The organism is Arthrobacter sp. YAF16, assembly GCF_052113385.1.
Classification (GTDB): Bacteria; Actinomycetota; Actinomycetes; order Actinomycetales; family Micrococcaceae; genus Arthrobacter.
Window position 1 is genome coordinate 111,926 of the sequence record NZ_JBFRDC010000005.1, and the last position, 56,194, is coordinate 168,119.

The window sequence follows — 56,194 nt, forward strand, 5'->3', positions numbered from 1 at the left end:
CCGCGGTGCAGGGGCTGGACTCCTCCGCCGAAATGCTCGCGAAGTCAGCCCCCTTCGCAGCCGCGGCGGACAACCTTTCCTTTGGCCTGGCGGACATCGCCGCGTGGATGCCCGCGCCGGATACCGACGTCGTCGTCACCAACGCCGCCCTGCAGTGGGTGCCCGGGCATCGGGAGCTGCTGCCCCGCTGGCTTGGGGCGCTGCGTCCGGGAGCATGGTTTGCGCTCCAGGTGCCGGGCAATTTCAACGCCCCCTCGCACACCCTCATGCGGACGCTCGCCGATTCGGATGAGTGGTCCGCCCGACTGGCCGGAGTGCTGCGGCATAACGACGTGGTGGGCGAGCCTGCGGATTACCTCGAACTGATGCTCGACGCCGGCTGCGATGCCGACGCCTGGGAGACCACGTACCTCCAGCTCCTGCCGGGCGCCGATCCGGTGCTTGAGTGGGTGCGGGGGACTGGCCTGCGCCCGGTGCTGGCCGCGCTCACGCCGGAAGAGGCCGCCCGGTTCGAGCGGGACTACGCGCGGCTGCTGAACGAGGCTTACCCGCCGGGCGGCCACGGAACGGTTTTCCCCTTCCGGAGGGTCTTCGCCGTGGGCCGCAAGCGGAGCTGAGAGGGTGCCGGACCTGCCGCCGCCCGGGGGTGCACGGTGCGAACCCTTCCGCCGGCCGGGCTCTTTGACGAATGTGACACGCCGTGTGACAACAAGCGGCATGTGATGGGGCTTACAATGACAAGGCGGTCTGGGGGCGGCCGCGGTCTGGTCCGATTCCGAGCCCTGTTCTAGTGATGGAGGTTCGGTGCTATTTAGCCTGATGGGGCGCCTGCTCGTCGCCCACAGGATGACCGTTCTGGCCATCATTTGCCTGCAGCTCGTGCAGACCACCGCCAACCTGATGCTTCCGACGCTCAACGCTGCCATTATCGACGACGGCATTGTCGCCGGCGACACGCCCGTGATCCTGCGCCTGGGAGCCTGGATGGCGGTAGTTGCTGCCCTCCAGGTCGGTGCCGCCATCGCCGCAGGCTACCTCGGCGCCATCGTCGCCATGCGCGTGGGGCGGGAGTTGCGCGAGGAGCTTTTTGCCAAGGTGCAGACCTTTTCCTCCCAGGAGGTCGGCGTGTTCGGGGCGCCCAGCCTGGTCACCAGGGCCACCAATGACGTCACGCAGATCCAGAACCTCACCGTCCTGGTCTTCACCATGCTCGTCGCCGCGCCCGCCAGCTTCATCGGCGGCATCGTCCTCGCGGTGCGCCAGGACCTGCCGCTGTCCGGGATTGTGGTGGCCGTGATCCCGGTTCTCGCGGGACTCATGCTGCTGATTGTGCGCCGGCTGATTCCGCTGTACCGGCGCGGCCAGGGACTCATCGACCGGATCAGCCGGGTCCTGCGCGAACAGATCATTGGCGCCAACGTTATCCGCGGCTTTGTCCGGCAGGAGCATGAAATCCGGCGCTTCGATGCGGCCAACAGGGACCTCACCAGGAACAACCTCGACTCTGCGCTGCTGGTTGCCGGCATGAATCCAATGATCATGGTGGTGGTTAACCTGTCCTCCGTCGCGGTGGTCTGGTTCGGCGGCCACCGGATCCAGTCCGGACAGATGCGCCTCGGCGCGCTGACCGCGTTTATCGCCTACATCCTGCAGATCCTGATCGCCATCATGATGGCCATGTACGTCTTCACGACGGCCCCGCGGGCCGCTGCCTGCGCGGAGCGCATCCAGGAAGTCCTGGACACCGAACCGTCCATCGGCGATCCGGAGCCGGGCCCGGCACCGGCGAAGCTACCGCCCCCGGAACGGCCGCCTGGTTCGGGTCGCGGACCCGTCACTGAAGGCACCGTGGAGTTCCACGACGTCGAATTCGCCTATCCCGGCGCCGAAGCCCCGGTCCTCACCGGGGTTACGTTCACGGCCGCTCCCGGAACCACGACGGCGGTCATCGGCGCCACGGGAAGCGGCAAGACCACGCTGCTGAATCTGCTGCCGCGCTTCCTTGACCCGACGGCGGGCAGCATCAGCATCGGCGGCCGCGGGACCCGATCGCTGCCGCTTGCTGAGCTGCGCGGACTGATCTCCGTGGTGCCGCAGCATTCCTATCTCTTCTCCGGGACCCTCGCGGAGAACCTGCGCGTGGGCGGCCCGGACGCGACTGATGCGGAACTGTGGCAGGCCCTGGGGACCGCCCAGGCGGGCGACTTTGTCCGCGACCTCCCGGGCGGCCTCGAGGCGCCGGTCAGCCAGGGCGGCACAAACTTTTCCGGCGGGCAGCGCCAGCGCCTGTGCATCGCGCGGGCACTCCTCCGGCCCGCGCCCGTCTACCTCTTCGACGACAGTTTCTCCGCCCTTGATTACGGCACCGACGAGAGGCTACGCGCCGCCCTGGAACCGGCGCTGCGGGCGGCCACCGTCCTGGTGGTGGCGGAACGCGTGTCCACGATCGAGAAGGCGGACCTGATCCTCGTGCTCGAGGACGGCCGGCTGGTGGCCAAAGGCACCCACCAGGAACTGATGGAGTCGTCGCGGGCCTACCAGGAGATCGCCGCCTCCCAACTGGTGCTGGAGGAAACTCCGTGAGCGCGGATGTCGCCGCGCGGGGCGGAACGGCTGCAAGCAAATGGCGGACGGCCGGAAGGCTGCTGGGACTCCTGACGCCGGTACGCCGCCGCATGGCCGGTGCCATCGCCGCCACCTGCGCCTTCGCGGCGCTGAACGTGGCGGCCCCCAAATACCTTGGCGACGCCACCGACGTCGTGGTCCAAAGCGTCGTCGGCGGCACCTTCGACGAGCGCAGGCTCGGCCGGCTGCTGCTAGCGGTCGCCTTGATGTACCTGGGCGCCTCGCTGTTCAGCTGGATCCAGGGCGCCCTGACGGCGACGGCGGTGCAGCGGCTCGGCTACGGGCTCCGCGCCGCCGTCGAACAAAAGCTCCATCTGCTGCCTTCCAGCCATTTCGACGACCAGCACCGGGGCGACGTACTCAGCCGGGCCACCAACGACGTCGACAACGTCTCGCAGGCGCTCAACCAGTTGCTCAACCAGCTGATCATGTCGGTGTTGATGCTCTCCGGCGCCCTGGCCATGATGTTATGGCTCTCGCCGCTGCTGGCCGTGATTGCGCTGGCCTCGGTCCCGGTCTCCACCTTGATCACCGTGTTCGTGGCGCGGCGGTCGCAGGCGCACTTCACCGAGCAGTGGTCCAGCACCGGTGAACTTAATGCCCACTTGGAGGAGTTCTTCACCGGGCACGAAGTGGTCAAGGCATTTGGCCGGCAGGGGGCGGCCGCGGCCACCTTCGGGGAAAGCAATACGCGGCTGTTCCGGGCAGCTTCGAGCGCTCAGTACGTGTCCGGGGTCGTGCAGCCCCTGATGATTTTCGTCTCCAACCTCAACTACATCGCCGTCGCCGTCATCGGCGCGCTTCAGGTGGCCGCAGGCACCATGACGATCGGGGGCGTCCAGGCCTTCATCCAGTTCAGCCGGCTCTTCAGCCAGCCAATGGGCCAGATCGGCGGAATGCTCAACCTGATGCAGTCCTGCGTGGCCTCCGCGGAACGCGTCTTCGCGCTGCTGGACGCACCGGAAATCCCCGCGGATGCTGCGCCCTCTGCCGCTGGCGCCGCCCGTGCCGCCGCCGCCCGTGCCGGCGCCGCGGAGCCCGCACCTCCGGGGCGGGTCAGCTTCGAAAGCGTCACCTTCGGCTACGGTCCCGGTGCCCCCGTCGTGGAGGACCTCTCCTTCGCAGTCGAGCCGGGCCAGACCGTCGCTATCGTCGGGCCGACCGGAGCCGGAAAGACCACGGTGGTCAACCTCCTGATGCGGTTCTTCGAGCTGGACGGCGGGCGGATCACCGTGGACGGCATCGACATCGCCGAAATACCGCGCGACGCGTTGCGGTCCGCCTTCGGCATCGTGATGCAGGACGCCTGGCTCTTCACCGGCAGCATCCGGGAGAACATCGAATACGGCAGGCCCGGCGCCAGCGACGGCGAGATCATCGCCGCGGCGCAGGCCAGCCACGTGGACCAGTTCGTCCGCGCCCTCCCGGCCGGCTATGCCACCATGCTCGGCAACGACGGCGACTCCCTCAGCCGGGGCCAGCGCCAGCTCATCTCGATCGCCCGGGCGCAGCTGGCCGGCCGCGGCGTCCTGATCCTCGACGAGGCCACCAGCTCGGTGGACAGCCGCACCGAAGCCCAGATCCGGCAGGCAATGGCCCGGCTGCGCCAGGGCCGGACCAGCTTCGTGATCGCCCACCGCTTGTCCACGGTCCGGGACGCTGATCTAATTCTGGTCATGGACCACGGACGGATTGTTGAACAGGGAAACCACCAGGAACTGATGGCGGGGGGCGGTTTCTACGCCGCCCTCTACCGGGCCCAGTTCGCCGGCCGCAAACAGCCCGAGAGCGTTCTGGAGCCTGAGCTGTGAGTTCCGCGGAACGTGCCGCCGCACAATTTCCAGGCAGCTGGAAGCCAAACACGGGCAGCTCGGTGCCGCTGTTTGAGCAGCTCCGGCTGAACATCATCGAGCAGGCGGACAACGGCACCCTGGCGCCGGGCACCCGCCTGCCGGCCGTCCGCAGCCTGGCAGGGGAGTTGGGGGTGGCGCCGCACACCGTGGCGCGCGCCTACAAGGAACTCGAGGCCGCCGGCGTGGTCGCGACCCGCGGCCGGAACGGCACCGTCGTCTGTGCCCGGGACGAGGCCTGGGGCTCGCTTACCGCTGCCGCCTCGGAGTTCGCGGCGGCAGCCAAAGCCCAGGGCGCCAGCTTCTCCGAGGCCGTTCAACTACTGGCGGCGGCGTACGACCGCCAATAGCACACCGGCCCTCCGAATGGATATTCGAAGAAGTTTTCGATTAGCATTGGAGGCGTGCCTAAAGCCGTAGCTGAAGAACCCGCCGTTGATGTCCAGCCCGCCGCCGTACCGGTGAAGTCCGGAAAATCGGCAGGCCCCAAGCCGTCCAGCCCGGCCTCGTCGGGCATAGAGCTGGCCCGCCCGGACCTGTCCCGACTCGTCGTGAAGGGCGCGCGCGAACACAACCTGCGCAACGTCGACCTCGACCTGCCGCGCGACGCGATGATCGTCTTCACCGGCCTTTCCGGCTCCGGCAAGTCCTCGCTGGCCTTCGACACCATCTTCGCCGAGGGACAGCGGCGCTACGTGGAGTCGCTCTCCGCCTACGCCCGCCAGTTCCTGGGCCAGGTGGACAAGCCCGACGTCGACTTCATCGAAGGCCTGTCGCCCGCGGTGTCGATCGACCAGAAGTCCACGAGCAAGAACCCCCGTTCCACCGTGGGCACGATCACCGAGATCTACGACTACATGCGCCTGCTCTGGGCCCGGGTGGGACGCCCGCACTGCCCCGTCTGCGGCGAGCCGGTGACCAAGCAGACCCCGCAGCAGATCGTCGACCAGCTCCTGGAACTGCCCGAGGGCACCCGGTTCCAGGTGCTGGCACCGGTGGTCCGCGGCCGCAAGGGCGAGTTCGTCGAACTGTTCAAGGAGCTCACGGCGAAGGGCTATTCAAGGGCCCGGGTGGACGACAAGCTGATCCAGCTCAGCGATCCGCCCAAGCTGGGCAAGCAGTTCAAGCACACCATTGAGGTGGTGGTGGACCGCCTCGTCGTTAAGGAAGGCATCAGCCAGCGCCTCACCGACTCGGTGGAAACCGCCCTGGGCCTTGCCGAGGGCCGCGTGCTGGCCGAATTCGTCGACCTCGAGGCGGATGACCCGGAACGGATCCGTGCCTTCTCCGAGCACCTCGCCTGCCCCAACGAGCACCCCCTCGCGATCGACGAAATCGAACCCCGCTCGTTCTCCTTCAACAATCCTTTTGGCGCCTGCTCCGCCTGCAGCGGCATCGGCACCAAGCTCGAGGTCGATGAAGAACTCCTCATCCCCAACCCGGAGCTCTCCCTCGCCGAAGGCGCCATCGCGCCCTGGTCGCTCGGCACCGCCACCACCGAGTACTGGAACCGGCTCCTCGGCGGCCTGGCCAAGGAAATTGGCTTCAAGATGACCACGCCTTGGGAGAAGCTCTCCACTGAGGCCCGGCAGACCGTGCTGCACGGCAAGGACCACAAGGTCGTGGTGCAGTACCGCAACCGCTTCGGCCGGGAACGCAAGTACAGCACCGGCTTCGAGGGCGTTGTCCAGTACGTGCACCGCAAGCACACGGAAACGGATTCCGACTCGGCGCGGGACCGCTACGAGGAGTACATGCGCCAGGTCCCGTGCCCGGCCTGCAACGGCGCCCGGCTGAACCCGGCGTCGCTCTCGGTGCTGATCAACGGCAAGTCGATTGCCGAGGTCGCCGCGCTGCCGATGCGCGAATGCGCGCACTTCCTGGACACCCTGGTCCTCAGCGGCCGGGAGGCCCAGATCGCCCACCAGGTCCTCAAGGAGATCCAGGCCCGCCTGACCTTCCTGCTCGACGTCGGCCTCGAGTACCTGAACCTGGAGCGGCCCTCCGGCACCCTGTCCGGCGGCGAGGCCCAGCGCATCCGCCTGGCCACCCAGATCGGTTCCGGCCTGGTCGGCGTGCTTTACGTCCTCGACGAGCCCTCGATCGGCCTGCACCAGCGCGACAACCGGCGCCTGATCGAAACCCTCACCCGGCTCCGGGACCTCGGCAACACCCTGATCGTGGTCGAGCACGACGAAGACACCATCCAGGAGGCGGACTGGGTGGTCGACATCGGACCGGGCGCCGGCGAGCACGGCGGCATGGTGGTCCACTCCGGGTCCTACCAGGACCTGCTGAAGAACACCGAGTCCCTGACCGGCGACTACCTCTCCGGACGTAAGTCCATCGAGGTGCCGAAGAAGCGGCGCAAGTACGACAAGAAGCGCGAGCTGAAGGTCGTCGGCGCCAAGGAAAACAACCTGCTGAACGTGGACGCAGCCTTCCCGCTGGGCCTGTTCACCGCCGTCACCGGCGTCAGCGGATCCGGCAAGTCCACCCTTGTCAACGAGATCCTCTACAAGGTGCTCGCCAACAAGCTCAACGGCGCCAAGCAGGTCGCCGGACGGCACAAGACGGTCCAGGGCCTCGAGCACCTGGACAAGGTGGTGCACGTCGACCAGAGCCCCATCGGCCGCACCCCGCGGTCCAACCCGGCCACCTACACGGGCGTCTTCGACCACATCCGGAAGCTCTTTGCCGAGACCACCGAGGCCAAGGTCCGCGGTTACCAGCCCGGCCGGTTCTCCTTCAACGTCAAGGGCGGACGCTGCGAGGCCTGCTCCGGCGACGGCACGCTGAAGATCGAGATGAACTTCCTGCCGGACGTCTACGTGCCCTGCGAGGTCTGCCACGGCGCCCGCTACAACCGCGAAACGCTCGAGGTGCACTACAAGGGCAAGACCATCGCGGACGTCCTGAACATGCCGATCGAGGAGGGCGCCGAGTTCTTCGCCGCGTTCTCGCCGATCGCCCGGCACCTCAGGACCCTGGTCGACGTCGGCCTCGGCTACGTGCGGCTCGGCCAGCCTGCCACCACCCTTTCCGGCGGCGAGGCGCAGCGCGTGAAGCTGGCCGCGGAGCTGCAGAAGCGCTCCAACGGCCGCAGCGTCTACGTCCTGGACGAGCCCACCACCGGGCTGCACTTCGAGGACATCCGCAAGCTGTTGATGGTGCTGCAGGGCCTGGTCGAAAAGGGCAACACCGTGATTACGATCGAGCACAACCTGGACGTCATCAAGAGCGCCGACTGGATCGTGGACCTGGGACCCGACGGCGGTTCCGGCGGCGGCCGGATCGTTGCCTCCGGAACACCGGAGCAGGTGGCCAAGTCCAAGGAAAGCCACACAGCGGCCTTCCTGGCCGACATCCTGGGCTGACCGGGGTTCGCTGACTGCGAGGCGACACCCGCCCCATGACGCGCAAATGCCCTGCCGCTACCGGACTTCCGGCGGCGGCAGGGCATTTGCGCGTCGTCGCGAAGCGAAGTACCCCTCGATGTATTCCCGAAGGAGTATGTGAATTTCTGGCAGCCGCGCACTCGTGAGAAACTAGGCCCGTGACGCCTACAACCGTGCCCGTGATCTTCGACCTCGACGGCACTCTTGTCGATCCTGCCGGGGGGACAGCGGACGGAATCGCAGCGCCCCTTACCGAACTTCGCCTCCCGCATCCGGGGAAGTCCGCCGCTGACGAGGCCGGCGCCGGGCCGGGGGCGGGTCCCGTCCCCGCAGGCCAGGCCGTCATGGTGGGGGACCGGGCGCAGGACGTGGCCGGGGCGGCTGCGAACGGATCGGACTGTGTCGGCGTAGGCTGGGGTTTTGCGCCCGACCGCGAACTCCACGCGGCCGGCGCCGTCGAGATAGTGCACACCACGGCGGCGCTTCACGCTACGATCACCAGACTCTCCGAATGCCCGGGGACCACAGCCCTGAATGAGGTGCACACCATTGGCAATGTTTGACGCGATCCGCTGGACGACCCGCGGGCTCATTTCCTCGACCTGCCGTCCCACCGTGATCGGCCTCGAGAACGTGCCCAAGGAGGGTCCCTTCATCGTGGCGCCGAACCACCTGTCCTTCCTCGACAGTGTGATCGTCCAGGCCCTCATGCCGCGCCCCGTGGCTTTTTTCGCCAAAGCGGAATATTTCACCACGGGCGGCGCCAAGGGCAAGCTGATGAAGTCCTTCTTCGAAGCCGTCGGCTCCATTCCGGTCGAACGCGGTGAACAGGCCGCCAGCGTCCAGGCGCTGAAGACGCTGCTGGACATCCTCGACGCCGGCAAGGGCGTTGGAATCTACCCGGAGGGCACCCGCTCCCGTGACGGCATTCTCTACCGCGGACGCACCGGCGTCGGCTGGCTGGCCCTCACCACCGGCGCCCCGGTCATCCCGGTGGGCCTGATCGGCACCGAAAACCTGCAGCCGGCGGACAGCAACAAGGTGACACCGCAGCACTTCACCATGAAGGTGGGCGAGCCCCTGTACTTCGACAAAACCGGCCCGGACCACTCCCTGCCGGCGCGCCGACAGGTCACGGACCGGATCATGGACGCCATCGCCGAACTGAGCGGCCAGCAGCGGGCCACCACCTACAACCAGAGCAAAAGCGTCGATTAGCGCTGCTCCCTGCCGCGGACACCCGTCCGGTCACCCGTCCGCCACACCCGTACGGGAGCCGACGGTCGGGGCGGTCCCGCCCGGCTTAGTAGAATGGACTGGTGGCAAATCCAGCTAGTTACCGTCCCCAGACGGGGGAGATCCCGACCAACCCGGGCGTGTACCGCTTTCGCGATCCGCATGGCCGGGTCATTTACGTCGGCAAGGCGAAGAACCTCCGGTCCCGGCTGAACTCCTACTTCGCCAACCCCGCGGGCCTGCTGCCCAAGACGTATGCCATGGTGCACACCGCCAGCAGCGTGGAATGGACCGTCGTCGGCAGCGAACTGGAATCCCTGCAGCTCGAATACACCTGGATCAAGGAATTCAAGCCGCGGTTCAACGTCATGTTCCGCGACGACAAGAGCTACCCCTACCTCGCCGTCACGATGGGGGAGAAGTACCCCCGGGTGCAGGTCCTCCGCGGCGAACGGCGCAAGGGGACCCGGTATTTCGGGCCCTACACGGCCGGCGCCATCCGCGACACCATGGACACCCTGCTGCGGGTCTTCCCGGTCCGCAGCTGCAGCCCCGGCGTCCTGAAACGCGCAGAAGCCAGCGGCCGCCCCTGCCTGCTCGGCTACATCGACAAGTGCGCGGCGCCCTGCGTCGGCCGGATCTCGGCGGAGGACCACCGGGCCCTGGCCGAGGATTTCTGCGCCTTCATGGGCGGCGAAGCCAAGCGCTTCGTGTCCCGGCTCGAGAAGGACATGGCCGCCGCCGTCGCGGAGCTCGACTACGAACGCGCGGCCCGGGTGCGCGATGACATCATCGCGCTGAAAAAGGTCTTTGAACGCAATGCCGTGGTCCTGGCCGAGGATACCGACGCCGACGTGTTCGCGCTGCACGAGGACGAGCTTGAGGCCGCAGTCCAGGTCTTCCACGTCCGGGGCGGCCGGATCCGCGGCCAGCGCGGCTGGGTGGTGGAAAAGGTCGAGGACACCACCACGCCCGACCTCGTCGAGCACTTGCTCCAACAGGTCTACGGCGAGGAAGGCGAAAGCCAAGGCCGGATGCCCCGCGAGGTTCTGGTGCCGGCCGAGCCCAGCAACGCCGCCGAACTCGCCCAATGGCTCAGCGGGCTGCGGGGGGCCCGGGTGGACATTCGTGTCCCGCAGCGCGGCGACAAGGCCACGCTGCTCTCCACCGTCCGGGACAACGCCGAACACGCCCTCAAGCTGCACAAGTCCCGGCGCGCCGGCGACCTGACCATGCGTTCCCAGGCGCTGCAGGAACTGCAGGAAGCCCTGGATCTGCCGGTCGCGTTGATGCGGATTGAATGCTTCGACATCTCGCACATCCAGGGCACCAACGTGGTCGGCTCCATGGTGGTGGTCGAGGACGGCCTGCCGAAGAAATCCGACTACCGGAAATTCTCGGTCACCGGTGCCGCGGCCAACGACGACACGGCGGCCATGCATGACGTCCTGACCCGCCGCTTCCGGAACTACCTGCAGGAACAAGCCGATAAAACGGCCGACGGTTCCGGGCCGCTGGCCGTCGCCCAGGCCGCCGCCGTGGCCCCGGTCGCGGACACCACGACGCCGGCGCCGAAGACGAAATTCGCCTACCCGCCCAACCTCGTCGTCGTCGACGGCGGCAAGCCGCAGGTGAACGCGGCAGCGAAGGCCCTCGAAGAGCTCGGCATCGAGGATGTCTATGTGGTCGGACTCGCCAAGCGGCTCGAGGAGGTCTGGCTGCCGGACAGCGACTTCCCGGTCATCCTGCCGCGCGCCTCGGCCGGTCTCTATCTGTTGCAGCGGATCCGGGACGAGGCGCACCGCTTCGCCATCTCCTTCCACCGGCAAAAGCGCGGCAAGGCCATGACAGTCTCCGCGCTCGACGGCGTGCCCGGCCTCGGCGACTCCAAGCGCAAGGCGCTGCTGAACCAGTTCGGCTCGGTGAAAAGCATCAAGGCCGCCACGGTCGAGGAGCTGACGGCCGCCAAGGGGGTCGGACCAGCCCTCGCCGGGGCAATCGTGCGGCATTTCAACGCGGCGGAGGACACGGAAGGGCCCGCCGCGCCGGCCGTCAACATGACAACCGGCGAAATCCTCGAAACTTAGCTAGCTCCGGCAATCTTAGCTAGGGTAAGGAGCTGAGGTACGGCGCACGGCGGGCAGGCAACTGCCGCGTGCGCCGGCCTCACGGCAGAGCAGACAGCAGAGATGGGGCACGACTGATGACAGAGTCAACGGCAGGATCCGGCATGGAGGCGGACGGGTTGACCCCCGTCAAGCCGATCGAGGCGGAACTGCTCGTGGTGACCGGGATGTCAGGGGCCGGTCGGAGCACCGCCTCGGACGCCCTCGAGGACCACGGCTGGTACGTGGTGGACAACCTGCCGCCCCAGATGCTCGGCACGCTCGCCGAGCTGGTCTCCCACGCCCCGGGCTCCATCTCCAAACTCGCCGTCGTCGTCGACGTCCGCAGCAAGGACCTCTTCGCGGACATCCGCGCAGCGCTGCGCAACCTCGAAGCCAGCGGCGTCACCTTCCGGGTGCTGTTCCTCGACGCCAGCGACGACGTCCTGGTCCGGCGCTTCGAACAGGGCCGGCGGCCGCACCCGCTGCAGGGCGGCGGCCGGATCCTCGACGGCATCGCCGCGGAACGCGAGCTGCTGCATGAGCTGCGCGAATCCTCGGACATTGTGCTGGACACCTCGACACTCAACGTCCACGGCCTCGCGACCGCCATCACCGAACTGTTCAGCGAAACCGGTCCGGTGGCGCTGCGCCTGAACGTCATGAGCTTCGGCTTCAAGTACGGGCTGCCGGTGGACGCCAACTTCGTCGCCGACGCCCGCTTCATCCCCAACCCGCACTGGGTTCCGCAACTGCGCCCGCACACCGGGCTCGACAAGGACGTCAGCGACTACGTGCTCGAGGCGGAGGGCGTCAACAACTTCGTGGAGCGCTACGTGCTGGCCCTCGAACCAGTCCTGGACGGCTACCGGCGCGAAAACAAGCACTACGCGACCATCGCCGTCGGCTGCACCGGCGGCAAGCACCGTTCCGTCGCCGTGGCGGTTGAACTCTCGCGGCGGCTTGCCCAGTACCCGCGTGTCACGGTCACCACTACGCACCGGGATCTGGGCCGCGAGTAATGGCGCTCCTGACCGGGCCGCTGCCCCTGGTGCCGGCCGCCAGTGCGGCCTCCGCCGGCCAGCAGGACAAAGGCCCCTCCGTGGTCGCCCTCGGCGGAGGCCACGGCCTTTCCGCTTCACTTTCCGCCCTGCGGTTGCTCACCTCGGAACTGACCGCGATCGTAACGGTCGCCGACGACGGCGGTTCCTCCGGCCGGTTGCGTGAAGAGTACGGCGTCCTGCCGCCCGGTGACCTGCGGATGGCCCTGTCCGCACTCTGCGACGACACCGACTGGGGTCGGACCTGGCGCGATGTCATGCAGCACCGGTTCAAACCCGGCAAGGGCCGCGGCGGTTCGCTCGACGAACACGCGATGGGCAACCTGCTGATCGTCACCCTCTGGGAACTGCTCGGGGATGCCGTCGTCGGGCTGCAATGGGCCGGGGCGCTGCTCGGCGCCCGGGGCCAGGTCCTGCCGATGTCCACCACCCCGCTCACCATCGAAGGCGAGGTGCGGGTCGGGATGCCCGACGGCACGTCGGGGCTGCAGACCGTCCGCGGACAGGCCAAGTGCGCCGTCGCGGGTTCGCTGGAAGCCGTCCGGCTGCTGCCCGAGTCGGCCCCGGCCTGCGTCGAGGCGCTGACCGCGATCGAACTCGCCGACTGGGTGGTCCTGGGCCCCGGCTCCTGGTACACCTCGGTGCTGCCGCACCTGCTGCTGCCGGAGATGCGCGATGCGCTGTGCAAGACCGAGGCGCGGCGCTGCCTCACGATGAACCTCGCCACGGACACCAAGGAGACCCTCGGAATGTCCGCAGCGGACCACCTGCGCGTGCTGCGCGACTACGCACCGGACTTCAGCGTCGACGTCGTGCTGGCGGACCCCGCGTCGGTGCCGGACCTCCCGGAGTTCGAGCGGGCGGCCGGGATGCTCGGAGCAGAGGTGGTCTTGGGTAAAGTAGGGGCGTCGAGCCGCCGGCCGATCCACGACCCGCTGCGCCTGGCAACGGCGTACCACGACATTTTCGGGAACAGGTAGGAAAGGTGCCATGGCACTGACAGCATCAGTCAAGGAAGAACTTTCCCGGCTGGACATCAAGAAGTCCTCGGTCCGCAAGGCTGAAGTGTCCGCCATGCTCCGCTTCGCCGGGGGCCTGCACATCATCTCCGGCCGGATTGTGATTGAGGCCGAGGTGGACCTGGCCTCGACCGCCCGCCGGCTCCGTGCCGCGATTGCCGAGGTTTACGGGCACCAGAGCGAAATCATCGTCGTCTCCGGCGGCGGCCTGCGCCGCGGCAGCCGCTACGTGGTGCGGGTGGTGCGCGACGGCGAGGCCCTCGCCCGCCAGACCGGCCTGCTGGATGCCCGCGGCCGACCCGTCCGCGGCCTGCCCTCCGTGGTGGTGAACGGCTCCGCCGCCGACGCCGAGGCGGTCTGGCGCGGCGCGTTCCTGGCTCACGGCTCGCTCACCGAGCCCGGCCGCTCCTCCGCCATGGAGGTCACCTGCCCCGGGCCGGAATCGGCCCTCGCCCTCGTTGGCGCCGCCCGCCGGCTCGGCATCCAGGCCAAGGCACGGGAGGTCAGGGGAGTGGACCGCGTCGTGATCCGCGACGGCGACACCATCGCGGCGCTGCTGACCCGGATGGGCGCCCACGACGCGCTGATGGTCTGGGAGGAGCGGCGGATGCGCAAGGAAGTCCGCGCCACCGCCAACCGGCTGGCCAACTTCGACGACGCCAACCTGCGCCGCTCGGCGCAGGCGGCCGTCGCCGCGGGGGCCCGCGTGGACCGGGCACTGGAGATCCTCGGCGACGACGTCCCGGACCACCTGAAATACGCCGGCGAACTGCGTGTGGCCCACAAGCAGGCCAGCCTGGACGAACTGGGCCGGCTCGCCGATCCGGTGATGACGAAGGACGCCATCGCCGGCCGGATCCGACGGCTCCTGGCGATGGCGGACAAACGGGCGCAGGACCTGGGCATTCCCGGCACCGAGGCGAACGTGACGCCGGAAATGCTCGACGAGTAGCCACTGCGGGGATTCAGCGACAGAATCGGATCCGACGGCCGGGAATACCTCAGCAGGACCGGAGGCTATGCCCACTGGATCCACATCCATAGACTTCCGGGTGTCCAACCATCCGGATGCACAATCCGAGAGTTAGCAAAACCGGACGAACACGTCCACGACATTGGAGGATTTTGTGACCGAGTACGTACTGCCCGAACTTGACTACGATTACGCCGCGCTGGAGCCCCACATCTCTGCGAAGATCATGGAGCTGCACCACAGCAAGCACCACGCCACCTACGTGGCCGGCGCCAACAACGCGCTGGCCCAGCTGGCCGAGGCACGCGAAAAGGGCGACTTCGCCAACATCAACCGCCTCTCCAAGGACCTCGCGTTCCACACCGGCGGCCACATCAACCACTCCGTGTTCTGGAAGAACCTTTCCCCGGACGGCGGCGACAAGCCCGAGGGCGAGCTCGCGGCCGCGATTGACGACGCCTTCGGCTCCTTCGACGCCTTCCGCGCCCAGTTCAGCGCCGCGGCGCTGGGCCTGCAGGGCTCCGGCTGGGGCTTCCTCGCCTACGAGCCGATCGGCGGCAACCTTGTCATCGAGCAGCTCTACGACCAGCAGGGCAACGTCGCGCTGGGCACCACGCCGCTGCTGATGCTGGACATGTGGGAGCACGCCTTCTACCTGGACTACGTCAACGTCAAGGCCGACTACGTCAAGGCCTTCTGGAACATCGTGAACTGGGCCGACGTCGCCAAGCGTTTCGACGCCGCCCGGAAGAACGCCACCGGCCTGATCACCCTCTAGGACAGTCGAAACCGGCGCTTAGCCGAAACCAGGCTGTAACAAAGCTCACATTTCGAGCCGTTCGGCCCGAAACGTGGACTGCCCGCCCCCGCACTTGCGGGGGCGGGTCCACTTAAACGTAAGATGGATCACGGAAGGCGGTTAGCCTTCAGCAACGTGGCTGGTCGCCCTCCGATCTGGTAATCATCTCTGCCCAATGGCGTGCGGGATCTGTTAGTTGGCTTGAACGCCTACTCAACTAATCGTGCTTGATAGAGCACCAAGGAGACTGAAAACGTGACGACACGTATTGGTATCAACGGCTTCGGCCGCATCGGCCGCAACTACTTCCGCGCCGCCCTGGCCCAGGGAGCAGACCTCGAGATCGTTGCAGTCAACGACCTCACCAGCCCGGAAGCCCTCGCACACCTCTTCAAGTACGACTCCGTCGGCGGCCGCCTGGCCGAAACCATCGAGGTCAAGGACGGCAACATCGTCGTCGACGGCAAGACCGTGAAGGTCCTTGCCGAGCGTGACCCGGCCAAGCTCCCCTGGGGCGAGCTGGGCGTGGACATCGTGATCGAGTCCACCGGCTTCTTCACCAAGGCCGCCGATGCGCAGAAGCACATCGACGCCGGTGCCAAGAAGGTCCTGATCTCCGCCCCCGCCTCGGACGAGGACATCACGATCGTGATGGGCGTGAACGACGGCCTCTACGACCCCGCCGCGCACAACATCATCTCCAACGCCTCCTGCACCACCAACTGCCTCGGCCCGCTGGCCAAGGTCATCAACGACTCCTTCGGCATCGAGCGCGGCCTGATGACCACCATCCACGCCTACACCGCTGACCAGAACCTGCAGGACGGCCCGCACAAGGACCTCCGCCGCGCCCGCGCCGCCGCCATCAACATGGTTCCCACCTCCACCGGCGCAGCCAAGGCGATCGGCCTGGTGCTGCCGGAGCTCAAGGGCAAGCTGGACGGCTACGCCATCCGCGTCCCGGTCCCCACCGGCTCCGCCACCGACCTCACCGTGACCGTCTCCCGCGAGACCACCGTCGAGGAAGTCAACGCCGCACTCAAGGCCGCGTCCGAGACCGAAGAGCTCAAGGGCCTGCTGACCTACACCGATGAGCCGATCGTCTCCTCGGACATCGTCGGGGACCCGGCGTCGTCCATCTTCGACTCCGGCCTGACCAAGGTGATCGGCAACCAGGTCAAGGTTGTTTCCTGGTATGACAACGAGTGGGGCTACTCCAACCGCCTCGTCGACCTTACGGAGCTCGTCGCGTCGAAGCTGGGCTAGGGTAAGACCCATGACATTCCACACCCTCGACGAACTGATCGCTGATGGTGTCCGCGGGCGGTACGTTCTGGTCAGAAGTGACCTGAACGTGCCGCTCGACGGCTCTGCAGTCACTGACGACGGCCGGATCAAGGCCTCCCTGCCAGTGCTGTCGAAGCTTACGGACGCCGGTGCCCGCGTGCTGGTCACGGCACACCTCGGCCGCCCCAAGGGCGCCCCGGAGGAGAAGTACTCGCTCAAGCCCGCCGTGGCGCGCCTGGCAGAGCTGGCGTCCTTCAAGGTCTCGCTCGCTGACGACACGGTCGGTGAATCCGCCAAGGCGGCCGCCGCCGCACTGCAGGACGGCGAAGCCCTCGTGCTCGAAAACGTCCGCTTCGACGCCCGCGAGACGTCCAAGGACGACGCCGAACGCGGCGCCTTCGCGGACGAGCTGGTCGCCCTCACCGGTGACAACGGCGCCTTCGTTGACGATGCCTTCGGTGCCGTGCACCGCAAGCACGCCAGCGTGTACGACGTCGCCACCCGGCTGCCGTCCTACCAGGGCGACCTGGTCCGCACCGAGGTGGAGGTGCTGCGCAAGCTGACCACCGACACCCAGCGGCCCTACGTCGTCGTGCTGGGCGGTTCGAAGGTCTCGGACAAGCTCGCCGTGATTGCCAACCTGATCGGCAAGGCGGACACCATCCTGGTGGGCGGCGGCATGCTGTTCACCTTCCTTGCCGCCGCCGGCCACAAGGTCGCCGGCAGCCTGCTCGAAGAGGACCAGATCCCGGTCGTCCAGGATTACCTCAAGCGCGCCGCCGACGCCGGCACCGAGTTCGTTGTCCCCACCGACGTCGTGGTGGCCAGCAAGTTCGCCGCCGACGCCGACCACGAAACGGTGTCAGCCGACGCCATCGAGTCCAGCAGCTTTGGTGCCTCCGGCATCGGCCTGGACATCGGCCCGGATTCGGCAGCCGCCTTCGCAGAGCGGATCAACGGAGCCAAGACGGTCTTCTGGAACGGGCCCATGGGCGTCTTCGAGTTCCCGGCCTTCGCCGGCGGCACGCGGGCCGTTGCCAAGGCCCTCACGGAAACCGCGGCATTTACAGTCGTGGGCGGCGGGGACTCCGCCGCCGCGGTGCGGACCCTGGGCTTCGCCGATGACCAGTTCGGGCACATCTCGACCGGCGGCGGCGCGAGCCTGGAATACCTTGAAGGCAAGGAACTTCCCGGCCTGAGCGTGCTGGACCGCTAGAACCTCCAGCCGGCAGGGTGCCCGGCCCGCAAGGCGGGCACCCTGCCGGCTCTTTCACTGCTACGAATCTTTTGGAGATCACGTGACAACGTCAACCCACGGCAAGTTCGACCGCAAGCCCTTCATCGCGGGCAACTGGAAGATGAACATGGACCACGTCCAGGGCATCACCCTCCTGCAGAAGCTGGCCTGGACCCTGTCCGACGCCAAACACGACTACAGCCGGGTGGAGGTCGCCGTGTTCCCGCCGTTCACCGATCTCCGCGGCGTGCAGACCCTCGTCCAGGGCGACGAGCTGGACGTCGTCTACGGCGGCCAGGACCTCTCGCAGTTCGACTCCGGCGCCTACACCGGGGACATTTCCGGACAGTTCCTCGCGAAGCTCGGCTGCCGCTACGTCCTGGTGGGCCACAGCGAACGCCGCACCATTCACAACGAGTCCGACGAGGTCCTCAACGCCAAGACCAAGGCGGCCTTCCGCCACGGCATGACCCCCGTGCTGTGCGTCGGCGAGGGGCTCGAAGTCCGCCAGGCCGGCACGCACGTGGACCACACGCTTGCCCAGCTGCGGGCCGGCGTCGAAGGCCTTACCGCGGAGCAGGCGGCCGAACTGGTGGTCGCGTACGAGCCCGTCTGGGCCATCGGCACCGGCGAAGTCGCCGGGCCGCAGGATGCCCAGGAGATGTGCGCCGCGATCCGCGCCGAACTCGCCACCCTCTTCGACGCCTCGGTCGCCGCCAAGACGCGCCTGCTCTACGGCGGCTCGGTGAAGGCGAACAACGCCGCCTCGATCCTCAAGGAACGCGACGTGGACGGATTGCTGGTCGGCGGTGCCAGCCTGGACGCCGCCGAGTTTGCTAATATTGTCAGGTTCGAGAGTCACCTGCTGACGGATTAGTCCGGACACAGCTTTGGCCCCCGCAATCCCCATCTTCTGAAAGGCCGTCGTGGACGTTCTTCATGTCATTCTCCAGGTGCTGCTGGGCATCACCAGCCTCCTGCTGACCTTGCTCATCCTGCTTCACAAGGGGCGCGGCGGCGGTCTGTCCGACATGTTCGGCGGCGGCATGAGTTCCGGGCTCAGCTCCTCGGGCGTAGCCGAGCGGAACCTCAACCGCTTCACGGTCATCCTCGGAGTCACCTGGGGCGTCGTCATCATCGCCCTCGGCCTGCTGATGCGCTTCAGCACCGGCGCCGACTCCTAGTACCCCCGTTTTCTAAAACTTCATATGGGCCTTGCGGCCCTCCCCGCATCGGGAACTCCGAACTACACTGTCGCTGGCAAGCCAATCCACCAGCCGAGTAGCCAGGAGTTCCCGATGCTGCATTCTGCTTCCGGATTCAGGGGCATCCGCGTCGGTGCCATCGCCGGAGCCCCGGCCCGCCATGAGCCCCTCGACGGGGGCGCGGCGCAACCCCGGATCTGCGTCACCTACCGGTGCGCGAAAGGCCACGAGACAGCCCTCGTGTTCGCCAAGCTCCCTGAGGAGCAAATCCCCGGGGTGTGGGACTGCCGCCGCTGCGGCGGAGCAGCCACCCGGGACGAGTCCCGCTTCGCGCTGGAGGACGAAACCGCGGAGGGGTTCAAGAGCCACCTCGAATACGTTAAAGAAAGGCGCTCCAGCCAGGACGCCGAAGACGTGCTGGCTGGAGCGCTTGAACGGCTACGCGCCCGACGCGCCCTTCCGGACGAGCTGCTCGGGGACGCGTGAGGCTGCGTCCTCGTCGATCAGCCACAGCGTCTGGAACCGGCCACGGGGCCCTGCCGCCGGCACCTGCACCGGGTTGGCTCCGGCCAGGGCCAAGCCCACGGCGCCGGCCTTGTCATCGCCGGCCACCACCATCCACACCTCGTTCGCGGTGTTGATCGTCGGCAGCGTGAGGGAGAGCCGGGCCGGCGGCGGCTTGGGGGAGTTGCGGACCCCGACGACGGTCAACTCCTTCTCCCGGATGCCGGCCTGCTCCGGGAACAAGGACGCCACGTGCGCGTCCGGGCCGACGCCCAGCAGCACGATGTCCAGCCGCGGCAAGGCGCCGGGCTCCTCCGGACGGTCATCGGACATATCGGCGGCGTGCTCGGCCGCGGCCGCCTCGGCAAGCCGCCGCGCGTAGTCCGCCGCTGCTTCTTCGGGGGTTCCGAAGTCGTCCGTCGAGCCCGGGACATGGACGCGCGAGGGGTCCACGTTGATGTGCGAGAGCAGTGACTCGTGCGCCTGGCGGGCGTTGCGGTCGGCGTCGTCCGAGCCGACGAAGCGTTCGTCGCCCCACCAGAAGTTGACCTTGGACCAGTCCACCGCCGGTGCGGCCGGCGACTCGGCGACCGCCTTGAGCGAGCCGATCCCCATCGTGCCGCCGGTAAGCACCACCGTTGCCTCGCCGTGCTTGTCCTGGATGTCCACAAGCTTGGTGATCAGGCGTGCCGCGATCGCCGCCATCAGGACGGTCGAGTCAGGATGGATGCTTACTCTGGGGTCAGCGCTCACTGGGACGGACACTCCTTAGGTTGGTACGTGGCAGTCCAATAGTAATCACTTCACCGAAGACTTCGTCCGGGTCCAGGCGCCGGAGCTCCTCAGCCAGGCAGTCCTTGAGGCTGCGGCGCGGCAAGGAGATGCGCTGGGCAGGCTGGCCCGGCTGGGTCAGTTCCGCCACGGTGAGTCCGGGTCGGAACAGCTGCACGTCGCCGCCGGTGCGGGTCAGCCGCACGCGCCGGATCCCGGTGCCGGCCGGATCAGCGACGATGGTCACCGGGGCGTCCAGCGCCAGCGTGAGCCATGCCGCGAGCAGCAGGGTGCTGGGGGAGTCCGAGGCGCCTTCGACAGCGACGGCGGTGACCGGCGAGGAGTCCACTTGGTCCAGGACTGCCGCCAGCTGGATCCGCCAGTTGGTCAGGCGGGTCCAGGCCAGGTCGGTGTCGCCGGCCTTGTAGGTGCTGCGGAGATTGTCCAGCGCCGCCAGCGGGTCCGGCTCGTTTGCGGAGTCGGTGATGCGGCGGTGCGCGATCCGGCCGATCGACGTCTCGCAGGCATTCCGGGGCGCACCGTGCGGCCACCAGGCCACGATCGGGGCATCCGGAAGGAGCAGCGCGGCCACGAGGGATTCGCTTTCCTCCGCGAGTTCGCCGTAGCCGCGGAGCAGGATGACCTCGGAGGCGCCGGCGTCGCCGCCCACCCGGATCTGCGCGTCCAGCCGGGTGGGCGCCGAGGCGCCGGCGTCGGCGAGGACGATGATCCGGCAGGGGTGTTCCCGGCTGGCTTCGTTGGCGGCCTCGATGGCTTCCTCTTCGAGGCCGGACTTGGTCACCACCACGAGGGTCAGCACGCGGCCCAGGGCGATCACGCCGCCCTGTTCGCGCAGCGCCATGATCTTCTTGGAGATCTTGGAGGTTGTTGTGTCGGGAAGATCTACGATCATGGCCTTCTCCAGGTCCGTCCGTCGCGGGCGAGCAGTTCATCGGCGGAGGCGGGACCCCAGCTTCCGGGGGCGTAGGGCTCCGGCTGTTCGTTCAGGCTGGCCCAGTAGTCCTCGAACGGGTCCAGGATCTTCCAGGACAGCTCCACCTCCTGGTGCCGCGGGAACAGCGGCGGCTCGCCAAGGAGCACGTCCAGGATGAGCCGTTCGTAGGCCTCGGGACTGGACTCGGTGAAGGAATGGCCGTACCCGAAGTCCATCGTGACATCGCGGACTTCCATCTGGGTGCCGGGGACCTTGGAGCCAAAGCGGATGGTGGCGCCCTCATCGGGCTGCACCCGGATGACGACGGCGTTCTGGCCGAAGTCGTCCTCGCCGTGGTCACGGAAGAGCAGGTTGGGCGCGCGCTTGAACACGACGGCGATCTCCGTCACCCGCCGCCCCAGCCGCTTGCCGGCCCGCAGGTAGAACGGCACGCCGCTCCAGCGCCGGGTGTTGATGTCCACCCGGATCGCGGCGAACGTCTCGGTCGTGGAGTCGGCGGGGATGCCTTCCTCCTCCAGGTAGCCCTGGACCTGCTCACCGCCCTGCCAGCCGCCGGCGAACTGTCCGCGCGCCGAGTGCGTGGAGAGGTCCTCCGGCAGCCGGACCGCGGCCAGGACCTTTTCCTTCTCGGCGCGGAGGTCGTCCGCGTTGAAGGAGATCGGTTCCTCCATGGCGGTCAGGGCAAGCAGCTGCAGCAGGTGGTTCTGGATGACGTCGCGGGCGGCGCCCACGCCGTCGTAGTACCCGGCGCGGCCGCCCGTGCCGATGTCCTCCGCCATGGTGATCTGGACGTGGTCCACGTAGTTGGCGTTCCACAACGGTTCGAACAGCTGGTTGGCGAAGCGCAGGGCCAGGATGTTCTGGACCGTCTCTTTGCCGAGGTAGTGGTCGATCCGGAAGACCGCATCGGGCGGGAACACCGATTCCACGATGTCGTTGAGCTGCCGGGCCGACTCGAGGTCGTGCCCGAACGGCTTCTCGATCACGACGCGGCGCCACTTGTCGCCCTCGGCCTGGGCGAGGCCGTGCTTGGAGAGCTGCCGGCAAACCAGTTCGAAGGCCTTCGGCGGGATGGAGAGGTAGAAGGCGTGGTTGCCGCGGGTGCCACGCTGCTCGTCGAGTTCGTCGATGGTTTCGCTAAGCCGCTCGAAGGCGTCGTCATCGTCGAACTCGCCCTGCACGAAGCGGATGCCCTCGGAGAGCTGCTTCCACACCGTTTCGTCGAAGGGTGTGCGGGCGTAGTTTTTGACCGATTCCTTCACCTCGGCGGCGAAGTCCTCGTTCTCCCACTGCCGCCGGGCAAACCCGACGAGGGCGAAGCTCGGGGGCAGGAGCCCGCGGTTGGCGAGGTCGTAGACGGCCGGCATGAGTTTCTTGCGGGCGAGGTCACCGGTAACGCCGAAGAGAACCAGGGAGGAGGGGCCGGCGATGCGGTTCAGCCGGCGGTCCCGCGGGTCCCGGAGCGGATTGCGCCCCCGGCCCGCGGACTTAGGGCTGCCGTTTTGCGAGAGTGGCATGGTTGCTGTGGTGCCTTAGCTTTCGGTGGAGGACGCTGGGCGGCCAGCAAATGAAGTGCCGGCCAGCGAGGAGACAAGCTGCTGCAACTGGCGGACGCCGGAGGCACGGTCCGTGAGGTGGAGCCGGAGCACGGGCCGGCCGTGCTCGCTGAGGACCTGCGCATCGCCGGCGGCCTGGGCGGAGATCAGCTCACCAAAGCTGAACGGGCGTTCCGGGATGGCCAGGTCCGTCGCGGAGGCCGCGGTGACCTGCAGGAACACGCCGATCGCCGGGCCGCCCTTGTGGAACTGCCCGGTGGAGTGCAGGAACCTCGGTCCCCAGCCGAAGGTGACGGGGCGGCCGCTGAGGGCGGCCAGTTCGTCCCGGATGCCTTCGAGTGGTGCGTAGTTGAGCCGGTCGAAGTAGGCCTGGACGCTGAGGTAGCCGTCCGCACCGAGCTGGCCCAACAACGCGCTGACCGCTTCGGCCGCGGTGCCGGCGTCGCCCAGCCAGGTGCCGCCGCGGACCTCGATCGCGCCGTCGGTGAAGTTGGCCGGCGTCGGTTCGGGCTGCGCATCCAGCAGGCCGCGTGCTGCGACTTTGGCGGCCTCGACGTCGGGCTGGTCGAAGGGGTTGATGCCCAGCAGCCGTCCCGCGACGGCGGTGGCGAACTCCCACGCCATCATCTGCGCGGCGAGGCCGCCGGCGATGGCCGACTCGTTGTCGCCCAGTTCGACGTCGGCGTCGGCTGCCACCAGCCGGATCACCAGCACGTCCGCGGCGCCGCCCGTGACCTCCGGCGCGTCCGGACCGGCGACGACCGGCAACACGCCGGTGCCGAGCTTGCCGGTGGACTCGGCGATGAGCTGTTCGGCCCAGTCGGCGAACCCTACGATCCCGGAGCCGTCCTCGGCGATCACGATCTTGTCGCGCAGCGGGTTAGTGCCGCCCAGCGCGGCGCCGAGGGCGAGGCCGATGTTCTCCTCGCTGTCGTCATTGAGGATCTCGGCGGTCTCTTCGGCTTCGTCCAGGAAGGCCTGGATGTCCACGCCGGCCAGTCCGCACGGCACCAGCCCGAAGGCAGTCAGTGCCGAGTACCGGCCGCCGACGTTGGGGTCGGCGTTGAAGACGGCGCGGTAGCCGGCTTCGCGTGAGGCCTTGTCCAGCGGCGATCCCGGGTCCGTGACGATGACGATCCGGCTCTTCGCGTCGAGCCCGGCCTCGGTGAAGGCGTGCTCGAAGACGCGGCGCTGCGAGTCGGTCTCCAGCGTGGAGCCGGACTTCGAGGAGACCACGATGGCGGTCTGCTCGAGCCGGTCTGCCAGGGCGGCGCCAACCTGCTCGGGGTCGGTGCTGTCCAGCACCGTCAGCTCGACGCCGGCGGTTCCGGCGATGACCTCGGGGGCCAGCGAGGAACCGCCCATGCCGCACAGGACAATCCGGGTCACGCCTTCGGCGCGGAGCGCGTCGCGGAGGGCCAGGATGTCCGCCACGAGCGGCTGGGAGACGGTGGCGGCCTCCACCCAGCCGAGCCGGACCGCGGCCTCGGCTTCGGCGTCGGGACCCCACAGGGTGGCGTCCTTGGCGAAGATCCGGGTGGCGACCCGGTCCTCCAGCAGGGCGGGCAGGTGCTGTTCATGCGCCTGGCGGGCGGCGCCCGTGGCGTCGTAGCTGAGAGTGGTCATGGGGGACTATGCGTCCTTCCGTGCAGCGGCGAGGGCGACCTCGACGTCGGCCAGCAGTTCCTTCCAGCTTGCCACAAACTTGTCGAGGCCTTCGGACTCGAGCACGGCGACGACTTCGTTGTAGGAAATGCCCAGTGCGTCGAGCGCGTTGAGGGTCGCGTTCGCGTCGTCGTAGCCGCGGGTGACCGTGTCGCCGGTGATGGCGCCGTGGTCGTAGGTGGCGTCGAGGGTCTTTTCCGGCATGGTGTTAACAACGCCGGGGGCGACGAGCTCGGTCACGTACAGGGTGTCCGGGTAGGCCGGATCCTTGACGCCGGTGGAGGCCCACAGCGGGCGCTGCGGACGGGCGCCGGCTTCGGCGAGCAGGGCCCAGCGCTCGGTGGAGAAGAGCTCCTCGTAGACCTGGTAGGCCAGGCGGGCGTTGGCCAGGCCGGCCTTGCCCTTGAGGGCTTTGGCTTCGTCGGTGCCGATCGCGTCGAGGCGCTTGTCGATTTCGGAGTCCACGCGGGAGACGAAGAACGACGCCACGGAGTGGATCTTGGACAGGTCGTGGCCGTTCTCCTTGGCCTGTTCGAGCCCACTCTGGAACGCGTTGATCACGGCGCGGTAGCGCTCGAGCGAGAAGATCAGGGTCACGTTGACGCTGATGCCGCTTGCCAGGGTGGCGGTGATGGCCTCGAGGCCTTCAATCGTGGCGGGGATCTTGATCAGGACGTTGTCCTTGTTGACCTGGCCGTAGAGTTCCTTGGCCTCGGTGATGGTGCCGGCGGTGTCCCAGGCGAGGCGCGGGTCCACCTCGATCGAGACGCGGCCGTCGACGCCGTTCGTCGCGGCGGCCACGGGGGCGAACAGATCGCAGGCGTCGGCGACGTCGGTGGTGGTGATCGCGAAGACGGTCTCCTCGACGCTGGCGCCGGCGGCTGCCATTTCCTTGATTTTGGCGTCGTAGTCGGTGCCGGTGGTGATGGCAGCGTGGAAGATGCTCGGGTTCGTGGTGACACCGACGACGTTCTTCTCTTCGATCAGCTTGCGCAGCGTGCCGGTGGCGAGGCGGCCGCGGGAGAGGTCATCGAGCCAGATGGAGACGCCGGCGTCGGAGAGCTGCTGCGTGGGGGTAGCGGTGGGGGTGGTGTTCATGTGTAACTCCTGAAGTCTGGGGCCGCCGCCGTTGGTGGGGCGGCGGCCCGGAAAGCGTGAAGTTGGGATCAGGCCGTGAGGCCGGCGAGGGATTCCTTGGCGGCGGCGGTCACGGCCTCGGCGGTGATGCCGAATTCCTGGAACAGGCGCTTGTAGTCGGCCGACGCGCCGAAGTGCTCGAGGCTGATGGAGCGGCCGGCGTCGCCGACGAACTCCTTCCAGCCCAGGGCGAGCCCGGCTTCGACGGAGACGCGTGCCTTGACGTTGGCGGGGAGCACTGCCTCGCGGTAGGCGGCGTCCTGCTTGTTGAACCATTCCACGCACGGCATGGAGACCACCCGGGTGGGGATGCCTTCGGCCTGCAGGGCCTCGCGGGCGGCCACGGCGAGCTGGACCTCGGAGCCGGTGCCGATCAGGATGACCTGCGCCTCGGTGCTCTGGCCGTTGGCGGACGCTTCGGCCAGCACGTAGCCGCCCTTGGCGACACCGGCCGTCGAGGCGAAGGTGTCTGCCTCGGCATCGGAAGTCCCGCGGGCATAGGTGGGGATGTTCTGCCGGGTCAGCACAATGCCGGCCGGGTTCTCATGGTTCTCGAGCATGACCTTCCAGGCCGCCGCGACCTCGTTCGCGTCGCCGGGGCGCACGACGTCCAGGCCCGGGATCGCCCGGAGCGAGGCGAGCTGTTCCACCGGCTGGTGGGTCGGGCCGTCCTCGCCGAGGCCGATCGAGTCGTGCGTCCAGACATACAGGGACGGGACGCCCATCAGGGCGCCGAGCCGGATCGCCGGGCGCTGGTAGTCCGAGAAGATCAGGAACGTGCCGGAGAACGCCCGGGTCGCCCCGTGCAGGCTGATCCCGTTCACGATCGACGCCGCGGCGTGTTCGCGGATGCCGAAGTGCAGCACCCGGCCGTAGGGGTTGCCCTTCCATGCCTCGGTCTGCCGGGAGGCGGGGATGAATGAGGGGGAGCCCTCGATCGTGGTGTTGTTGGATTCGGCGAGGTCGGCGGAGCCGCCCCACAGCTCGGGCATGACCGGGCCGATCGCGTTCAGGACCTTGCCGGACGCGGCGCGGGTGGAGACGTCCTTGCCGGCTTCGAAGACCGGCAGGGCGGCATCGAGTTCGGCCGGAAGCTTCCGGGCTTCAACGCGCTCCAGCAGGACGGCCGCCTCGGGGTTGGCCGACTGCCAGGCCTCGAAGGACGCCAGCCACTCGGTCCGTGCCGAGGCGCCGCGGGACTGCGCCTCGCGGGTGTGGGCCAGGACCTCGTCGTCGACCTGGAAGCTGCGCTCCGGGTCGAAGCCGAGGACCTTCTTCAGGCCCGCGACTTCCTCGGCGCCGAGGGCCGAGCCGTGGATCTTGCCGGTGTTCTGCTTCTTCGGCGCCGGCCACCCGATGATGGTGCGCAGCGAGATGATGGAGGGTTTGCCCGTCTCGGCCTTTGCGGCGAGCAGGGCGGCGTGCAGCTCGGGCACGTCCTCCTTGTACTCTCCGGTCCGGGTCCAGTCGACCCGCTGGGTGTGCCAGCCGTAGGCCTCGTACCGGGCCAGGACGTCCTCGGTGAACGCGACGTCGGTGTCGTCCTCGATGCTGATGTGGTTCTCGTCGTAGATCACCACGAGATTGCCCAATTCCTGGTGGCCGGCGAGCGAGGAGGCCTCGGACGTGACGCCTTCCTGCAGGTCGCCGTCGGAAGCGATCACCCAGATGGTGTGGTCGAACGGGCTGGTGCCCTCGGCGGCGTCGGCGTCGAACAGCCCGCGCATCCGGCGCTGGGAGTAGGCGAAGCCGACGGCGGATGCCAGGCCCTGGCCGAGCGGGCCGGTGGTGATTTCCACGCCGGCGGTGTGCTTGTACTCCGGGTGTCCCGGGGTCAGCGACCCCCAGGTCCGCAGCGCCTCGAGGTCCTTCAGCTCCAGGCCGTAGCCGGAGAGGAAGAGCTGGATGTAAAGCGTCAGGGACGTGTGGCCGGGGGACAGGACAAACCGGTCACGTCCCAGCCAGTCCGGGTTCGCCGGATCGTGGCGCATCAATTTCTGGAAGAGCAGGTAGGCGGCCGGGGCCAGGCTCATGGCCGTGCCGGGGTGGCCGTTGCCGACCTTCTCCACCGCATCCGCCGCGAGTACCCGGACGGTGTCCACGGCACGCTGGTCCAGATGAGTCCATGACAGTTCTTGCTCTTCCAAATGTGGCACGTAAACCGGGCCCCTCTCTGTGCTGACGGCCGGTGGTACGGGTTTTCCCTCTGGGAGCTTTCCCGCTGAGGGCATTCCGCCGGGGGCACAGTTCGGTGCCCGCTGCGGTTCGTACCAGCCGTTCACCATCGAAACGTTGATCTATCATTTAGTCGCATGCGCAGAGGCAGGGAGCGCCGTTGGGGGCAGCCGCCCGTGCGTGCTGATCTGTCAGACAGCTTAGCCCCATTCCACCTGCCGGGTAGCGTACATCTCACGAATTGGACCGGTTTTCGGCTTATATGAATCACCGTGTGCCGCCGCGGCGGTGAGGCTGCGTTAACTTGGCGGAATTCCAGCGGGTTTCCAGAGGACCCGGACGCGGGTGCCGCCACGGTATGATGGTGCGTGGCTACCAACGGGGGCGAGGACATGCCTGTGCGCTGCGCGTGGACCCCCTCCGAACGCAGTGCGCCGGATCTAGGACGTACTGCGGCGACCAGCCGGACTGAACAGCCAGACAGAACAGAGTGACTGCCACCGTGAGCACAACAGATACGCCGCTTAACGCCTCCCCGGCCCCGGGTCGAATCGGCTTCGGCCGCAAAGCCAAGGCCTACCTGGCGCTCACGAAACCCCGGGTGATCGAACTCCTGCTGGTCAGCACCCTGCCCACCATGATCTACGCCGAGCGCGGCTTCCCGTCCCTGGGCCTGATCCTGGCGACCCTCGTGGGCGGCGCCTTTGCTGCCGGCAGCGCGGGCTCCTTCAACTGCTACATCGACCGGGACATCGACAAGCTGATGCACCGGACGGAGAACCGGCCGCTGGTTACGGGCGAGGTCACGCCGCGGGAAGCGCTGGTGTTTTCCTGGCTCCTCGGCGCCGCCGCCATCGCCATCCTCTGGTTCGGTGCCAACCCGCTCTCGGCGTGGCTGGGCCTCGGCGCCATCGTGTTCTACGTCGTGATCTACACCATGATCCTGAAGCGCCGCACCGCGCAGAACATCGTCTGGGGCGGCGCCGCGGGCTGCTTCCCGGTGCTGATCGCTTGGGCCGCCGTGACCAACACGGTGGAATGGCCCGCCGTCGTGCTCTTTATGGTGATCTTCCTCTGGACGCCGCCGCACTACTGGCCGCTGTCCATGCGCTACGGCGAGGACTACCGCAACGCCAACGTGCCTATGCTTGGCGCGATCGCCGGCGCCAAGGTCGTCTCCGTGCAGGTGGTGCTCTACGCGTGGGCCATGGTGGCCTGCTCGCTGCTGCTGATCCCGGTCGGCGGGGCCGGCTGGGTCTACACCGTCACCGCCGTCGCCGCGGGGGCCTGGTTCCTGTACGAGTCGCACGCCCTCTACAACCGGGCACAGGGCGGCGACGTCTCCAACAAGGGCGCCATGAAGGTCTTCCACGGCTCGATCAGCTACCTCACCCTGCTTTTCATCGCCCTGGCTGTCGACCCGTTCATCGGGTCCGCCATCGTCGGCGGCTAAGCAGAAGTCTCCCGCAACAAACAACGCGCCGGTCACCTGCCGCCCGCTCCGGTCTTCCGGATGGGCGGCGGGTGACCGGCGCGTTTGTGGTTCAGGCGGCTGCTGCCGGAGGGGGTGCTACTTCAGCGGGCTGCTGCGCGCGATGTCGGCGGCGTTGGTGGACGCGCTCATCAGAAGGGCCGCGCCGAGCATGTGGGCGGCAACGAGCAGGGCCGGGATGCCGTTGTAGTACTGCGTGAAGCCAATGACCGCCTGCAGCACGGTGACGCCCAGGAGCAGGAACACCGCCGTGCGGAACGGGCCGGTGATGCGGCCGCGGAACACCAGGACGACGCCGAACAGGGCCCCCGCGGTGACGAGGTAGGCAGGGACCGCATGGATGTGCGAGAACAGGTCCCAGTCCAGGTTGTTGCGCGGCGCGTTCGCGTCGCCGGCGTGCGGGCCCGCACCGGTCACCACGACGCCGAGGCACACGGCTACGGCCGAGATCAGCGCGACGGCGGTCAGCACGGGGCGTGCGGCGCCCGGCAGCGCGGGGAGCTGGCTGGTGCGGAACTTGCCGGTCCTGCCGTAGGCCCGGTTGACCAGCAGGGTCGCGAGAACCACGAGTGCCATCGAGACCAGGAAGTGCAGGCCCACCACCCACGGATTCAGCTGGGTGAGGACGGTGATGCCGCCGATGACAGCCTGGGCCGGGATGCTGGCCAGCAGGCCGAGGGCCAGTAGGAAAAGGTCCCGGCGTTCCTTGCGCAGGTTCCACAGGTACACCAGCATCGCGACTGCGACGGCGGCCAGCGCGAACGTCAGGAGCCGGTTGCCGAACTCGATGATGCCGTGGATGCCCATCTCCGGGGTGTTCACGAGCGAACTGTCGGTACAGCGCGGCCAGGTGGGGCAGCCCAGGCCGGAAGCGGTGAGGCGGACGGCGCCGCCGGTCACCACCAGCACGGTCTGGCCGATCAGGGACAGCACGGCCAGCCGGCGGACGGTCTTGTCGACGGTGACGGGCAGCCGGGAGGAAATCCGGGACACGATCCGGGAAGGGCGGGATGCCGTACTCACAGTTTTCTCAATTCCACTTGAACCAACGGGTTGCTGCGGCGCCGGCAATGGCCGTCCAGAGCAGCAGGACAAAGACGGCGGCGAGATTGACGCTGCCGTGCAGGAAAGCATCCCGCAGCGCCTGGCCCAGCGCGCCGGAGGGAAGGAAGTGCACAATCGCCTGGGCGAGAGCGGGGAGGCGCTCGGCCGGGATGACGATGCCGCCGAGGGCGCCCAGCAGGATCCACAGCAGGTTGGTGATCGCCAGCGTGGCCTCCGGCCGGACCGTGCCGGCCACCAGCAGGCCCAGGGCGGTGAAGGCAGCGGCGCCGAGGACCAGCAGCAGCAAGCCCGGGAGCAGCCCCGGCGCCGACGGCCGCCAGCCCAGGGGCAGGGCGACCGCTGCGACCACCAGCACTTGAAGCAGCAGCACCGCCAGCACCGCGAGCACCTTGCCCAGGATCAGGCCCGCGCGGCCCAGCGGTGTGGTGGAGAGGAAACGCAGCACCCCGTAGCGGCGGTCGAATCCCGTGGCGATGCCTTGGCCGGTGAACGCCGTGGACATGGCGCAGAGGGCGAGGATGCCCGGCACGGCGGTGTTGATCCTGCTGGAACCAAGGCCGTCCAGCAGGGGAGTAACGGTCAGGCCCACGAGGGCCAGCAACGGCAGGATGATCGCGAGGATCAGCTGTTCGCCGTTACGGATCATGGTGACGGTCTCATACTTGCCCTGCAGCAGGATCCGGCGCAGCAGGGGAGCGGGGGCGCGGCCCAGCGGGGTGCCGGCGGTGGGGGGGGCGGAGCTCATCGGATCTCCCTTCCGGAGATGTCGAGGAAGACGTCCTCGAGGCTGCGGGCGGCCAGGCTCATGGAGGCCGGCATTATGCCCCGGTCCGCCCACCAGGCCGTGACGGCGGCGAGGTCGGCGGGCGTGAGCGCACCGGTGGCGCTGTAGCTTCCGGCGCGCGTCTCGCGGATGTCGACGTCGGCGGGCAGGACGCCGGCCAGGTCCAGTCCGGGCTCCGCTTCGAAATGCAGCGTCCGGATGTGCTGTTCGCCGGCGGCCGCCAGTTCGTGCCGCAGCAACTGCGCTACGGTGCCTTCGGCGACGTTCCGGCCGGCGTCGATGATGTAGACGTAGTCGGCCAGGCGCTGGGCGTCGTCCATGAGGTGGGTCGTGAGGATGATGGCCATGCCGCGGTCCCGTAGTTCGGCGATTAGCTCAAAGACCAACTGGCGGGACTGCGGGTCCAGGCCGGCGCTGGGCTCATCGAGGAAAAGCACTTCGGGGCGGCCCACCAGGGCTGCGGCCAGGGCGAGGCGCTGTTTCTGGCCGCCGGAGAGTCGCCGAACGGAGGTCCGGCTGAAAGCGTCGATGCCCAGGCGCGCCACGAGTTCGTCCACCGGCCACGGGTCCTGGTACATCCCGGCGATGTGCCTGAGCAGCGGGATAGGGCGGGCCGACGGCGGCAGGCCGCCGTCCTGGAGCATGACGCCGACGCGGGCGCGCAGCTCCGCCCCGGCCGTGTCCGGATCCTGGCCGAGCAGGCTGATGCTGCCGCCGGACCGTTTCTGCAGGCCCTGGGCGCATTCGATGGTGGTGGTCTTACCAGCCCCGTTGGCCCCAAGCAGGGCGGTCACCTGGCCGCGCTCGGCAACGAGGGAGACGCCACTGACCACCCGCAGCATTTTGCCGTCAAGGCTGGGCAGCGGACCAACATCCTTGATGAGCCCGCTGATTGTCAGGGCGGGGGATTCGGGAGATCGCACCAAAGCATTCTACGCGATGTAGTAGGCGCGGCCCCGATCCGGAGCCAGCGCCAGGAAAGCCATGCCTTACTGGATCGGGGGAGTAAATTACGACATGATTATGTTGTGTATTCCATGAGCCCAACTACTTCTGCCGCGCCTGCCGTGCGCGCGGAGTCGGCCGAGCCTGCCGAAGGCGAGGCTGTTCCCGCAGCAATGCCTGCGGCGATGGCTGCCGACGCGGAGGAACGCACCCGGGACCGAGTCTTGGCGGCTGTGCTCGAACACGGTCCGATCAGCGCCGCGGAGCTCGGCGAGCTGCTCGGTTTCACTCCGGCGGCGGTTCGACGTCACCTGGACCACCTCTCACGTCACGGCGTGATCGAAGTCAAGCGCGCGGCCCGTGCAGGCGCCGGCGCGGGGCGCCCGGCGCGCCGCTACGTGCTCAGCTCGCAGGGCCAGTCCACGCTCGGCAACGACTACCTCGACATCGCCAGCTCCGCGCTGCGGCGGCTCGGCGAAATGGCCGGCCAGGACGCGGTACGGGAGTTCGCCGTCGAGCGTTTCGCCGAGATGGAACGCCGCTACGCGCCGGAAATCGAGCGGGCGGGAACCGATATCACGGCCCGCGCGCAGGCCTTGTCCGAGGCGTTGAGCCGCGACGGTTTTGTCGCCTCGGCGCAGTCAATCGAGGCCAAGGCGCCGCTGCCGGCCGCCCTTTCCAGCGTCCAGCTCTGCCAGGGCCACTGCCCCATCCAGCAGCTCGCCGCGCAGTTCCCGGTGTTCTGCGACGTGGAGACCGAACTGTTCTCCCGGCTGGTCGGCGTCGATGTGCGCAGGCTCTCCACCCTGGCGCGCGGCGGCCATGTCTGCACCACCCACATACCTACGGGCCGTCCGGCCGCCGTCGGGGCTCCCAGCCCCGCGGGCCCGGGCAACCCGGACGAAGTATCCAACCATCTGCAAGAAAGGCCGTGATGACGGACCAACTATCAGAGAAGAAGGTTGCTGAATCCACTGTGATCTCGGAGATTCTGGAAAAGAATCCCGAGCTCCACGGAATCGGAACCTACGAATACGGCTGGGCCGACAAGAACGACGTCGGCGCCAACGCACGCCGTGGTATCGATGAGGACGTCGTACGTGACATCTCCGGCAAGAAGAACGAGCCGGAATGGATGCTGGACCTGCGCCTGAAAGGCCTGAAGTACTTCGACCGCAAGCCCATGCCCACCTGGGGTGCGGACCTGTCCGGCATCGACTTCGACAACATCAAGTACTTCGTGCGCTCCACGGAGAAGCAGGCCGCCACCTGGGAGGACCTGCCCGAGGACATCCGGAACACCTACGAGAAGCTGGGCATCCCGGAAGCCGAGCGCAGCCGCCTCGTCTCCGGCGTCGCCGCCCAGTACGAGTCCGAGGTGGTCTACCACCAGATCCGCGAGGACCTGGAAGCCCAGGGCGTCATCTTCCTGGACACGGACACCGCGCTGCGCGAGCACCCGGAAATCTTCCAGGAGTACTTCGGCACCATCATCCCGGTGGGCGATAACAAGTTCGCCTCGCTGAACACGGCGGTCTGGTCCGGCGGCTCCTTCGTCTACGTGCCCAAGGGCGTCCACGTGGACATCCCGCTGCAGGCCTACTTCCGCATCAACACGGAAAACATGGGCCAGTTCGAGCGCACCCTGATCATCGCGGACGAGGACTCCTACGTCCACTACATCGAGGGCTGCACCGCGCCGATCTACACCTCGGACTCGCTGCACTCCGCCGTCGTGGAGATCATCGTGAAGAAGGGCGCCCGCGTCCGCTACACGACCATCCAGAACTGGTCCAACAACGTGTACAACCTGGTCACCAAGCGCGCCATCTGCGAAGAGGGCGCCACCATGGAGTGGATCGATGGCAACATCGGCTCCAAGGTCACCATGAAGTACCCGGCCGTCTACCTCGTGGGCGAAGGCGCCAAGGGCGAGACTCTCTCGATCGCGTTCGCCGGCGAAGGCCAGCACCAGGACACCGGCTCCAAGATGGTCCACATCGCGCCCAACACCAAGAGCTCGATCATCTCCAAGTCCGTGGCCCGCGGCGGCGGCCGGGCTGCCTACCGCGGCCTGGTCCAGGTCCGCGAAGGCGCCAAGCACTCGGCCAACACGGTCCGCTGTGACGCGCTGCTGGTGGACACGATCAGCCGCTCGGACACGTACCCGTACATCGACATCCGCGAGGACGACGTCACCATGGGCCACGAGGCCACGGTCTCGCGGGTCAGCGAAGAACAGCTGTTCTACCTGATGTCCCGCGGCATGCGCGAAGACGAGGCCATGGCGATGATCGTCCGCGGCTTCATCGAGCCGATTGCCCGCGAACTGCCGATGGAATACGCCCTCGAGCTGAACCGCCTGATTGAACTGCAGATGGAAGGATCGGTCGGTTAATGACTGACATCACTACTGAAAAGGCCCGCATCGGCGCGCCCTCAGCCCAGCCGTTCATCAACGGTTTCACCGAGGAAGGCGAGAGCCTTTCACCGCTGAACGCCGCGGAGTCCAAGTCGCCGCTGGCCGGCGAAGCCGTCAAGCGCCACTCGCACGGCGGCGGCGTCGGCGTCCCGGACAGCTCACGCGCCGGCCGCCTGACCTCGTACAAGCTGGCGGACTTCAAGCCGCCGACCGGCATGGAGGAAGACTGGCGGTTCACCCCGCTCAAGCGCCTCCGCGGCCTGCACACCGACGTCCTCAGCGGCGCGGCACCGTCCGTGGCCGTCACCGGCCCGGACAGCGTCCGGATCGAGACCGTCGGCCGGGACGATGCCCGCATCGGCTCCGCCGCGATCCCCGAGGACCGGGTCTCCGCGAACGCCTGGGAGAACTTCACCGAGGCCACCGTCATCACGGTTCCCGCCGAGGTCCAGGCCGAGGGCGAGGTCAGCGTAGTCCTGACCGGCCAGGGCACCGGGGCCTCCGCGCAGCACGTTGTGATCATCGCGGAGAAGTTCTCCAAGGCCGTTGTTGTGCTGGACCACCAGGGCACCGCCGTCGTCGCGGAAAACGTCGAGATCCTGGTCGAGGACGGCGCGCAGCTCACCGTCATCTCCCTCCAGGAATGGAACGACGACGCCGTGCACGCCTCCTCCCAGCAGGCGAAGCTCGGCCGCGACGCCAAGTTCAAGCACATCGTCGTCAGCCTCGGCGGCGACCTGGTCCGTGTCACGCCGTCGACCCGCTTCACCGCCCCCGGCGCCGAAGCGGAAATGTTCGGCCTCTACTTCGCGGACGCCGGCCAGCACCTCGAGCAGCGCCTCTTCGTGGACCACGCCGTCGCCAACTGCAAGTCCAACGTGCTCTACAAGGGCGCCCTGCAGGGCCGGAACGCGCACACCGTCTGGGTGGGCGACGTCCTGATCCGCAAGGAAGCAGAAGGCACCGACACCTACGAGGCCAACCGCAACCTGGTCCTCACCGACGGTGCCCGCGCGGATTCCGTGCCGAACCTTGAGATTGAAACCGGCCTGATCGCCGGCGCCGGCCACGCCAGCGCCACCGGCCGCTTCGACGACGAGCACCTGTTCTACCTGATGGCCCGCGGCATTCCGGAAAAGGTGGCCCGCCGACTGGTGGTCCGCGGCTTCCTGAACGAGATCATCCAGCAGATCAAGGTTCCCGCCATCGAAGAGCGCCTCACGGCCGCCGTCGAGCGCGAGCTCGCCGCCACGGAAAACTAGTGCACGGCACTAGGGAAGACGGACAACGAACATGACGGAACAGCCAAAGGGCGAGCTGGTCTGCAACGCCAGCGAGATCCAGGTCAAGCAGGCGCTGCGGATCCTGATCGATGACTACCCGGTAGCGGTCGTCAAGGACTCGATGGGGGAGATCCACGCCATCGGCGATACCTGCTCGCATGCAGACATCTCGCTCTCCGAGGGTGAAGTGGAAGGCTGCAAGATCGAATGCTGGGGCCACGGCTCACAGTTCGACCTGCGCAGCGGCCAGCCGCTCCAGCTGCCCGCCTACGATCCCGTGCCTGTCTTCGCCGTGACCATCCAGGGCGACGACGTCTACGTGGACGTCAGCACCATCCTGAACGGCGCCGAAGCTCCGAACTTCAGCTGACCGCCGGGGCAAGCCACGCTTGTCCCGGCCGGGCCGGCAACCAGCACCACAAAAACTTATCGACGAGAAAACGCACCGCCGCCGAGGCGGGGGTGCAGAGGAGAACAAGACACATGTCTACTCTTGAGATCAAGGACCTGCACGTCAGCATTGACACCGAGCAGGGCACCAAGGAAATCCTGAAGGGCGTCAGCCTGACCATCAAGACCGGCCAGACGCACGCCATCATGGGTCCCAACGGCTCGGGCAAGTCCACCCTGGCCTCCACCATCGCCGGGCACCCGCGCTACAACGTCACGAGCGGCACCATCACGCTTGACGGCGAAGACGTCCTCGCGATGAGCGTTGACGAGCGCGCCCGCGCCGGCCTGTTCCTGGCCATGCAGTACCCGGTCGAGGTTCCCGGCGTCAGCATGACCAACTTCCTGCGCACCGCCAAGACCGCCATTGACGGCGAAGCCCCGAAGCTCCGCACCTGGACCAAGGACGTCAAGGCTGCCATGGCCCAGCTGCGCATCGACGCCGACTTCACCCAGCGCAACGTCAACGAGGGCTTCTCCGGCGGCGAGAAGAAGCGCGTGGAGATCCTCCAGCTGGAGCTCTTCAAGCCGAAGTTCGCCATCCTCGACGAGACCGACTCCGGCCTGGATGTCGACGCGCTCAAGGTCGTCTCCGAGGGCGTCAACCGCGCCCACGCCGAGGGCAACATGGGCACCCTGCTGATCACCCACTACACCCGGATCCTGCGCTACATCAAGCCGGAATTCGTGCACGTGTTCGTGGACGGCAAGGTTGTCGAAGAGGGCGGCCCGGAGCTGGCCGACCGCCTTGAAGAAGAAGGCTACGACCGCTACCTCCCGGGCGCCGGAGCCGCCGCCATCGCTGCCGCCGACGCCGCAGCACAGGCCTAGTTAGGACTACGCCATGACCGAAATCAATATGGCCCGCACGGGCCTCGAGGATGTCGAAGAGGCACTCAAGGATGTGATCGACCCGGAGCTGGGCGTGAACATCGTTGACCTGGGCCTGCTCTACGGCCTGAAGTACTCAGACGACGACGGCGCCCTGCTGATCGACATGACGCTCACCACGGCGGCCTGCCCCCTCACCGACGTGATCGAGGAGCAGGTAGGCAAGGCCCTGGACGGCATTGTCGACGACTGGCGGCTGAACTGGGTGTGGATGCCGCCATGGGGTCCGGAGCGGATCACCGAAGACGGCCGCGACCAGATGCGGGCCCTGGGCTTCAACATCTAGGATCCCCACAACGACGGCGGGCCCACCTCTTGGAGGTGGGCCCGCCGTCGTTTTCTCTGCCGCGATGACATCGAGGGCTCCGCAACGGCCCTTTTGGAGGCCCATAACGGTGGTTTCGGAGCGGTCGATCGGGTTAAGGGGTCGCGACCTTAAAGGTGTCGCACTGGTTGATGTCGCCGGTCTTGTAACCCTGGTAGAACCATTTCTGCCGCTGCGCGCTGGAGCCGTGGGTCCAGGACTCCGGCGAAACCCGCCCGGTGGCTGCCTTCTGGATCCGGTCGTCGCCCACGGAGGAGGCTGCGGACAGGGCGTCCTGCAGGTCCTGCGTCTTGAGCGGTTCCAGGAACGGCTGACCGCTCTTCGGGTCCTTGGTGGTGGTGGCGTAGCGGACCCACAGGCCCGCATAGCAGTCGGCCTGGAGCTCCACCCGCACCGCGCCGGACTGCGGACCCTGGGGATCCTGCTGGGCGCGGTCGATGGTGCCGAGGACATTCTGGATATGGTGGCCGAACTCGTGGGCCACCACGTACTCCTGCGCCAGCGGGCCGCCCGAGGATCCGAAGCGGTCCACGAGTTCCTGGAAGAAGCCCGGATCGAAGTACGCCGTCTGGTCGGCGGGGCAGTAGAACGGGCCGACTTCCGAGGTGGCGTTGCCGCAGCCGGTGTTGGTGGCGCCGCGGAACAGGACCGTCTCCGGCTGCGGGTACTTCTTGTTGTACTGCGCCAGATAATCCGGCCAGAAGGCATTCAGGCTGTTGACCGTGCCCACGATCCGGCATTCCAGACGGGCGTCGGCGTCGGCGCCGGTCTTGCAGGTCGGCGCGGTGCTTTGGCTCTGTGTCTGGTCCTGGGTAGTGCCGGCCAGGCCCTCCAGGAGCTGCGGATTGATGCCGAACAGCGCGGCCAACAGCAGCACGATGCCGCCGCCGATCCCGCCGCCGATTTTGGTGCCGCGGCCCATGCCGCCGCGGCTCTGGACCTGCGACGGGTCCAGTTGCACGTTGTCATTGAAACTCATGCTGTCACAATATCCTCTCCCGGCGGCCGGAACCCCGCTGCCCGGTAAAGTTGATCCGATGCCTTTTCTTGACAGACTCCAGCGTTGGGCCGATGAGCGCCCCGACGGCACCGCCGTCGTCGTGGCCGGAAAACGCCTGAGCTGGTCCGAACTGCGGAACGCGGCGGCTGCGCTCGTCCCGGTGACGCCGGCCGTCACGGTGCTGGCCGAGCGCAACTCCACGGATTTTGCGGTCGCCTTCGCGGCGGCCGTCGCGGCCGGCCGCCGCTGCGCCGTGCTGGACCCCACCTGGCCGCAGCAGCTCCTGGACGCCATCACGGCCCGGATCGCGGAAGCCGTTCCCGCTGACGGCACCGGCCAGGGGGCCGGCCTGGGCAGCGAACTCGAGGACGGGTCACCTGAGTCGCCTTTCCTGATCGGGCTCACCTCCGGCACGACTGCGCTGCCCAAGGCGTTCACCCGCTCGCGGCGCTCCTGGCGGCTGTCCTTCGAGTCTTCTGTCGAGTTTTTTGGCCTGGGGCCCGAGGACCGGACGCTCGCACCCGGACCGCTTGCCGCCAGCCTCAATCTTTATGCGCTTGCTGAATGCTTGTATGCCGGCTCTGAATTCCACACCCTCGAGCAGTTCGACGTCGGCGACGCACACACCGCGGTCAGCCATGACGGCATCACCCGGCTGGTCCTGGTACCGACCATGCTGCGGCTGCTCAGTGAGCGGGGCCTGGCCGGCGGCGTGGATGCCTCCGGCCTGCGGAGCATCATCTGCGCCGGCTCCAAGCTCGACGCGCGCACCCTGGAGGCCGCCCGCCGCTGGGCGCCGAACGCGACGATCTTCGAGTACTACGGCGCCGCGGAGCTCAGTTTCGTCGCCGGCGCAGGACTCCGGCCGGGCGAGGCCCCGGCGTCCAGCTTGAGAGCGTTCGGCGGGACGGCGAACGCCACGGGAATCGGCGGTCCGTTTCCCGGCGTCGAGATCAGGATTCTCGACGACGGCGGCGCCGCGGTTCCTGACGGATGCGACGGCAACGTCTGCGTGCGCAGCGGCATGGTCAGCGAGGGCTACCTGTGGGGCGACGACGGCACGGCGCTGCAGTGCTTCGACGGCTGGCACACTGTGGGGGACCGGGGCTACCTGTCCGACGGAACCCTGCATTTGCTGGGCCGCCGTTCGGACATGATTGTCACGGCGGGGACCAACGTGTACCCGCACGAGGTGGAACTCGCCCTCGCGTCCGTGCCGGGTGTCGCCGCCGCCATGGCCGCCGGGCAGCCGGACGACCTTCGCGGCCAGCGCGTCGTGGCCGCGGTACTGCCGTCCCACGGCGGCCTGACGGGCACGCAGCTGAAGGCCGGCGTCGAGGATGTCCTGGTCCGGAGCAAACGTCCGCTGGACTACTACGCGTTGACCGAGCTGCCCCTCACCGATCGCGGCAAGCCCAGCCGGCCGCTGCTGCTTGAGTGGATCGCCCGGAATGATCCTCGTGTCCGGCGCCTCGGCTGAGGATCCGTTGCCTTCCCGGACGCCTTCGCCTGCGCCGCGCCGGGGCGGACTGTTGCCGGAGGACCGGCAGCCCGTCATCATCGCTGCCCTGCGGACCCCGCTCTGCCGCGCCCACGGAGCCCTGAAGACGCTGCCCGCCCACGAACTGCTGGCGCCGGTACTGCACCGACTGCTGGCCGACTCGGGTGTTGCACCGGACCAGGTGACGGACGTCGTGGTCGGGAACGCGGTGGGCGGCGGCGGCAATGTCGCCCGGCTGGCGGCCCTCGAGGCCGGGCTGGCCGTGGGCGTTCCGGGACTGACCGTGGACCGGCAGTGCGGGTCCGGCCTCGACGCGATCGTGCTGGCATCCCGGCTCGTCGCGTCCGGCGGCCAATTCGGCGGGGGTTCCGGCGGCGGCAGCGTGTATCTCGCCGGCGGGGTGGAGAGCATCAGCACCGCACCACTGCGGGCCAGGCGCGGCGCCGACGGCGAGCCGCAGTTCTTCAGCCGCGCCCAGTTCGCCCCCGGCAGCATCGGCGACCCGGACATGGGGGTGGCCGCCGAGAACGTCGCCGTCCGCCATGGCATTGAGCGGCAACGGCAGGACGACTTCGCGCTGCGCAGCCACCGTCGCGCCCTCGACGCCGCGGCGGCCGGAACCTTCGAAACCGAGACCGTCGCGCTGCCCGGGCCCGATGGTCCCGTGGGCTGCGATGACGGCCCACGCCGCTCGCTGACCCCGGCGTTGCTGGCCCGGTTCCCTGCCGCGTTCGTTCCCGGCGGGACCGTGACAGCCGGCAACTCCTGCTTCGACGCGGACGGGGCCGCCGCCGTCGTGATCACCTCGCTGGCCCGGGCGCGCCAACTCGGCGCACGGGACGGCCTCCTGGTCCTCGGGACGGACACCGCGGGCGTGGAGCCGGCGCTGCTGGGGATGGGCGCGGCGGCGGCCGCTGAACGCCTGCTTACGGTTTCCGGCGTCGCGGCCGGGGATCTCGGGCTGATCGAGTTCAACGAGGCGTTCGCATCCCAGACCCTGGCATGCCTCGACCAGCTGGGCATCGACTCGGAACGCGCGAACCTCGACGGCGGCGCCCTTGCCCTGGGGCACGCCTACGGAGCGTCCGGCGCGGTGCTCGTGTCCAGGTTGCTGGCCCAGGCCCGCCGGGAGGCCGTGGATGGCCGACTGGCCCTGGCCATGATCAGCATCGCTGGCGGGATGGGGACTGCTGCACTGTTCGAGTACCGCTCGCTCCGGTAGCGCCCTGCCGGACATGCCCGTTCCTTGCTGCGGGGAGTGGACATAGTGGTCACATGTCCAGTGCGCAGGACGAGGAATGGGCATGTGCCGTGGTGGGCCGCGGCAGGGGGCATGCCCGGTGCGCCAACCCTGCCGGAGATGCCCGTTCTTGGCTGCGGGGAGTGGACATAGTGGTCATATGCCCAGTGCGCAGGACGAGGAATGGGCATGCGCCGTCGCGGGCCGCGGCAGGGGGCATGCCCGGTGCGCCAGCCCTGCCGGAGATGCCCGTTCCTGGCTGCGAGGAGTGGACATAGTGGTCATATGTCCAGTGCGCAGGACGAGGAATGGGCATGCGCCGTCGCGGGCCGCGGCGGGGGGCATGTCCAGTGCATCGAGCCGCGGCACGAAACCTGCCCCGGCCCGGTCGTCTCAGCCCGCTAAGCCGTCCGGATCCTCCCGGTCCTCCCTATCGTCAGCCTCACCCAAGCCGCGCGCCGCCAGGGCATCGCCGGTCTGCCGGGCGAATGCCACCGTAGTGATGAAGACGGGCAGCACCAATGCACGCGGGTTCCGTTCCAGGCCGCGGGCCCGTGCCGAATCGCGCACATCGGCGTAGGCGCCGGCGATGAACGGGATGCTGCGCAGCATGATGGCAATTGTCAGGGCGAACCGCTCGGGATCGGCGCCGAGCCGGCGAATGGGCCGCGCCAGCGAGGCTACACCGTCCAACAGCGACTGGACCTGCGTGGTGGCCGTCAGGATTGCCGCCGCCACCACGCAGACCAAAACGTTCAACACAATCCGCGCGGCGACCGGGCCGCCCAGCTGCCACCACTGGAACACGCCGATCACAGCCAGCACGGGCAGGATCGGCCGGACAGCCCGGAACAGCCTGCGGGCACCTGCCCCGCTGAGCAGGAATACCCCGCACAGCAAGGCGAGTCCAGCTGCCGCCGCGGCCCAGTCCGCAACGAGAAACGATCCCATCCCGCACGCCAGTACCAGCAAGAACTTCAGCCACAGGGGAGCTCGGTGCACCAGCGAGGTGCCCGGTACATAGTTGGCGAGTAGGAAGCCATGCCCCCTCATGGCTGCGCCGTCCCCCCGCCGGCTTCCCGCACGCCGGCGCCCCGCACCCCGGCGGGTTCCGCCGCGCAGAGCACGCGGTAGTGCGCGACGGCGGCGGCCGCCCCGCCGTCGAACACGATCTTGCCGTCGTCCACCACCAGCACCCGGTCCAGATCGAGCGCGAGGTCGAGGTCGTGGGTCGACAGGACGATCTGCTGGTCCAGCCCCGCCAGGGTGCGGCGCAGCAGTTCCCGGTTCCGCAGGTCCAGCAGGGTGGAAGGCTCATCCAGTACCAGGATGTCCGGGTTCACGGCCAGCACCGCAGCGAGGGCGACAAGCTGCCGTTCGCCGCCGGAGAGCTCGTATACGCTCTGGTCCGCCAGCCCCAGCAGCCCGAACCGTTCGAGGCAGGCCTCCGCGAGGGCACGCCGTTCGCCGGCGTTCCGCACCGAGCGGCGCAGCGATAATTCGACGTCTTCGCGACCGGTCGGCATCACGAGTTGCGAGAGCGGATCGGTGAAGACGAAGCCGACGCGGCGGCGGACAGCGCGGACATCCCGGACCGTGTCGAAACCTGACACCGCCACCGCGCCGGAGCTCGGTGCGACGAGGCCGTTAAGCATCCGGAGCAGCGTGGATTTGCCCGAGCCGTTCGCCCCGATGACGCCGATCCGGCGTTCAGTCAGAGTCAGGGACACCGGCTCAAGCAGTGTCTTGGGCTCCGGGCGGCCGTCGACGGCTACCCGGACGGCCGCACCGTCCAGGACAATACTCATGCGCGTCCGTCTGCCTCGCCGGCCAACTCCACGCGGCGGATCCGGCGGATCAGCAGGTCAGGGAACGCCTTATGCAGCGTCAACGCGACCGTCACGGCGAGGATGTTTTTGATGACGTCGCCCGGGTAGAAGGCCAGATCGGCGAGGAAGGCCGCGGAGAGACTGAGCTTGGCATTGACCATCATGCCGAGGATGCCCAGCCCGTGGACAAAGACGATGCTACTGACCATGGCGGCACAGAAGAGCAGCACAGCCCGGACCTTCGCGGAGTGCGCCCCCGTGCGGCGCAGCACGACGACGGTCAGGGCGCCGACGGCCGTGGCGGCCAGCAGGAAGCCGAAGATGTAGCCGGCCGAGGGTCCCGCCAGGACACCCAGCCCGCTGCGCCCGCCGCTGAAGATCGGCAGCCCGGCGAAGCCCAGCAGGAGGTACAGGCCCACAGCAGCGAAGGCGCGGCCCGGGCCGAGCGCCAGTCCGGTGAGCATCACGGCGAGAGTCTGCAGGGTGATCGGCACACCAAGCCCGCCCACGGGGATTGCGGCAATCAGGGCAGAACCCGCGATGATCGCCGCGAACACCGCGATCAGTGCGAGGTCGGTCGCGTCCCAGCGGCGTCGGCGGCTCTGGCGCGGGGCCGCCGGGGCGGTGCTGCCTTGGCCGGCCGCGGGGGTGGGGGTGGTGACGGAATTGTCGGTGTTGCTCATGCTGTTTCCTGTCGAGTGGTGGGGCCGGGGTCTCACTTCCGACGATACGGCCGCGGCAACCCCGCCATTTTGTAGGCCTTCCACTAAGCGGCGGTCCCCTCGCTGGCCAACCCCGCCAAAGGGAGCCGGCGCTGGCGGACGCGGGCCGCCGTCGTCCGCTGCGTTCCCCGATGTCACCCGGCAGGGGAGGTGCCGGTAGACTGGTAGAGGCCGTTCTCTCGGCCACACTGCCCCGGCCCCGTCCAGACTCCATCCGTTGTGCCGCGGCGTTCCCTGTTGTGAAAGGCCTTAGCTGCATTGATTACCGTCCAGGATCTCGAACTGCGCGCCGGCGCCCGTCTGCTTATGGACCAGGTGAGCTTCCGGATCGACAAGGGAGACAAGATCGGCCTCGTCGGCCGTAACGGTGCAGGCAAGACCACGCTCACCCGCGTCCTGGCCGGCGAGGGCCTGCCCGCCGCCGGTAAGGTCACCCGCAGCGGCGAGATCGGCTACCTGCCGCAGGACCCGCGCACGCCGGACATGGAGCAGCTGGCCCGGGACCGCATCCTGTCCGCCCGCGGCCTCGACATCGCGGTCGGCAAGCTCCGCGTGGCACACGAAGAGATGGCCAGCGAGGACGCCGACGTCCAGCGCAAGGCGATGAACCGCTATGACCGGCTGGAATCCGAGTTCCTCGCCGCCGGCGGCTACGCGGCCGAGGCCGAGGCCGCAGCGATCTGCTCAAACCTCGCCCTGCCGGACCGGCTGCTGAACCAGCCGCTCAAGACCCTTTCCGGCGGCCAGCGCCGCCGTGTGGAGCTGGCGCGCATCCTGTACTCCGACGCCGAGACGATGCTCCTCGATGAGCCCACGAACCACCTCGACGCCGATTCCATCGCCTGGCTCCGGGAGTTCCTGAAGAACCACCAGGGCGGCCTGATCGTGATCAGCCACGACACGGAACTGCTTGAGGCCACGGTGAACAAGGTCTTCCTGCTGGACGCCAACCGCGCGCAGATCGACTTCTACAACATGGACTGGAAGCGCTACCTCACGCAGCGCGAAACCGATGAACGTGCCCGCAAGCGCGAACGCGCCAACGCCGAAAAGAAGGCCCAGGTCCTGATGGACCAGGCCAACAAGATGCGCGCCAAGGCCACCAAGGCCGTCGCCGCGCAGAACATGGCCAAGCGCGCCGAACGCCTCCTCGGCGGCCTAGAAGCGGTCCGCGAGAACGACCGCGTGGCTGCCCTGCGCTTCCCGGACCCCTCACCCTGCGGCAAGACGCCGCTCACCGCCGACGGCCTCAGCAAGTCCTACGGCTCGCTGGAAATCTTCACCGACGTCGACCTCGCCATCGACCGCGGCTCCAAGGTGGTCATCCTGGGCCTCAACGGTGCCGGCAAGACCACACTGCTGCGCATGCTCGCCGGCGTCGACAAGCCCGACACCGGCGAAGTGATCCCCGGCCACGGACTGAAGGTCGGCTACTACGCCCAGGAACATGAGACGCTCGACGTCGACCGCACCGTTCTGCAGAACATGCGCTCCTCGGCCCCTGACATGAACGACGCCGAGGTCCGCAACATCCTGGGCTCGTTCCTGTTCTCCGGCGACGACGTCGACAAGCCCGCCGGTGTGCTCTCCGGCGGCGAAAAGACACGATTGGCGCTGGCCACCATCGTGGCCTCGAGCGCGAACGTGCTGCTCCTTGATGAGCCCACCAACAACCTCGACCCGGCCAGCCGCGCCGAAATCCTCGGGGCCCTGAGCAACTACACCGGTGCCGTGGTGCTGGTGAGCCACGACGAGGGTGCTGTCGAAGCCCTCAACCCGGAGCGTGTTGTGCTGCTTCCTGATGGCGTCGAGGACCTCTGGAATGAGGACTACCTGGACTTGATCACGCTGGCGTAAGCCTCGCCTTCCTTCGCCGCTCCGCCTTCGTTCCGTGGTTGGGTTCGCGCCTCGCGCGCGCAATTTGCCGCGTGCTCGCTCGTCCTCCCCACCGTCGCCCTAACCTCGCAAGCTCGGCCAGGGAACCCTGACGGCGTGGGCCCCCGCTTAGACGCACGCTACGCAAATTGCCCGCGTTCGGCGCTTACTTGGACGTCACCATTGCGCTTGAGGCAACGTCACCATCCGTGCTGCCAGTGTTTAGCGGATAGGCATCTGTTCGGCGTTGGTGATGCGGTGGAGTTCTTGGTAGGTGATCGAGAACATGGAGTGGTGGTCGCCGGCGCCGGCCCAGAGGAGTTCGTGGTCCTTCAGGGACTCGTCGAGCAGGGTCCTGATCTTCTGCGGGTGGCCCACCGGGGCTACACCCCCGACGCGCTGGCCCGTGTGCAGCAGGACGAAGTCGGGATCCGCGCGGCGGATTTTTCCTGACCCGAGCCGCGCGGCGACGTGGCGGAGATCGACCTTGGCCGCGCCGCTGGCCAGGATCAGCAGGGGAGCGCCGTCGACGTCGAACACGAGGCTGTTGGTGATCGCCGCGACGTCGCAGCCCAAGGCGGCGGCCGCCGCGGCGGCGGTCGGCACCTGGGTCTCAAAGACGGCTACGGTGTCGGCCGCGCCCGCCGCGAGGAGCGCGCGCCGGACGTTCGCTACGGCGTCGGGGTCCATGCTGTGCAACTTCAGAATCCCTGGGCGTCCAGGATGGCGTCTTCCTCTTCCTCCGCGGTGGCAGTTTTCCGCTTCCGGGGGACAGGACGACGGCGGGGCGCCGGGTTGCTGGCGTGCAGGTAGCCGTCGGCGGCCGCGGCGTGATCCTGGGCGTCCTCGGCGTCAATCTCAGCGTTGCGGACTTGCTGGCGTGCTGCGTAGCCGAAGCCGACGAACATGAGAACGCCAAAGGCAAACCACTGCAGCGAGTAGGACAGGTGCGTGCCCTCGTCGGTGGACGGTTTGGGGAAGCCGACGGGCATGTCCGCTGCCGGCGGGGTTTCCGAGGCCAGCTGGCCGTAGGCCCCGGTGAGGAGGGGATACCCGAGCTGGGCCGAGTAGGCGGCGAGGTCGATCGACGCGAGCTGCCCGTCCGGGGCGCCGCGCTGCAGTTCCGGCTCGGAATGCTTGAGCCGCGCAATCACCGTGACCTCGCCCGGGGGCGGGGCAGGAATTGAGTCCGGGCTGCCCGGGGTCTTGTTGCCGATGGGCAGCCAGCCGCGGTCGATCACAACCGTCTCGCCGGAGTCCAGCTTGAAGGGGACCACCACCTCGTAGCCCGGTTGGCCGTTGAGCGGGCGGTTGCGGACAATCCGCTGGCCGGCCTCGTCGTAGCGGCCGTGCAGCTCGACCTGTGTCCATTCACGGTCGGCGTCGAGTTTAATGAACTGGTTCCGGGCGTCCGCGAAGGGGATCGGGGTGGCCGAGTAATTCGAGACGACGCGGTTGATCTCCGCGAGCGTTTCCGCCCGGCGGTCCATCTGCCAGCGGCCCAGGAGCACGCAGGCGGTGGCGAAAATGGCGGCCAGGAGCAGGTAGCCCAGCCACTTGCTGGAGAAAAGGAAGCGGTACATTCAGCCGGCCCCGACCGCGGCTTCGTCGGGGGTGCTGTGCAGCGGAAGGGTTTCCTTCCACAGCCCCCGCGTCTGGAGATAATCCTCCAGCCAGGCCCGGTGCTCCGGACAGGCGAGCCAGATCTTGCGCCGCTCCGGCGTGTGGATCTTGGGGTTGTTCCACAGCAGTTGCCACTCGGCGTGCGCACGGCACGCCTTGCGGGAGCACAGCGCGCTGGCGGGCTCGGCCGTCGGGCCGGCCAAGTCAAAAATGTTCATGAAGCTGCCCGTCCGTGGTCTTCGTCGTCGTCAATCAGCTCGCCTTGCAACAGGGTGATGGGGACATCGTCCGCCGCCGGTGGTTCCTGGTCCGGTGTTTGCCCGGAGCGTGGAGCGTCCAGTTCGCCCATCGGCACGTAGTCGATCAGCGATTCGCTGTGCACTTCGGCGTGGTCGCTCCCGTTGGCGATCACCACCGCAAACCACGGCAGGAACACTGCTCCGATGACGGGGAGGATCTTGAACCAGCCGTCGACCACAAACACCAGGATCAGGCAGACCATGCGGATGCCCATCGCCACGGCATACTTGATCATCCGCTGACGCATCTCTTCCGAGTGGGCGGCGGCGGCGTCGGTAATGCTGTGGACCTCGGTGTCGCCGGAGTCCTCCCCGGACGTCCGTTCACCGGGTCGGTTCTTGTTTGTCACGGCTTTCAGATCACGCTCCATAGGCTTCCTGCAATTCTCTCACCATCGGCTGGACCGCCCAAACAGCGGGCGGCCCAGAGCGGGGTGGAGCGCGCCGGAGGCTAAGATCGGAGGCAGGAAAATCCAGCCCACCCAACGCGGTGCCAGTGAGCCGCAGAATCCCGGAGCCCAACATGTCTGAAGCAACCTCCACCGGCCGCAGCGTCCTCATCACCGGCGGCAACCGCGGCATCGGCCTGGCCATCGCCGAATCCTTCCTCGCCAACGGCGACAAGGTGGCGGTCACCTACCGCAGCGCGGCCACGCTCCCGGAGGGCATCCTCGGCGTCAAGGCAGACGTCACGGACGAGGCTTCGGTGGACGCGGCGTTCACCGAAGTCGAGGCGGCGCACGGCCCCGTCGAGGTCCTGGTGGCCAACGCCGGCATCACCAAAGACACGCTCCTGATGCGGATGAGCGAGGACGACTTCACCTCGGTCATCGACACAAATCTCACCGGAGCCTTCAGAGTGATCAAGCGCGCCTCCAAGGGCATGATCCGCGCACGCAAGGGCCGCGTGGTACTCATTTCCTCCGTCTCCGGCCTCTACGGCGCCCCGGGCCAGATCAACTACTCCGCATCCAAGGCCGGCCTCGTCGGGATTGCCCGCTCCCTCACCCGCGAACTCGGGGGTCGCGGAATCACCGCCAACGTGGTGGCGCCGGGCTTCATCAACACGGATATGACCGCCGAGCTGCCGGAAGCCACGCAGAAGGACTACCTGTCGAAGGTTCCCGCGGGCCGCTTCGCCGAGGCGTCGGAAGTGGCCGACGTCGTCCGCTGGATTGCCAGCGACGAGGCCGCCTACATCTCCGGCGCGGTTATCCCGGTCGACGGCGGCCTTGGTATGGGCCACTAGGCAATAGCTCTGCGGCCGGCTTTGGGCTCCACGGACGACGGCGGCCGCCGTCGTCCGCCGCGGCGGCACGAGGCCGGGCCTTTGGCCCTAGGCGGCGCTGCGGCCGGGGGCGTGTAATGGGATTACAGCCCCTGACCGCGCCAAGGCAGGGGCGTGGACCCAGGAGGATTTATCATGGCTGATCTCAGCAAGTGGGCGCCCTCGGACATGTTGGAACCTGTCCGTCGGTTCCTCGACGGCGACCTGACGATGGCGTCGACCATCAAGGTCGAGCAGTTCCAGGACGGCAATACCCTGGTGGTGCGGGCGGAGGTTCCCGGTATCGATCCCGACAAGGACGTCGACGTGTCGGTCAGCGAAGGCATGCTGCACATCCGGGCCGAACGCGAAGAAAAGACCGAGCACAAGAGCAAGACCGGCTATCGCTCGGAATTCCGCTACGGCTCCTTCCTGCGCAGTATCGCCCTTCCGGCCGGGGCAAAGGAAGAGGACATCACGGCCAGCTATAAGGACGGCGTCTTGGAAGTGCGCGCGCCGGCCCCCGTGGCGGCGCCAGGGGAGCCCACGAAGAAAATCCGGGTGGACCGCGCCTGACGCGGGCCCCCGTATGGCGGGCCGCCCGCCCGCCCGCGGCGAAGCCCCGCCGGCTGGGGACGAGCGGCGATCGCTCTCCTCAGCCGGCTTCGTCCCATGCCTGCCGCAGCCATCCCGCGACCTCGGCGTCCAGGTCCTCTTCAGCGCGGAGCTCCACATGATGCATCCACAGGCCGGGGGACGGGTTAACCACCGACTTGAACCGGGGCGAGTCGATGCGGTTGCGCAGCGCAATGGACAGTACGGCCGGGACATCTGAGCGGACATAGCGCCCCGGCCACCAGACGTAGGCGAACCCGCGACGGCGTCCGCGGAAGGCCACCTGGCTGGTGGTCGCCCTGATTTCGGGCGGCGCGGCTGCCGGCGGAGACGTGGCGAGGAGCCGTTCCACCGCACGGCAAAGGTCCAGGCCGCGCGGTGACCCGCTGAAGACCTCTTCCGGCGTGGATTCGGTGCCATGGCTCCCCATGGGCGCGAGCCTACTCCCCGGCGCGGTGCCAAAACAGAAGCCTGTGGCCCAATCGAACCGGGTCCGCAGGTTGTACTCGGTGAGACCAGGGGAGCGCGCACGGCACGCGCGGGGGACATGTCCACTCTTGGCTGCAGTCTCCGGGGGACATGCCCACTCCCGGCTGCGGGCGATGGACACTTAGGCCTTATGTCCCTTGCTGCGCCCGCCATCTGGGCATGTCCCGTGGTCTGGGGCGCCGGGAGTGGGCATGTCCCGCGCAGTACCCGAAAACCAATCCGCGCCGCCACCCGAACTAGGCCCGCGCGGCTTCTTTGTGGATCCCGAACAACCGAAATGCTGCGGGCCGCTGGCATGATGGACAGCAGACCCCACAGTATTTGGATGTTTGGAACAAAGGAGCTCGAATGGGACTGCTGGACAACAAGACCGCAATCGTTACCGGTTCATCGCGCGGCATCGGCGCAGAGGTCGCCAAATTCCTCGCCGCCGAGGGTGCCGCCGTCGTTGTGAACTACCGCCAGAAGGCGCCGCGCGCCAACAAGGTTGTCGCTGAGATCGAGGCCGCGGGCGGCCGGGCTGCAGCCGTGGGCGCAGACCTGACCACGCAGGAAGGCGTCCAGGCCCTGGCCAGCGCCGCAATGGAGAACTTCGGCTCACTGGATCTCCTGGTCCTGAACGCTTCCGGCGGCATGGAGTCCGGCATGGAAGAGGGTTACGCGCTCAAGCTGAACCGCGACGCCCAGGTCAACATGCTCAATGCCGCCGTGCCGCTGATGGCAGAGGGCTCACGCGTGGTCTTCGTGACCAGCCACCAGGCCCACTTCATCAATACCGTGCCCACCATGCCCGAGTATGAGCCCGTCGCCCGCAGCAAGCGCGCGGGCGAGGATGCGCTCCGCGAACTGGTTCCGGCCCTGGCGGAGAAGGGCATCTCGCTGGTGGTTGTCTCCGGCGACATGATTGAAGGCACCGTCACCGCCACACTCTTGGACCGCTCCAACCCGGGCGCCATCGAGGCCCGCCGCGCCGAGGCCGGCAAGCTGTATTCGGTCAAGGAATTCGCCGCCGAGGTCGCCAAGATGGCCACCGCCGACGTCGAAACCGGCCACACCGAATACGTCGGGGGCGCCGACTACTTCGACAAGTCAAACGGCACGGTCAACAACTAGCAGCCACCGGGATGGCACTTGGCGGCAGTGTTCTTCAATGACACTGCCGCCAAGTGTATCTGGCGTTAAGGGACGGGCGTCAAGGTGCGGGCTCAGACGCCGGCGATGTGCCGGACGGCGTCGAGGTAGGGCATGTTCACGGCAGCGTCCGCCACCGCGCGGACGGCGGGCTTGGCGTTGAACGCGACACCGATGCCCGCGGCGCCAAGCATGTCCAGGTCATTGGCCCCGTCGCCCACCGCAATGGTGTGTTCCATCGGGATGCCCTCCGCGGCCGCCCATTCGCGCAGGTACTTTTCCTTGGCGGCGCGGTCCACCACATCTCCCAGCACCCTGCCGGTCAGCGCGCCGTCGACGATTTCCAGTTCGTTGGCGATCCAGTAGTCCAGTCCCAGGCCCTCGGCAATCGGCCGCAGGATCTGGTTGAAGCCGCCCGAGACGACGGCGACGGCGTGTCCGGCCGCCTTGAAGGCCGCCACCAGCTCTGCCGCGCCGTCGCTCAGAGTCACCTCGGCGCGGACGGAGTCGACGACGTCGGCCGGCAGCCCGGCGAGCACCGCCACCCGGGCGTGCAGGCTCTGCGCGAAGTCCAGTTCGCCGCGCATGGCCGCCTCGGTTACGGCTGTTACTTCCTCCCGCTTGCCCGCATAGGCGGCCAACAGCTCAATGACTTCCTGCCGGATCAGTGTGGAGTCGACGTCCATGATCAGGAACTTCCGCGCTGCCTGCCGCAGGGCAGCGGGAACGATTGCCGTTTCGACGCCCTCGACGCCGGCCGCGGCAATGCTCCGGCGGACGCCGGCCAGCCCCGCCTCGGTCAGGGCTCCCGGCAGCGTGCAGTCGGCGGAGTAGACCGCGAAGCGGCCGTCGCCGGAGGTGCTCTCGGCGCCGACGGACAGCCCCGCTTCGGACAGCGAACGGCGCAGCTGCTCTACTTCGGGAAGGGACAAATGCACGCCGTAGCTGACCGCGGTCACGTTCGAACTCATGGCCTCAATCCTAGCGAGCGCGCCGCAGCCGCCCGGAATTCGTTTCGCGCTGGTGACGCGCCCGGGGGACACCGCCCTCTGGCCTGCGGCCCGGTTATCAGTAGTCCGCTTTTTTGTCCTAGTGTCTACTCCTATGAGTGATGTTCTTGAAATGGCCGCCGTCAGCGTTGTACGTGGGGCGAAAACGCTCCTGGACAAGGTTGACTGGCAGGTCAAGGAAGGCGAGCGTTGGGTGATCCTCGGTCCCAACGGCGCTGGCAAGACCACTCTGTTGCAGGTGGCCGCAGCACGCCTCCATCCCACCAGCGGCATGGCCGGGATCCTCGAAGAGATCCTCGGCGCCGTGGACGTCTTCGAACTCCGCCCGCGGATCGGCCTGTCCTCCGCCGCCCTCGCCAACCAGATCCCCGAGCACGAAAAGGTCCTCAACGTCGTCGTGACCGCCGCGTACGGCGTCACCGGCCGCTGGCGCGAGGGCTACGAGAAGGACGACGAACGCCGCGCCTTCGCCCTGCTCAATGAGTGGGGGATGGGCCCGCTGCTCAACCGCCCCTTCGCCTCCCTCTCCGAAGGGGAACGCAAGCGCGTGCAGATTGCCCGCGCGCTCATGACGGATCCTGAACTGCTCTTGCTCGACGAGCCCGCCGCCGGCCTGGACCTGGGCGGCCGCGAGGACCTCGTCCACCGGCTCAGCGAGCTGGCCCGCGACGAGGCCGCCCCCGCGATCGTGCTGGTCACCCACCACCTCGAAGAGGTCCCGCCGGGCTTCACCCACGCACTCCTCCTGCGCGACGGCGGCGTCGTTGCCTCCGGCCCGCTGGCCGAGGTGCTGACCGCGGAAAACCTCAGCAAGACGTTCGGCGTCGACCTCGATGTCAACGTCTCCGGCGGCCGGTACACCGCCACCGCCCGCCGCTGAAGAAACCACTGACAGCGCGTGGAGTTCCTCAGTAGCGTCTTCATCTTCTTCGCCGGCCTCTGGGCCGGAACCATCAACAGCGTGGTGGGCTCGGGCACCCTGGTGACTTTTCCGGTGCTGATCGCCCTCGGCTTCGCCCCGGTGACCGCCTCGATCAGCAACGCCATGGGCCTTGTGGCCGGCAGCGCGGCCGGTGCTTGGGGCTACCGCAAGGAGCTGGCAGGGCGGCGGAACCAGCTGCTCCGGCTGCTGCCCGCCTCACTGCTGGGCGGCATCACCGGCGCCTACTTGCTGCTGCACCTGCCGGAAATGGTGTTCCACTACGCCGCGCCCGCGCTGATCGTGGTGGCCCTGCTGATGGTGGTGTTCCAGCCCAGGCTGCAACGCTGGGTGCAGAACCGGGAAGAAAACCCGGAGCACGCCATCCGCGACAAACGGCACGGGATCCTGCTGGTGGTCCTGGTCTACCTCGCCGGTGTCTACGGCGGATACTTCGTGGCGGCGCAGGGCATCCTGCTGGTCGGCATCCTCGGGGTGTTCATGGCCGGAACCATGCAGAACGCCAACGCCATGAAGAACATCCTGGTCCTCGGCGTGAACCTCGTCGCCGCGGCATCCTACCTGCTCTTCGCCTTCGACCGGATCAGCTGGCCCGCCGTCGGGCTGATCGCCGTCAGTTCGCTGATCGGCGGCCTGGTCGGTTCCAAGGTGGGCCGCCGCCTGTCGCCGCCGGTGCTGCGCGGCGTGATCTTCATCCTGGGAACCGTGGCCCTGGGCTTCATGATCGCCAAACTGGTGAATTGACCGGCGCATGAGCTTCCACTACCTCGAATCCGCCGACGACCCCCGGGTCGCCGACTACACCCAGCTCACCGACGTGCACCTGCGCAAGCTCCGCGAACCCGCCGAGGGCATGTACATTGCGGAGTCCTCCCGGGTGCTGCGCCGCGCCCTCGCCGCCGGGCACCGGCCGCGTTCTTTCTTCCTTGCGGAGAAGTGGATCCAGGACCTCGCCGATGTCTTTGAGGAGTATCCGGACGTCCCGGCCTACATCGGCTCGGCCGCGCTCCTGGAGGAGATCACCGGCTTCCACCTGCACCGGGGCGCGATGGCAGCCATGCACCGTCCGGCGCCCGTGCCGCTGCCCCACCTGCTCGCCGGTGCCCGCCGGATCGCGGTCCTCGAGGACATTGTGGACCACACGAATGTCGGCGCGATCTTCCGGTCCGCGGCCGCCCTGGGGCTTGACGCCGTGCTGGTCTCCCCGCGCTGTGGCGACCCCCTCTACCGGCGCAGCGTGCGCGTGAGCATGGGAACCGTTTTCCAGGTCCCGTGGGCCCGGCTCGACACGTGGCCGGGGGAGCTGGCGGTGCTCAAGGAACACGGCTTCCTGGTCGCCGCGATGGAGCTGACCCCGGACGCGGTGGACGTCGATGTGCTCGCGGCCCGGAACCCCGAACGGCTGGCCCTGGTGCTTGGCACCGAGGGCGCCGGGATGAGTGAGGAGACCCTGGCCGCCGTCGATCTGGCCGTGAAGATCCCGATGCGCCCCGGCGTCGATTCGCTCAACGTCGCCGCGGCCTCCGCCGTCGCGTTCTGGGAACTGCGGCCCCGCGACTGACACTCCGCGGCCGCCCGCCGGTCGGTTCGGAGATCCTCCGCGGCCGCCCGCGGGCCGGTTCGTCCAGTCGGGGGATCTGGGCTATTATTGGTAGCTGGCCGTGCTGCGCCTTCCGGCGCCGAGCAGCCATCCCACTCATACCTGGCAGCTGGCAAAATCCAGTTGCGTGAACAAAGGTCCAATTATGCAGTCTGATATCCACCCGAAGTACGAAGCTGTTGTTTTCAACGACCTGGCTTCCGGCGTCAAGTTCCTGACCAAGTCCACCGTGTCTTCCTCGAAGACCATCGAGTGGGAAGACGGAAACACCTACCCGGTCATCGACGTCGAAATCTCCTCCGAGTCCCACCCGTTCTACACGGGCAAGCAGCGCATCATGGACTCTGCAGGCCGCGTCGAGCGCTTCAACGCTCGCTTCAAGGGCTTCGGCGGCAAGAAGTAACTTTCTTCACTCCAAAGTCTTTTGGAAAAGCCCGCACCGGCAACGGTGCGGGCTTTTTGCGTCCCGGCCGCTTTGCGTACCCGGGCCCTGGCCGCGTGGCAGGATTAAGGGTATGACTTCCTTCCCTTCGCCCGCAGCGTCCGCCACCGAGGACGACGGCGGCCGCCGCCACGGCGAGTACAAGGTTCCCGGCGGCAAACTGGTGGTGGCCGATCTCGACGTCGTCGACGGGGTCCTGGCCCACGTCTCGATCAGCGGGGACTTCTTCCTGGAACCCGACGAGGCGCTCTTGGAGATCAACCGCAGCCTCACCGGCCTGCCCGAGGATGCCAGCGCGGCCGACCTTGCCGCGGCGGTCAAGGCCGCGCTGCCCGAGGACGCTGTGCTCTTCGGTTTCTCCGCCGAGGCGATCGCCATTACGGTCCGCCGGGCCCTGGCCAAGGCCACGGGCTGGGCCGACCACCACTGGAACATCATCGGCCCGTCCGTGCTGCCCACCCACGTGAACGTGGCCCTGGACGAGGTCCTCACCGAGGAGGTCGGCGCCGGCCGCCGCAACCCGACGCTGCGGTTCTGGGACTGGGAGGAGCCGTCTGTGGTGATCGGCAGCTTCCAGTCCGTCCGCAACGAGGTCCACCCCGACGGCGTGAGCAGGCACGGCATCAGTGTGGTCCGCCGGATCAGCGGCGGGGGCGCCATGTTCATGGAGGCCGGTAACTGCATCACCTACTCGCTCTACCTGCCGCAGACGCTCGTGGACGGCATCAGCTTCGCCGACTCCTACGGTTTCCTGGACGCGTGGGTCATGGCGGCCCTGGAAAAGGTCGGCATCAGCGCGTTCTACGTGCCGCTGAACGACATCGCCACCGAGCAGGGCAAGATCGGCGGCGCCGCACAGAAGCGCCTCGCCAACGGCGGCATGCTGCACCACGTCACCATGAGCTACGACATCGACGCCGACAAGATGGTCGAGGTGCTCCGGATCGGCAAGGAGAAACTCTCGGACAAGGGCACGACGAGCGCAAAGAAACGCGTCGACCCGCTGCGCCGGCAGACCGGACTGGCCCGCGCCGAGATTGTCGCCGCCATGATGGAGGTTTTCACCGAGCGGTACGGCGCGACGCCGGCGGAACTCACCGAGGCCGAACTCGACGCTGCCCGGCAGCGGGTGGAGACCAAGTTCGGCACCACGGAGTGGCTACACCGGGTCCCGTAGCGTCCCCACTATCGCGCTGGCTGCTCCGCAGCAGTCCTCCGTACACACCCCCAGCGGCCGTTTGCCTCCGATGGGCGCCCGGGCGGGCGACGTCCTTGGTCGATTCGCCACCAATGGCCGCTATGCCCACGCGTATAGCGGCCATTCGCGTCAGATGGGCGCCCCGGGCGGTTCCTAGCCCGCGGCCTGCGCCGTGAGTGCCCGCAGCAACTGACTGCG

At 68.0% G+C, this 56,194-nt stretch carries 55 protein-coding genes (2 of these 55 cut by a window edge); 35 read left to right on the forward strand and 20 right to left on the reverse strand.

Features of this window, described 5'->3' with window-relative positions; genetic code table 11:
• The 17 genes from AB4Y91_RS11870 to AB4Y91_RS11950 all read left to right on the forward strand — a co-directional run.
• Positions 1-617, forward strand: the 3' portion of a protein-coding gene (locus AB4Y91_RS11870) for a trans-aconitate 2-methyltransferase (protein WP_441418678.1). Its footprint begins 163 nt before the window's first position; the window shows 617 of its 780 coding nt (coding positions 164-780); its start codon lies off the left edge, out of view; the stop codon is at positions 615-617.
• Between the two features lie 202 nt (positions 618-819).
• Positions 820-2,583 carry an ABC transporter ATP-binding protein gene (locus AB4Y91_RS11875; protein ID WP_441418752.1) on the forward strand — a complete coding sequence of 588 codons (1,764 nt, stop codon included), beginning with the start codon at positions 820-822 and terminating at the stop codon, positions 2,581-2,583.
• Positions 2,584-2,675: 92 nt separating this feature from the next.
• Positions 2,676-4,436 (forward strand): ABC transporter ATP-binding protein, encoded by a 1,761-nt coding sequence (locus AB4Y91_RS11880; protein ID WP_441418753.1) that lies wholly within the window; start codon positions 2,676-2,678, stop codon positions 4,434-4,436.
• Positions 4,433-4,825: a GntR family transcriptional regulator gene (locus tag AB4Y91_RS11885; RefSeq protein WP_441418679.1), complete on the forward strand. Its 393-nt coding sequence runs from the start codon at positions 4,433-4,435 to the stop codon at positions 4,823-4,825. Before AB4Y91_RS11880 ends, AB4Y91_RS11885 begins: the two co-directional genes overlap by 4 nt.
• A gap of 165 nt (positions 4,826-4,990) precedes the next feature.
• Positions 4,991-7,852, forward strand: a complete 2,862-nt coding sequence (gene uvrA / locus AB4Y91_RS11890) for an excinuclease ABC subunit UvrA (protein ID WP_441418754.1) — start codon at positions 4,991-4,993, stop codon at positions 7,850-7,852.
• A gap of 179 nt (positions 7,853-8,031) precedes the next feature.
• Positions 8,032-8,436: an HAD hydrolase-like protein gene (locus tag AB4Y91_RS11895; RefSeq protein ID WP_441418680.1), complete on the forward strand. Its 405-nt coding sequence runs from the start codon at positions 8,032-8,034 to the stop codon at positions 8,434-8,436.
• Positions 8,423-9,091 carry a lysophospholipid acyltransferase family protein gene (locus AB4Y91_RS11900; RefSeq protein ID WP_175323308.1) on the forward strand — a complete coding sequence of 223 codons (669 nt, stop codon included), beginning with the start codon at positions 8,423-8,425 and terminating at the stop codon, positions 9,089-9,091. Before AB4Y91_RS11895 ends, AB4Y91_RS11900 begins: the two co-directional genes overlap by 14 nt.
• 101 nt (positions 9,092-9,192) lie before the next feature.
• On the forward strand, positions 9,193-11,196 hold the full coding sequence (gene uvrC, locus AB4Y91_RS11905; protein ID WP_441418681.1) for an excinuclease ABC subunit UvrC: 2,004 nt from the start codon (positions 9,193-9,195) through the stop codon (positions 11,194-11,196).
• A gap of 116 nt (positions 11,197-11,312) precedes the next feature.
• Positions 11,313-12,236, forward strand: coding sequence for an RNase adapter RapZ (gene rapZ / locus AB4Y91_RS11910; RefSeq protein WP_175323310.1), 924 nt, complete (start codon positions 11,313-11,315; stop codon positions 12,234-12,236).
• Positions 12,236-13,255 (forward strand): gluconeogenesis factor YvcK family protein, encoded by a 1,020-nt coding sequence (locus AB4Y91_RS11915; RefSeq protein WP_441418682.1) that lies wholly within the window; start codon positions 12,236-12,238, stop codon positions 13,253-13,255. Before rapZ ends, AB4Y91_RS11915 begins: the two co-directional genes overlap by 1 nt.
• A gap of 10 nt (positions 13,256-13,265) precedes the next feature.
• Positions 13,266-14,246 carry a DNA-binding protein WhiA gene (gene whiA, locus AB4Y91_RS11920; RefSeq protein WP_066438143.1) on the forward strand — a complete coding sequence of 327 codons (981 nt, stop codon included), beginning with the start codon at positions 13,266-13,268 and terminating at the stop codon, positions 14,244-14,246.
• 175 nt (positions 14,247-14,421) lie between these two features.
• Complete coding sequence (locus tag AB4Y91_RS11925) at positions 14,422-15,045, forward strand: superoxide dismutase (RefSeq protein WP_175323312.1); 624 nt, start codon at positions 14,422-14,424, stop codon at positions 15,043-15,045.
• A 276-nt stretch (positions 15,046-15,321) separates the two neighbouring features.
• The gene (gap, locus tag AB4Y91_RS11930) at positions 15,322-16,332 is read left to right on the forward strand and encodes a type I glyceraldehyde-3-phosphate dehydrogenase (protein ID WP_441418683.1); all 1,011 of its coding nucleotides are present in this window, start codon (positions 15,322-15,324) and stop codon (positions 16,330-16,332) included.
• A 10-nt stretch (positions 16,333-16,342) separates the two neighbouring features.
• Positions 16,343-17,569: a phosphoglycerate kinase gene (locus tag AB4Y91_RS11935; RefSeq protein ID WP_441418684.1), complete on the forward strand. Its 1,227-nt coding sequence runs from the start codon at positions 16,343-16,345 to the stop codon at positions 17,567-17,569.
• 82 nt (positions 17,570-17,651) lie between these two features.
• Positions 17,652-18,467, forward strand: coding sequence for a triose-phosphate isomerase (gene tpiA / locus AB4Y91_RS11940; RefSeq protein ID WP_441418685.1), 816 nt, complete (start codon positions 17,652-17,654; stop codon positions 18,465-18,467).
• A gap of 49 nt (positions 18,468-18,516) precedes the next feature.
• Positions 18,517-18,774, forward strand: coding sequence for a preprotein translocase subunit SecG (gene secG / locus AB4Y91_RS11945; RefSeq protein ID WP_175323316.1), 258 nt, complete (start codon positions 18,517-18,519; stop codon positions 18,772-18,774).
• Positions 18,775-18,888: 114 nt separating this feature from the next.
• Positions 18,889-19,281: an RNA polymerase-binding protein RbpA gene (locus AB4Y91_RS11950; protein WP_441418686.1), complete on the forward strand. Its 393-nt coding sequence runs from the start codon at positions 18,889-18,891 to the stop codon at positions 19,279-19,281.
• Here the strand turns inward: AB4Y91_RS11950 and pgl are convergent.
• The 6 genes from pgl to tkt all read right to left on the reverse strand — a co-directional run bounded on the left by pgl (position 19,234) and on the right by tkt (position 27,530).
• Positions 19,234-20,052, reverse strand: coding sequence for a 6-phosphogluconolactonase (gene pgl, locus AB4Y91_RS11955; protein WP_441418687.1), 819 nt, complete (start codon positions 20,050-20,052; stop codon positions 19,234-19,236). The genes AB4Y91_RS11950 and pgl overlap by 48 nt on opposite strands.
• A complete protein-coding gene (locus AB4Y91_RS11960; RefSeq protein ID WP_441418688.1) occupies positions 20,042-20,983 on the reverse strand; it encodes a glucose-6-phosphate dehydrogenase assembly protein OpcA in 942 nt (313 codons plus the stop codon). Before AB4Y91_RS11960 ends, pgl begins: the two co-directional genes overlap by 11 nt.
• On the reverse strand, positions 20,980-22,542 hold the full coding sequence (gene zwf, locus AB4Y91_RS11965) for a glucose-6-phosphate dehydrogenase (RefSeq protein ID WP_441418689.1): 1,563 nt from the start codon (positions 22,540-22,542) through the stop codon (positions 20,980-20,982). The genes AB4Y91_RS11960 and zwf overlap by 4 nt, the downstream gene beginning before the upstream one ends.
• A 15-nt stretch (positions 22,543-22,557) precedes the next feature.
• A complete protein-coding gene (locus tag AB4Y91_RS11970) occupies positions 22,558-24,207 on the reverse strand; it encodes a glucose-6-phosphate isomerase (protein WP_441418690.1) in 1,650 nt (549 codons plus the stop codon).
• A gap of 6 nt (positions 24,208-24,213) precedes the next feature.
• Positions 24,214-25,344 (reverse strand): transaldolase, encoded by a 1,131-nt coding sequence (gene tal / locus AB4Y91_RS11975; protein WP_441418691.1) that lies wholly within the window; start codon positions 25,342-25,344, stop codon positions 24,214-24,216.
• A 68-nt stretch (positions 25,345-25,412) separates the two neighbouring features.
• The gene (tkt, locus tag AB4Y91_RS11980; RefSeq protein ID WP_441418755.1) at positions 25,413-27,530 is read right to left on the reverse strand and encodes a transketolase; all 2,118 of its coding nucleotides are present in this window, start codon (positions 27,528-27,530) and stop codon (positions 25,413-25,415) included.
• A 518-nt stretch (positions 27,531-28,048) separates the two neighbouring features.
• Between tkt and AB4Y91_RS11985 the strand changes: the two genes are divergently transcribed.
• Positions 28,049-29,011, forward strand: a complete 963-nt coding sequence (locus AB4Y91_RS11985; protein ID WP_175323323.1) for a heme o synthase — start codon at positions 28,049-28,051, stop codon at positions 29,009-29,011.
• Between the two features lie 117 nt (positions 29,012-29,128).
• Here AB4Y91_RS11985 and AB4Y91_RS11990 read toward each other — a convergent pair whose 3' ends face one another.
• The 3 genes from AB4Y91_RS11990 to AB4Y91_RS12000 are packed head-to-tail and all read right to left on the reverse strand — an operon-like array spanning position 29,129 to position 31,822.
• Positions 29,129-30,073: a COX15/CtaA family protein gene (locus AB4Y91_RS11990; protein WP_441418692.1), complete on the reverse strand. Its 945-nt coding sequence runs from the start codon at positions 30,071-30,073 to the stop codon at positions 29,129-29,131.
• Between the two features lie 7 nt (positions 30,074-30,080).
• Positions 30,081-30,860 carry an ABC transporter permease gene (locus AB4Y91_RS11995; RefSeq protein ID WP_441418693.1) on the reverse strand — a complete coding sequence of 260 codons (780 nt, stop codon included), beginning with the start codon at positions 30,858-30,860 and terminating at the stop codon, positions 30,081-30,083.
• A complete protein-coding gene (locus tag AB4Y91_RS12000) occupies positions 30,857-31,822 on the reverse strand; it encodes an ABC transporter ATP-binding protein (RefSeq protein WP_441418694.1) in 966 nt (321 codons plus the stop codon). Before AB4Y91_RS12000 ends, AB4Y91_RS11995 begins: the two co-directional genes overlap by 4 nt.
• 114 nt (positions 31,823-31,936) lie before the next feature.
• On the opposite strand from AB4Y91_RS12000, the gene AB4Y91_RS12005 reads away from it, so the two are divergent.
• From AB4Y91_RS12005 to AB4Y91_RS12030, 6 genes are all read left to right on the forward strand, one after another.
• On the forward strand, positions 31,937-32,779 hold the full coding sequence (locus AB4Y91_RS12005; RefSeq protein WP_441418695.1) for a helix-turn-helix transcriptional regulator: 843 nt from the start codon (positions 31,937-31,939) through the stop codon (positions 32,777-32,779).
• Positions 32,779-34,242: a Fe-S cluster assembly protein SufB gene (gene sufB, locus AB4Y91_RS12010; protein WP_441418696.1), complete on the forward strand. Its 1,464-nt coding sequence runs from the start codon at positions 32,779-32,781 to the stop codon at positions 34,240-34,242. Before AB4Y91_RS12005 ends, sufB begins: the two co-directional genes overlap by 1 nt.
• Positions 34,242-35,528, forward strand: coding sequence for a Fe-S cluster assembly protein SufD (gene sufD / locus AB4Y91_RS12015; protein WP_441418697.1), 1,287 nt, complete (start codon positions 34,242-34,244; stop codon positions 35,526-35,528). Before sufB ends, sufD begins: the two co-directional genes overlap by 1 nt.
• Before the next feature lie 31 nt (positions 35,529-35,559).
• On the forward strand, positions 35,560-35,919 hold the full coding sequence (locus AB4Y91_RS12020) for a non-heme iron oxygenase ferredoxin subunit (RefSeq protein WP_441418698.1): 360 nt from the start codon (positions 35,560-35,562) through the stop codon (positions 35,917-35,919).
• Between the two features lie 113 nt (positions 35,920-36,032).
• On the forward strand, positions 36,033-36,830 hold the full coding sequence (sufC, locus tag AB4Y91_RS12025) for a Fe-S cluster assembly ATPase SufC (RefSeq protein WP_441418699.1): 798 nt from the start codon (positions 36,033-36,035) through the stop codon (positions 36,828-36,830).
• 13 nt (positions 36,831-36,843) lie between these two features.
• Complete coding sequence (locus AB4Y91_RS12030) at positions 36,844-37,176, forward strand: metal-sulfur cluster assembly factor (RefSeq protein ID WP_138769377.1); 333 nt, start codon at positions 36,844-36,846, stop codon at positions 37,174-37,176.
• A gap of 133 nt (positions 37,177-37,309) precedes the next feature.
• Here AB4Y91_RS12030 and ypfJ read toward each other — a convergent pair whose 3' ends face one another.
• A complete protein-coding gene (gene ypfJ / locus AB4Y91_RS12035) occupies positions 37,310-38,194 on the reverse strand; it encodes a KPN_02809 family neutral zinc metallopeptidase (protein ID WP_441418700.1) in 885 nt (294 codons plus the stop codon).
• 58 nt (positions 38,195-38,252) lie between these two features.
• On the opposite strand from ypfJ, the gene AB4Y91_RS12040 reads away from it, so the two are divergent.
• Positions 38,253-39,695 carry a class I adenylate-forming enzyme family protein gene (locus AB4Y91_RS12040; protein ID WP_441418701.1) on the forward strand — a complete coding sequence of 481 codons (1,443 nt, stop codon included), beginning with the start codon at positions 38,253-38,255 and terminating at the stop codon, positions 39,693-39,695.
• Positions 39,667-40,938 (forward strand): thiolase family protein, encoded by a 1,272-nt coding sequence (locus AB4Y91_RS12045; RefSeq protein ID WP_441418702.1) that lies wholly within the window; start codon positions 39,667-39,669, stop codon positions 40,936-40,938. Before AB4Y91_RS12040 ends, AB4Y91_RS12045 begins: the two co-directional genes overlap by 29 nt.
• A 411-nt stretch (positions 40,939-41,349) precedes the next feature.
• On the opposite strand, the gene AB4Y91_RS12050 is transcribed toward AB4Y91_RS12045, so the two are convergent.
• From AB4Y91_RS12050 to AB4Y91_RS12060, 3 genes are read right to left on the reverse strand one after another with little or no spacing between them, the layout of a single operon-like run.
• Positions 41,350-42,009 (reverse strand): energy-coupling factor transporter transmembrane component T family protein, encoded by a 660-nt coding sequence (locus tag AB4Y91_RS12050; RefSeq protein WP_441418703.1) that lies wholly within the window; start codon positions 42,007-42,009, stop codon positions 41,350-41,352.
• On the reverse strand, positions 42,006-42,764 hold the full coding sequence (locus tag AB4Y91_RS12055) for an energy-coupling factor ABC transporter ATP-binding protein (RefSeq protein WP_441418704.1): 759 nt from the start codon (positions 42,762-42,764) through the stop codon (positions 42,006-42,008). Before AB4Y91_RS12055 ends, AB4Y91_RS12050 begins: the two co-directional genes overlap by 4 nt.
• The gene (locus AB4Y91_RS12060) at positions 42,761-43,468 is read right to left on the reverse strand and encodes a biotin transporter BioY (RefSeq protein WP_441418705.1); all 708 of its coding nucleotides are present in this window, start codon (positions 43,466-43,468) and stop codon (positions 42,761-42,763) included. Before AB4Y91_RS12060 ends, AB4Y91_RS12055 begins: the two co-directional genes overlap by 4 nt.
• A gap of 297 nt (positions 43,469-43,765) precedes the next feature.
• Here AB4Y91_RS12060 and AB4Y91_RS12065 point away from each other — a divergent pair, with 297 nt between their 5' ends.
• Complete coding sequence (locus AB4Y91_RS12065; RefSeq protein ID WP_441418706.1) at positions 43,766-45,364, forward strand: ABC-F family ATP-binding cassette domain-containing protein; 1,599 nt, start codon at positions 43,766-43,768, stop codon at positions 45,362-45,364.
• A 240-nt stretch (positions 45,365-45,604) separates the two neighbouring features.
• Here AB4Y91_RS12065 and AB4Y91_RS12070 read toward each other — a convergent pair whose 3' ends face one another.
• Genes AB4Y91_RS12070 through AB4Y91_RS12085 form a run of 4 tightly spaced genes read right to left on the reverse strand, consistent with a single transcriptional unit; the run spans position 45,605 to position 47,675 of the window.
• Entirely contained in the window at positions 45,605-46,072 is a 468-nt protein-coding gene (locus AB4Y91_RS12070) for a YbaK/EbsC family protein (protein ID WP_441418707.1), read from the reverse strand.
• 11 nt (positions 46,073-46,083) lie between these two features.
• The gene (locus AB4Y91_RS12075; RefSeq protein ID WP_441418708.1) at positions 46,084-46,965 is read right to left on the reverse strand and encodes an SURF1 family cytochrome oxidase biogenesis protein; all 882 of its coding nucleotides are present in this window, start codon (positions 46,963-46,965) and stop codon (positions 46,084-46,086) included.
• Positions 46,966-47,223, reverse strand: coding sequence for a hypothetical protein (locus AB4Y91_RS12080; RefSeq protein WP_441418709.1), 258 nt, complete (start codon positions 47,221-47,223; stop codon positions 46,966-46,968).
• Positions 47,220-47,675, reverse strand: coding sequence for a DUF3099 domain-containing protein (locus AB4Y91_RS12085; protein WP_441418710.1), 456 nt, complete (start codon positions 47,673-47,675; stop codon positions 47,220-47,222). Before AB4Y91_RS12085 ends, AB4Y91_RS12080 begins: the two co-directional genes overlap by 4 nt.
• 152 nt (positions 47,676-47,827) lie before the next feature.
• On the opposite strand from AB4Y91_RS12085, the gene fabG reads away from it, so the two are divergent.
• Both fabG and AB4Y91_RS12095 read left to right on the forward strand, forming a co-directional pair.
• The gene (fabG, locus tag AB4Y91_RS12090; protein ID WP_175323342.1) at positions 47,828-48,553 is read left to right on the forward strand and encodes a 3-oxoacyl-ACP reductase FabG; all 726 of its coding nucleotides are present in this window, start codon (positions 47,828-47,830) and stop codon (positions 48,551-48,553) included.
• Positions 48,554-48,727: 174 nt separating this feature from the next.
• The gene (locus AB4Y91_RS12095; protein WP_441418711.1) at positions 48,728-49,147 is read left to right on the forward strand and encodes an Hsp20/alpha crystallin family protein; all 420 of its coding nucleotides are present in this window, start codon (positions 48,728-48,730) and stop codon (positions 49,145-49,147) included.
• 79 nt (positions 49,148-49,226) lie between these two features.
• On the opposite strand, the gene AB4Y91_RS12100 is transcribed toward AB4Y91_RS12095, so the two are convergent.
• The gene (locus tag AB4Y91_RS12100) at positions 49,227-49,616 is read right to left on the reverse strand and encodes a DUF5655 domain-containing protein (RefSeq protein WP_441418712.1); all 390 of its coding nucleotides are present in this window, start codon (positions 49,614-49,616) and stop codon (positions 49,227-49,229) included.
• 407 nt (positions 49,617-50,023) lie between these two features.
• Here AB4Y91_RS12100 and AB4Y91_RS12105 point away from each other — a divergent pair, with 407 nt between their 5' ends.
• Complete coding sequence (locus AB4Y91_RS12105; protein ID WP_441418713.1) at positions 50,024-50,788, forward strand: SDR family oxidoreductase; 765 nt, start codon at positions 50,024-50,026, stop codon at positions 50,786-50,788.
• Positions 50,789-50,880: 92 nt separating this feature from the next.
• Here AB4Y91_RS12105 and serB read toward each other — a convergent pair whose 3' ends face one another.
• Positions 50,881-51,777, reverse strand: a complete 897-nt coding sequence (gene serB, locus AB4Y91_RS12110) for a phosphoserine phosphatase SerB (RefSeq protein WP_441418714.1) — start codon at positions 51,775-51,777, stop codon at positions 50,881-50,883.
• A gap of 133 nt (positions 51,778-51,910) precedes the next feature.
• On the opposite strand from serB, the gene AB4Y91_RS12115 reads away from it, so the two are divergent.
• The 5 genes from AB4Y91_RS12115 to AB4Y91_RS12135 all read left to right on the forward strand — a co-directional run bounded on the left by AB4Y91_RS12115 (position 51,911) and on the right by AB4Y91_RS12135 (position 55,975).
• Positions 51,911-52,696, forward strand: coding sequence for an ABC transporter ATP-binding protein (locus AB4Y91_RS12115; RefSeq protein ID WP_441418715.1), 786 nt, complete (start codon positions 51,911-51,913; stop codon positions 52,694-52,696).
• Between the two features lie 18 nt (positions 52,697-52,714).
• On the forward strand, positions 52,715-53,500 hold the full coding sequence (locus AB4Y91_RS12120) for a sulfite exporter TauE/SafE family protein (protein ID WP_441418716.1): 786 nt from the start codon (positions 52,715-52,717) through the stop codon (positions 53,498-53,500).
• Positions 53,501-53,507: 7 nt separating this feature from the next.
• The gene (locus AB4Y91_RS12125) at positions 53,508-54,317 is read left to right on the forward strand and encodes a TrmH family RNA methyltransferase (RefSeq protein ID WP_441418717.1); all 810 of its coding nucleotides are present in this window, start codon (positions 53,508-53,510) and stop codon (positions 54,315-54,317) included.
• A 184-nt stretch (positions 54,318-54,501) separates the two neighbouring features.
• Positions 54,502-54,759 (forward strand): type B 50S ribosomal protein L31, encoded by a 258-nt coding sequence (locus tag AB4Y91_RS12130; protein WP_056739465.1) that lies wholly within the window; start codon positions 54,502-54,504, stop codon positions 54,757-54,759.
• 112 nt (positions 54,760-54,871) lie between these two features.
• Positions 54,872-55,975: a lipoate--protein ligase family protein gene (locus AB4Y91_RS12135; RefSeq protein WP_441418718.1), complete on the forward strand. Its 1,104-nt coding sequence runs from the start codon at positions 54,872-54,874 to the stop codon at positions 55,973-55,975.
• Between the two features lie 174 nt (positions 55,976-56,149).
• On the opposite strand, the gene pepN is transcribed toward AB4Y91_RS12135, so the two are convergent.
• A protein-coding gene (gene pepN, locus AB4Y91_RS12140; RefSeq protein ID WP_441418719.1) for an aminopeptidase N crosses the window boundary here: on the reverse strand, positions 56,150-56,194 show its 3' end. 2,562 nt of this gene lie beyond the right edge of the window; only the last 45 of its 2,607 coding nucleotides appear in the window; its start codon lies beyond the right edge, outside the window; the stop codon is at positions 56,150-56,152.

Coding starts and splice junctions, on each gene's coding strand:
- AB4Y91_RS11875 (WP_441418752.1), top strand. CDS start 820: ATGGGGCGCCTGCTCGTCGCCCACAGGATGACCGTTCTGGCCATCATT.
- AB4Y91_RS11880 (WP_441418753.1), top strand. CDS start 2,676: ATGGCCGGTGCCATCGCCGCCACCTGCGCCTTCGCGGCGCTGAACGTG.
- rapZ (WP_175323310.1), top strand. CDS start 11,313: ATGACAGAGTCAACGGCAGGATCCGGCATGGAGGCGGACGGGTTGACC.
- AB4Y91_RS11915 (WP_441418682.1), top strand. CDS start 12,236: ATGGCGCTCCTGACCGGGCCGCTGCCCCTGGTGCCGGCCGCCAGTGCG.
- whiA (WP_066438143.1), top strand. CDS start 13,266: ATGGCACTGACAGCATCAGTCAAGGAAGAACTTTCCCGGCTGGACATC.
- AB4Y91_RS11935 (WP_441418684.1), top strand. CDS start 16,343: ATGACATTCCACACCCTCGACGAACTGATCGCTGATGGTGTCCGCGGG.
- AB4Y91_RS11950 (WP_441418686.1), top strand. CDS start 18,889: ATGCTGCATTCTGCTTCCGGATTCAGGGGCATCCGCGTCGGTGCCATC.
- AB4Y91_RS11960 (WP_441418688.1), bottom strand. CDS start 20,983: ATGATCGTAGATCTTCCCGACACAACAACCTCCAAGATCTCCAAGAAG.
- zwf (WP_441418689.1), bottom strand. CDS start 22,542: ATGCCACTCTCGCAAAACGGCAGCCCTAAGTCCGCGGGCCGGGGGCGC.
- AB4Y91_RS11970 (WP_441418690.1), bottom strand. CDS start 24,207: ATGACCACTCTCAGCTACGACGCCACGGGCGCCGCCCGCCAGGCGCAT.
- tal (WP_441418691.1), bottom strand. CDS start 25,344: ATGAACACCACCCCCACCGCTACCCCCACGCAGCAGCTCTCCGACGCC.
- AB4Y91_RS11995 (WP_441418693.1), bottom strand. CDS start 30,860: ATGAGCTCCGCCCCCCCCACCGCCGGCACCCCGCTGGGCCGCGCCCCC.
- AB4Y91_RS12005 (WP_441418695.1), top strand. CDS start 31,937: ATGAGCCCAACTACTTCTGCCGCGCCTGCCGTGCGCGCGGAGTCGGCC.
- sufB (WP_441418696.1), top strand. CDS start 32,779: ATGACGGACCAACTATCAGAGAAGAAGGTTGCTGAATCCACTGTGATC.
- sufD (WP_441418697.1), top strand. CDS start 34,242: ATGACTGACATCACTACTGAAAAGGCCCGCATCGGCGCGCCCTCAGCC.
- AB4Y91_RS12020 (WP_441418698.1), top strand. CDS start 35,560: ATGACGGAACAGCCAAAGGGCGAGCTGGTCTGCAACGCCAGCGAGATC.
- sufC (WP_441418699.1), top strand. CDS start 36,033: ATGTCTACTCTTGAGATCAAGGACCTGCACGTCAGCATTGACACCGAG.
- AB4Y91_RS12030 (WP_138769377.1), top strand. CDS start 36,844: ATGACCGAAATCAATATGGCCCGCACGGGCCTCGAGGATGTCGAAGAG.
- ypfJ (WP_441418700.1), bottom strand. CDS start 38,194: ATGAGTTTCAATGACAACGTGCAACTGGACCCGTCGCAGGTCCAGAGC.
- AB4Y91_RS12040 (WP_441418701.1), top strand. CDS start 38,253: ATGCCTTTTCTTGACAGACTCCAGCGTTGGGCCGATGAGCGCCCCGAC.
- AB4Y91_RS12045 (WP_441418702.1), top strand. CDS start 39,667: ATGATCCTCGTGTCCGGCGCCTCGGCTGAGGATCCGTTGCCTTCCCGG.
- AB4Y91_RS12050 (WP_441418703.1), bottom strand. CDS start 42,009: ATGAGGGGGCATGGCTTCCTACTCGCCAACTATGTACCGGGCACCTCG.
- AB4Y91_RS12055 (WP_441418704.1), bottom strand. CDS start 42,764: ATGAGTATTGTCCTGGACGGTGCGGCCGTCCGGGTAGCCGTCGACGGC.
- AB4Y91_RS12060 (WP_441418705.1), bottom strand. CDS start 43,468: ATGAGCAACACCGACAATTCCGTCACCACCCCCACCCCCGCGGCCGGC.
- AB4Y91_RS12070 (WP_441418707.1), bottom strand. CDS start 46,072: ATGGACCCCGACGCCGTAGCGAACGTCCGGCGCGCGCTCCTCGCGGCG.
- AB4Y91_RS12075 (WP_441418708.1), bottom strand. CDS start 46,965: ATGTACCGCTTCCTTTTCTCCAGCAAGTGGCTGGGCTACCTGCTCCTG.
- AB4Y91_RS12080 (WP_441418709.1), bottom strand. CDS start 47,223: ATGAACATTTTTGACTTGGCCGGCCCGACGGCCGAGCCCGCCAGCGCG.
- AB4Y91_RS12085 (WP_441418710.1), bottom strand. CDS start 47,675: ATGGAGCGTGATCTGAAAGCCGTGACAAACAAGAACCGACCCGGTGAA.
- fabG (WP_175323342.1), top strand. CDS start 47,828: ATGTCTGAAGCAACCTCCACCGGCCGCAGCGTCCTCATCACCGGCGGC.
- AB4Y91_RS12095 (WP_441418711.1), top strand. CDS start 48,728: ATGGCTGATCTCAGCAAGTGGGCGCCCTCGGACATGTTGGAACCTGTC.
- AB4Y91_RS12100 (WP_441418712.1), bottom strand. CDS start 49,616: ATGGGGAGCCATGGCACCGAATCCACGCCGGAAGAGGTCTTCAGCGGG.
- AB4Y91_RS12105 (WP_441418713.1), top strand. CDS start 50,024: ATGGGACTGCTGGACAACAAGACCGCAATCGTTACCGGTTCATCGCGC.
- serB (WP_441418714.1), bottom strand. CDS start 51,777: ATGAGTTCGAACGTGACCGCGGTCAGCTACGGCGTGCATTTGTCCCTT.
- AB4Y91_RS12115 (WP_441418715.1), top strand. CDS start 51,911: ATGAGTGATGTTCTTGAAATGGCCGCCGTCAGCGTTGTACGTGGGGCG.
- AB4Y91_RS12125 (WP_441418717.1), top strand. CDS start 53,508: ATGAGCTTCCACTACCTCGAATCCGCCGACGACCCCCGGGTCGCCGAC.
- AB4Y91_RS12130 (WP_056739465.1), top strand. CDS start 54,502: ATGCAGTCTGATATCCACCCGAAGTACGAAGCTGTTGTTTTCAACGAC.
- AB4Y91_RS12135 (WP_441418718.1), top strand. CDS start 54,872: ATGACTTCCTTCCCTTCGCCCGCAGCGTCCGCCACCGAGGACGACGGC.